General features: G+C 67.6%; 55 protein-coding genes, 1 tRNA gene and 1 pseudogene (2 of these 57 cut by a window edge). 9 read left to right on the top strand and 48 right to left on the bottom strand.

From position 1 onward, the window contains the following. On the top strand, positions 1-1,018 hold the 3' portion of the coding sequence (locus tag ACIRC0_RS11885) for a glycosyl hydrolase family 18 protein (RefSeq protein ID WP_403614513.1). The gene continues 812 nt to the left of window position 1, outside the view; the window shows 1,018 of its 1,830 coding nt (coding positions 813-1,830); its start codon lies beyond the left edge, outside the window; the stop codon is at positions 1,016-1,018. Positions 1,019-1,085: 67 nt separating this feature from the next. Here the strand turns inward: ACIRC0_RS11885 and ACIRC0_RS11880 are convergent, their stop codons facing one another. From ACIRC0_RS11880 to ACIRC0_RS11760, 25 genes are all read right to left on the bottom strand, one after another. Next, positions 1,086-1,532 (bottom strand): DUF2550 domain-containing protein, encoded by a 447-nt coding sequence (locus tag ACIRC0_RS11880; protein WP_366023512.1) that lies wholly within the window; start codon positions 1,530-1,532, stop codon positions 1,086-1,088. A gap of 157 nt (positions 1,533-1,689) precedes the next feature. Beyond that, a complete protein-coding gene (locus ACIRC0_RS11875; protein WP_103838606.1) occupies positions 1,690-2,067 on the bottom strand; it encodes a F0F1 ATP synthase subunit epsilon in 378 nt (125 codons plus the stop codon). Positions 2,068-2,242: 175 nt separating this feature from the next. Beyond that, the gene (gene atpD, locus ACIRC0_RS11870; protein ID WP_403614509.1) at positions 2,243-3,679 is read right to left on the bottom strand and encodes a F0F1 ATP synthase subunit beta; all 1,437 of its coding nucleotides are present in this window, start codon (positions 3,677-3,679) and stop codon (positions 2,243-2,245) included. Next, positions 3,679-4,596, bottom strand: a complete 918-nt coding sequence (locus tag ACIRC0_RS11865) for a F0F1 ATP synthase subunit gamma (RefSeq protein ID WP_403614506.1) — start codon at positions 4,594-4,596, stop codon at positions 3,679-3,681. Before ACIRC0_RS11865 ends, atpD begins: the two co-directional genes overlap by 1 nt. A 21-nt stretch (positions 4,597-4,617) precedes the next feature. After that, positions 4,618-6,210 carry a F0F1 ATP synthase subunit alpha gene (gene atpA / locus ACIRC0_RS11860; RefSeq protein ID WP_403614503.1) on the bottom strand — a complete coding sequence of 531 codons (1,593 nt, stop codon included), beginning with the start codon at positions 6,208-6,210 and terminating at the stop codon, positions 4,618-4,620. Between the two features lie 122 nt (positions 6,211-6,332). Continuing rightward, complete coding sequence (locus ACIRC0_RS11855; RefSeq protein WP_403614500.1) at positions 6,333-7,148, bottom strand: F0F1 ATP synthase subunit delta; 816 nt, start codon at positions 7,146-7,148, stop codon at positions 6,333-6,335. Next, positions 7,145-7,696, bottom strand: coding sequence for a F0F1 ATP synthase subunit B (locus tag ACIRC0_RS11850; protein ID WP_103838601.1), 552 nt, complete (start codon positions 7,694-7,696; stop codon positions 7,145-7,147). The genes ACIRC0_RS11855 and ACIRC0_RS11850 overlap by 4 nt, the downstream gene beginning before the upstream one ends. Positions 7,697-7,735: 39 nt before the next feature. Continuing rightward, positions 7,736-7,981, bottom strand: coding sequence for an ATP synthase F0 subunit C (atpE, locus tag ACIRC0_RS11845; protein ID WP_234514092.1), 246 nt, complete (start codon positions 7,979-7,981; stop codon positions 7,736-7,738). Positions 7,982-8,055: 74 nt separating this feature from the next. Then, the gene (gene atpB, locus ACIRC0_RS11840) at positions 8,056-8,826 is read right to left on the bottom strand and encodes a F0F1 ATP synthase subunit A (RefSeq protein WP_366024218.1); all 771 of its coding nucleotides are present in this window, start codon (positions 8,824-8,826) and stop codon (positions 8,056-8,058) included. A gap of 273 nt (positions 8,827-9,099) precedes the next feature. Then, positions 9,100-9,537 (bottom strand): hypothetical protein, encoded by a 438-nt coding sequence (locus tag ACIRC0_RS11835; protein WP_403614496.1) that lies wholly within the window; start codon positions 9,535-9,537, stop codon positions 9,100-9,102. Between the two features lie 298 nt (positions 9,538-9,835). Then, the gene (locus ACIRC0_RS11830; protein ID WP_403614494.1) at positions 9,836-11,173 is read right to left on the bottom strand and encodes an MraY family glycosyltransferase; all 1,338 of its coding nucleotides are present in this window, start codon (positions 11,171-11,173) and stop codon (positions 9,836-9,838) included. Positions 11,174-11,299: 126 nt separating this feature from the next. Beyond that, positions 11,300-12,541: a serine hydroxymethyltransferase gene (gene glyA, locus ACIRC0_RS11825; protein ID WP_403614491.1), complete on the bottom strand. Its 1,242-nt coding sequence runs from the start codon at positions 12,539-12,541 to the stop codon at positions 11,300-11,302. 424 nt (positions 12,542-12,965) lie between these two features. Then, the gene (locus ACIRC0_RS11820) at positions 12,966-13,643 is read right to left on the bottom strand and encodes a protein-tyrosine-phosphatase (RefSeq protein WP_403614488.1); all 678 of its coding nucleotides are present in this window, start codon (positions 13,641-13,643) and stop codon (positions 12,966-12,968) included. Next, entirely contained in the window at positions 13,640-14,287 is a 648-nt protein-coding gene (locus ACIRC0_RS11815; RefSeq protein WP_263232102.1) for an L-threonylcarbamoyladenylate synthase, read from the bottom strand. Before ACIRC0_RS11815 ends, ACIRC0_RS11820 begins: the two co-directional genes overlap by 4 nt. Positions 14,288-14,342: 55 nt before the next feature. Beyond that, a complete protein-coding gene (gene prmC / locus ACIRC0_RS11810; RefSeq protein ID WP_103838595.1) occupies positions 14,343-15,188 on the bottom strand; it encodes a peptide chain release factor N(5)-glutamine methyltransferase in 846 nt (281 codons plus the stop codon). Positions 15,189-15,236: 48 nt separating this feature from the next. Next, complete coding sequence (gene prfA / locus ACIRC0_RS11805) at positions 15,237-16,307, bottom strand: peptide chain release factor 1 (RefSeq protein ID WP_403614484.1); 1,071 nt, start codon at positions 16,305-16,307, stop codon at positions 15,237-15,239. A 134-nt stretch (positions 16,308-16,441) separates the two neighbouring features. Next, positions 16,442-16,663: a 50S ribosomal protein L31 gene (gene rpmE / locus ACIRC0_RS11800; protein WP_103838593.1), complete on the bottom strand. Its 222-nt coding sequence runs from the start codon at positions 16,661-16,663 to the stop codon at positions 16,442-16,444. A 254-nt stretch (positions 16,664-16,917) separates the two neighbouring features. Then, on the bottom strand, positions 16,918-18,057 hold the full coding sequence (locus tag ACIRC0_RS11795; protein WP_403614480.1) for an LCP family protein: 1,140 nt from the start codon (positions 18,055-18,057) through the stop codon (positions 16,918-16,920). A 285-nt stretch (positions 18,058-18,342) separates the two neighbouring features. Further along, positions 18,343-20,349, bottom strand: coding sequence for a transcription termination factor Rho (rho, locus tag ACIRC0_RS11790; RefSeq protein WP_403614477.1), 2,007 nt, complete (start codon positions 20,347-20,349; stop codon positions 18,343-18,345). A gap of 408 nt (positions 20,350-20,757) precedes the next feature. After that, positions 20,758-21,675, bottom strand: coding sequence for a homoserine kinase (gene thrB, locus ACIRC0_RS11785; protein WP_103838590.1), 918 nt, complete (start codon positions 21,673-21,675; stop codon positions 20,758-20,760). A gap of 257 nt (positions 21,676-21,932) precedes the next feature. Continuing rightward, positions 21,933-22,991: a threonine synthase gene (thrC, locus tag ACIRC0_RS11780; RefSeq protein ID WP_403614475.1), complete on the bottom strand. Its 1,059-nt coding sequence runs from the start codon at positions 22,989-22,991 to the stop codon at positions 21,933-21,935. Positions 22,992-22,997: 6 nt separating this feature from the next. Continuing rightward, complete coding sequence (locus tag ACIRC0_RS11775; RefSeq protein ID WP_403614743.1) at positions 22,998-24,287, bottom strand: homoserine dehydrogenase; 1,290 nt, start codon at positions 24,285-24,287, stop codon at positions 22,998-23,000. A gap of 152 nt (positions 24,288-24,439) precedes the next feature. Then, positions 24,440-25,831: a diaminopimelate decarboxylase gene (gene lysA / locus ACIRC0_RS11770; protein ID WP_403614472.1), complete on the bottom strand. Its 1,392-nt coding sequence runs from the start codon at positions 25,829-25,831 to the stop codon at positions 24,440-24,442. Between the two features lie 16 nt (positions 25,832-25,847). Further along, the gene (gene nrtL / locus ACIRC0_RS11765) at positions 25,848-26,846 is read right to left on the bottom strand and encodes an ArgS-related anticodon-binding protein NrtL (RefSeq protein WP_403614469.1); all 999 of its coding nucleotides are present in this window, start codon (positions 26,844-26,846) and stop codon (positions 25,848-25,850) included. 264 nt (positions 26,847-27,110) lie between these two features. Continuing rightward, complete coding sequence (locus ACIRC0_RS11760; RefSeq protein ID WP_403614467.1) at positions 27,111-27,665, bottom strand: response regulator; 555 nt, start codon at positions 27,663-27,665, stop codon at positions 27,111-27,113. A 109-nt stretch (positions 27,666-27,774) separates the two neighbouring features. Between ACIRC0_RS11760 and ACIRC0_RS11755 the strand changes: the two genes are divergently transcribed. Then, a tRNA-Arg gene (locus ACIRC0_RS11755) sits at positions 27,775-27,846 on the top strand. Positions 27,847-28,144: 298 nt separating this feature from the next. Here ACIRC0_RS11755 and ACIRC0_RS11750 read toward each other — a convergent pair. The 14 genes from ACIRC0_RS11750 to ACIRC0_RS11685 all read right to left on the bottom strand — a co-directional run bounded on the left by ACIRC0_RS11750 (position 28,145) and on the right by ACIRC0_RS11685 (position 38,652). Beyond that, positions 28,145-29,278 (bottom strand): TIGR02391 family protein, encoded by a 1,134-nt coding sequence (locus tag ACIRC0_RS11750; RefSeq protein ID WP_403614741.1) that lies wholly within the window; start codon positions 29,276-29,278, stop codon positions 28,145-28,147. 169 nt (positions 29,279-29,447) lie between these two features. After that, entirely contained in the window at positions 29,448-30,302 is an 855-nt protein-coding gene (locus ACIRC0_RS11745; RefSeq protein ID WP_403614464.1) for a nuclease-related domain-containing protein, read from the bottom strand. A gap of 189 nt (positions 30,303-30,491) precedes the next feature. Further along, positions 30,492-31,865: a tyrosine-type recombinase/integrase gene (locus ACIRC0_RS11740; RefSeq protein ID WP_403614462.1), complete on the bottom strand. Its 1,374-nt coding sequence runs from the start codon at positions 31,863-31,865 to the stop codon at positions 30,492-30,494. Beyond that, positions 31,862-32,056, bottom strand: a complete 195-nt coding sequence (locus ACIRC0_RS11735; protein ID WP_403614459.1) for a helix-turn-helix transcriptional regulator — start codon at positions 32,054-32,056, stop codon at positions 31,862-31,864. The genes ACIRC0_RS11740 and ACIRC0_RS11735 overlap by 4 nt, the downstream gene beginning before the upstream one ends. Beyond that, positions 32,032-33,351 carry a replication initiator gene (locus tag ACIRC0_RS11730; protein ID WP_403614456.1) on the bottom strand — a complete coding sequence of 440 codons (1,320 nt, stop codon included), beginning with the start codon at positions 33,349-33,351 and terminating at the stop codon, positions 32,032-32,034. The genes ACIRC0_RS11735 and ACIRC0_RS11730 overlap by 25 nt, the downstream gene beginning before the upstream one ends. A 129-nt stretch (positions 33,352-33,480) precedes the next feature. Then, on the bottom strand, positions 33,481-33,726 hold the full coding sequence (locus ACIRC0_RS11725) for a SpdD protein (RefSeq protein WP_403614453.1): 246 nt from the start codon (positions 33,724-33,726) through the stop codon (positions 33,481-33,483). Positions 33,727-33,740: 14 nt separating this feature from the next. Beyond that, positions 33,741-33,935 (bottom strand): hypothetical protein, encoded by a 195-nt coding sequence (locus ACIRC0_RS11720; protein ID WP_403614450.1) that lies wholly within the window; start codon positions 33,933-33,935, stop codon positions 33,741-33,743. 10 nt (positions 33,936-33,945) lie between these two features. Beyond that, positions 33,946-34,137 carry a mobile element transfer protein gene (locus ACIRC0_RS11715; protein ID WP_351925844.1) on the bottom strand — a complete coding sequence of 64 codons (192 nt, stop codon included), beginning with the start codon at positions 34,135-34,137 and terminating at the stop codon, positions 33,946-33,948. 10 nt (positions 34,138-34,147) lie between these two features. Further along, entirely contained in the window at positions 34,148-34,744 is a 597-nt protein-coding gene (locus ACIRC0_RS11710) for a DUF2637 domain-containing protein (RefSeq protein ID WP_403614447.1), read from the bottom strand. A 22-nt stretch (positions 34,745-34,766) separates the two neighbouring features. Further along, complete coding sequence (locus ACIRC0_RS11705) at positions 34,767-35,000, bottom strand: hypothetical protein (protein ID WP_403614444.1); 234 nt, start codon at positions 34,998-35,000, stop codon at positions 34,767-34,769. A gap of 65 nt (positions 35,001-35,065) precedes the next feature. Further along, entirely contained in the window at positions 35,066-36,442 is a 1,377-nt protein-coding gene (locus tag ACIRC0_RS11700; RefSeq protein ID WP_403614441.1) for an FtsK/SpoIIIE domain-containing protein, read from the bottom strand. Then, on the bottom strand, positions 36,442-36,798 hold the full coding sequence (locus ACIRC0_RS11695; RefSeq protein ID WP_010040228.1) for a hypothetical protein: 357 nt from the start codon (positions 36,796-36,798) through the stop codon (positions 36,442-36,444). The genes ACIRC0_RS11700 and ACIRC0_RS11695 overlap by 1 nt, the downstream gene beginning before the upstream one ends. 320 nt (positions 36,799-37,118) lie before the next feature. Further along, complete coding sequence (locus ACIRC0_RS11690) at positions 37,119-38,357, bottom strand: helix-turn-helix domain-containing protein (protein WP_403614438.1); 1,239 nt, start codon at positions 38,355-38,357, stop codon at positions 37,119-37,121. Beyond that, a complete protein-coding gene (locus ACIRC0_RS11685) occupies positions 38,338-38,652 on the bottom strand; it encodes a putative quinol monooxygenase (protein ID WP_403614435.1) in 315 nt (104 codons plus the stop codon). Before ACIRC0_RS11685 ends, ACIRC0_RS11690 begins: the two co-directional genes overlap by 20 nt. Before the next feature lie 215 nt (positions 38,653-38,867). On the opposite strand from ACIRC0_RS11685, the gene ACIRC0_RS11680 reads away from it, so the two are divergent. Both ACIRC0_RS11680 and ACIRC0_RS11675 read left to right on the top strand, forming a co-directional pair. Then, positions 38,868-39,281: an ATP-binding protein gene (locus tag ACIRC0_RS11680; protein WP_403614433.1), complete on the top strand. Its 414-nt coding sequence runs from the start codon at positions 38,868-38,870 to the stop codon at positions 39,279-39,281. Continuing rightward, positions 39,278-39,703 (top strand): hypothetical protein, encoded by a 426-nt coding sequence (locus tag ACIRC0_RS11675; protein WP_403614738.1) that lies wholly within the window; start codon positions 39,278-39,280, stop codon positions 39,701-39,703. Before ACIRC0_RS11680 ends, ACIRC0_RS11675 begins: the two co-directional genes overlap by 4 nt. Positions 39,704-40,062: 359 nt before the next feature. Here ACIRC0_RS11675 and ACIRC0_RS11670 read toward each other — a convergent pair whose 3' ends face one another. The 5 genes from ACIRC0_RS11670 to ACIRC0_RS11650 all read right to left on the bottom strand — a co-directional run bounded on the left by ACIRC0_RS11670 (position 40,063) and on the right by ACIRC0_RS11650 (position 46,594). Beyond that, complete coding sequence (locus ACIRC0_RS11670; RefSeq protein ID WP_403614430.1) at positions 40,063-41,382, bottom strand: DUF6602 domain-containing protein; 1,320 nt, start codon at positions 41,380-41,382, stop codon at positions 40,063-40,065. Between the two features lie 723 nt (positions 41,383-42,105). Continuing rightward, positions 42,106-43,848: an AIPR family protein gene (locus ACIRC0_RS11665; RefSeq protein ID WP_403614428.1), complete on the bottom strand. Its 1,743-nt coding sequence runs from the start codon at positions 43,846-43,848 to the stop codon at positions 42,106-42,108. A 522-nt stretch (positions 43,849-44,370) separates the two neighbouring features. Continuing rightward, complete coding sequence (locus ACIRC0_RS11660) at positions 44,371-44,808, bottom strand: hypothetical protein (protein ID WP_403614426.1); 438 nt, start codon at positions 44,806-44,808, stop codon at positions 44,371-44,373. 308 nt (positions 44,809-45,116) lie between these two features. Continuing rightward, positions 45,117-45,872 carry a hypothetical protein gene (locus ACIRC0_RS11655; RefSeq protein ID WP_403614424.1) on the bottom strand — a complete coding sequence of 252 codons (756 nt, stop codon included), beginning with the start codon at positions 45,870-45,872 and terminating at the stop codon, positions 45,117-45,119. A gap of 317 nt (positions 45,873-46,189) precedes the next feature. Then, complete coding sequence (locus tag ACIRC0_RS11650) at positions 46,190-46,594, bottom strand: DUF6416 domain-containing protein (RefSeq protein WP_403614421.1); 405 nt, start codon at positions 46,592-46,594, stop codon at positions 46,190-46,192. Positions 46,595-46,899: 305 nt separating this feature from the next. Between ACIRC0_RS11650 and ACIRC0_RS11645 the strand changes: the two genes are divergently transcribed. Continuing rightward, a complete protein-coding gene (locus ACIRC0_RS11645) occupies positions 46,900-47,319 on the top strand; it encodes a hypothetical protein (protein ID WP_403614419.1) in 420 nt (139 codons plus the stop codon). Next, positions 47,316-50,036: a tetratricopeptide repeat protein gene (locus ACIRC0_RS11640; protein ID WP_403614417.1), complete on the top strand. Its 2,721-nt coding sequence runs from the start codon at positions 47,316-47,318 to the stop codon at positions 50,034-50,036. Before ACIRC0_RS11645 ends, ACIRC0_RS11640 begins: the two co-directional genes overlap by 4 nt. Before the next feature lie 972 nt (positions 50,037-51,008). Here ACIRC0_RS11640 and ACIRC0_RS11635 read toward each other — a convergent pair. Next, a complete protein-coding gene (locus ACIRC0_RS11635; RefSeq protein WP_403614414.1) occupies positions 51,009-51,563 on the bottom strand; it encodes a hypothetical protein in 555 nt (184 codons plus the stop codon). A 444-nt stretch (positions 51,564-52,007) separates the two neighbouring features. Continuing rightward, a complete protein-coding gene (gene chvE, locus ACIRC0_RS11630; RefSeq protein ID WP_403614411.1) occupies positions 52,008-53,099 on the bottom strand; it encodes a multiple monosaccharide ABC transporter substrate-binding protein in 1,092 nt (363 codons plus the stop codon). A gap of 1,047 nt (positions 53,100-54,146) precedes the next feature. On the opposite strand from chvE, the pseudogene ACIRC0_RS11625 reads away from it, so the two are divergent. Further along, positions 54,147-54,304 (top strand): annotated as a pseudogene (locus ACIRC0_RS11625) (IS5/IS1182 family transposase); the annotation flags it as partial. A 64-nt stretch (positions 54,305-54,368) separates the two neighbouring features. Continuing rightward, positions 54,369-54,962: a DUF4291 domain-containing protein gene (locus tag ACIRC0_RS11620; RefSeq protein ID WP_403614408.1), complete on the top strand. Its 594-nt coding sequence runs from the start codon at positions 54,369-54,371 to the stop codon at positions 54,960-54,962. A gap of 260 nt (positions 54,963-55,222) precedes the next feature. On the opposite strand, the gene ACIRC0_RS11615 is transcribed toward ACIRC0_RS11620, so the two are convergent. Further along, complete coding sequence (locus tag ACIRC0_RS11615; protein WP_403614406.1) at positions 55,223-55,717, bottom strand: DUF4262 domain-containing protein; 495 nt, start codon at positions 55,715-55,717, stop codon at positions 55,223-55,225. Between the two features lie 233 nt (positions 55,718-55,950). Next, positions 55,951-56,487, bottom strand: coding sequence for a hypothetical protein (locus tag ACIRC0_RS11610; protein WP_403614403.1), 537 nt, complete (start codon positions 56,485-56,487; stop codon positions 55,951-55,953). A gap of 366 nt (positions 56,488-56,853) precedes the next feature. Between ACIRC0_RS11610 and ACIRC0_RS11605 the strand changes: the two genes are divergently transcribed. Then, positions 56,854-57,108, top strand: partial view of a right-handed parallel beta-helix repeat-containing protein gene (locus ACIRC0_RS11605; protein WP_403614401.1) — the 5' portion only. 1,293 nt of this gene lie beyond the right edge of the window; 255 of the gene's 1,548 nt are visible here — the first part of the coding sequence; it begins with the start codon at positions 56,854-56,856; its stop codon lies beyond the right edge, outside the window.

The raw sequence follows: 57,108 nt of genomic DNA, 5'->3' as shown, positions 1-57,108 counted from the left end.
CACGCACATCAACTACGCCTTCGGCAACGTCACCGGCGGCAAGTGCGCGATCGGCGACTCCTACGCCGACTACGACAAGGCGTTCACCGCCGACCAGTCCGTCAGCGGCGTCGCCGACACCTGGGACCAGCCGCTGCGCGGCAACTTCAACCAGCTGCGGGAGCTGAAGGCCAAGTACCCGCACATCAAGGTGCTGTGGTCCTTCGGCGGCTGGACCTGGTCCGGCGGCTTCGCGGACGCGGCCAAGGACCCGGCGGGCTTCGCCCGGTCCTGCTACGACCTGGTGCACGACCCGCGCTGGGCCGACGTCTTCGACGGCATCGACATCGACTGGGAGTACCCGAACGCCTGCGGCCTGTCCTGCGACACCAGCGGCGCTGCGGCCTTCAAGAACGTGATGGCCGCGCTGCGCGCCAAGTTCGGCTCCTCCGCCCTGGTCACCGCGGCCGTCACCGCCGACGGCTCCTCCGGCGGCAAGATCGAGGCCGCCGACTACGCGGGCGCCGCGAGTTACGTGAACTGGTACAACGTGATGACGTACGACTTCTTCGGCGCCTGGGACGCGCAGGGCCCCACGGCCCCGCACTCCCCGCTCACCTCGTACAGCGGTATCCCGAAGGCCGGTTTCACCACGGCCGACGCGATCGCCAAGTACAAGGCGATCGGTGTGCCCGCCAAGAAGCTCCTCGTCGGCATCGGCTTCTACGGCCGCGGCTGGACCGGCGTCACCCAGGACGCACCGGGCGGCACGGCCACGGGCCCGGCGGCCGGCACGTACGAGCAGGGCATCGAGGACTACAAGGTGCTCAAGACGTCCTGCCCGGCCACCGGCACCATCGCGGGGACGGCGTACGCGCACTGCGGCAGCAACTGGTGGTCGTACGACACCCCGGCCACCATCGGGACGAAGATGGCATGGGCCAAGAACCAGGGTCTCGGCGGCGCCTTCTTCTGGGAGTTCAGCGGCGACACCGGCAATGGTGAGCTGGTGAGCGCCCTCAGCAACGGGCTGTCGTAAACCTGACCGAAGGGTCTAAGCGGTGTTCACCCTCCCCCAGACTTCGTTCGGGGGAGGGTGAATGCGGCTACGCCACATTCACCCGTTGTCCGGGAGGTGCGGCTTCCAGCCACGCCAGGAAACCGGTCAGCGCGTCCTCGCTCATCGCCAGTTCCAGACGGGTGCCCCGGTGGTGACAGGCGAGGACCACCGCGTCGGAGAGCAGCGCCAGCTCCTCCTCGCCCTCGGGATCGCGCCGGCCGGCCACCTCGATCGCCGAGCGCTCCAAGACACGGCGCGGGCGCGGGGCGTAGGAGAAGACGCGGAACCATTCGATGCGGTCGCCGTTGTAGCGGGCCACGCCGTATCCCCAGCCCTTGCCGCTGGTGTCGGGCTCCTCCGGGACGTTCCACCTCAGGCTGCAGTCGAAGGTGCCACCGGAGCGCTGGATGAGGCGGCGCCTGAGGCCGAAGACGAACAGCCCCACCAGTACGAGTGCCACGACCACTCCGCACACGCTCAGAGCGAGGACCATCGACACCGACCTCCTCGTCTCCTAGGTAACGGAACGGAAAAAACACCCGGATTTGCCTCAGCCGCGGCCGGCACCGGATCACTCCGGGCCGACCGCGGCTGAGTCACGTCATAGCAGCGCTCCCCCAGAGCCTAGACGGCCTGGGAGGTACCCCCGGTCAGCGCGCCGCCTGTGCCGCCCGCAGGCGGACATCCGCGCGCCGCTCGGCGACGGCGTCGTCCTCCGCCTTCGCGCGCTCGAGCTCTCGCTCGACGCGCTGGACGTCGATCTCGTCCGACAGCTCGGCGACCTCGGCCAGCAGCGACAACTTGTTGTCCGCGAACGAGATGAAACCGCCGTGCACCGCGGCGACGACCGTTCCACCATCACTCGTACGGATGGTCACCGGGCCCGACTCCAGCACACCGAGCAGCGGCTGGTGACCGGGCATGACGCCGATGTCGCCGGACGTGGTGCGCGCGACGACCAGGGTGGCCTCGCCGGACCAGACCTGGCGGTCGGCGGCGACCAGCTCGACATGCAGCTCAGCAGCCAAGGGTGGCTCCTCGGGTCACCACCCGGCGGTCGCCGGGTGTTGGTCTGAATTCTAGTAGGCGTACGGAGAGGGGCGGACCGCACCCCGCGGGCGAGCCCGCGAGACGCTTCTCCACCCCTCTCACCAAGAGGCGGTACCTGTGACGGGCCCGGTTCGAGCCCGCCGCAAGCGACCGTCAGGAGACGCCCAGCTCCTTCGCGTTCTTCTTCAGGTCCTCGAGACCACCGCACATGAAGAACGCCTGCTCCGGGAAGTGGTCGTAGTCGCCGTCGATGATCGCGTTGAACGCCGCGATCGACTCGTCCAGCGGCACGTCCGACCCGTCGACGCCGGTGAACTGCTTGGCGACGTGGGTGTTCTGGGACAGGAAGCGCTCCACACGGCGGGCCCGGTGGACGACGAGCTTGTCCTCCTCGCCGAGCTCGTCGATACCGAGGATCGCGATGATGTCCTGGAGGTCCTTGTACTTCTGCAGCACCGTCTTGACGCGCATGGCCGCGTTGTAGTGGTCCTGCGAGATGTAGCGCGGGTCCAGGATGCGGGACGTGGAGTCCAGCGGGTCCACGGCCGGGTAGATGCCCTTCTCGGAGATCGGACGGGAGAGAACCGTCGTCGCGTCGAGGTGGGCGAACGTGGTGGCCGGGGCCGGGTCGGTCAGGTCGTCGGCGGGGACGTAGATCGCCTGCATGGAGGTGATCGAGTGACCGCGGGTCGAGGTGATGCGCTCCTGCAGGATGCCCATCTCGTCGGCCAGGTTCGGCTGGTAACCCACCGCGGACGGCATACGGCCGAGCAGCGTGGAGACCTCGGAACCGGCCTGGGTGAAGCGGAAGATGTTGTCGATGAAGAACAGCACGTCCTGCTTCTGGACGTCGCGGAAGTACTCCGCCATCGTCAGACCCGCGAGGGCCACGCGCAGACGGGTGCCCGGCGGCTCGTCCATCTGACCGAAGACCAGCGCGGTCTTGTCGATGACGCCGGACTCGGACATCTCCTGGATGAGGTCGTTGCCCTCACGGGTGCGCTCACCGACACCGGCGAACACGGAGACACCGTCGTGGTTGTTGGCGACGCGGTAGATCATCTCCTGGATGAGCACCGTCTTGCCGACGCCGGCGCCGCCGAACAGACCGATCTTGCCGCCCTTGACGTACGGGGTCAGCAGGTCGATGACCTTGATGCCGGTCTCGAACATCTCGGTCTTCGACTCGAGCTGGTCGAAGTTCGGGGCCTTGCGGTGGATGGTCCAGCGCTCGCCGTCGTACTTCTCGTCGCTGTTCAGGACCTCACCGATGGTGTTGAACACCTTGCCCTTGGTGAAGTCGCCGACCGGCACGGAGATCGAGGCGCCGGTGTCGGTCACCGTCGCCTGGCGGACCAGACCGTCGGTGGGCTGCATCGAGATCGTGCGGACCAGGCCGTCACCCAGGTGCTGGGCGACCTCCAGGGTCAGCGTCTTCTTCTCGCCGGCGTTCGCCGGGTCGGAGACCTCGACGTGGAGGGCGTTGTACATGTCCGGGATCGCGTCGACGGGGAACTCCACGTCGACGACCGGGCCGATGACCCGCGCGACGCGGCCCGTCGCCGTGGCCGTCTCAACAGTGGTGGTCATTAGTAGTCACTCCCCGCGGTCGCGTCGGCCAGGGCACTCGCGCCACCGACGATCTCGCTGATTTCCTGGGTGATTTCGGCCTGGCGGGCCGCGTTGGCAAGCCGGGACAGCGTCTCGATGAGCTCTCCGGCGTTGTCGGTGGCCGACTTCATCGCGCGCCGCGTGGCGGCGTGCTTGGAAGCGGCCGACTGGAGCAGCGCGTTGTAGATACGGCTCTCCACGTACCGCGGCAGCAGAGCGTCGAGGACGTCCTCCGCCGACGGCTCGAAGTCGTACAGCGGCAGGATCTCGTCGCCCTTCGCCGCCTCCTTGGCCACCTCGTCGAGGCTCAGCGGCAGCAGACGGGCGTCGAGGGCCGACTGCGTCATCATCGACACGAACTCCGTGAAGACGATGTGCAGCTCGTCGACGCCGCCGGCTGCCGTGTCCTTCTCGATGGCCTCGATCAGGGGGGCCGCGACCTTCTTGGCGTCCGCGTACGAGGGGTCGTCGGTGAAGCCCGTGAACGACTCCGCGATCTTGCGCTCACGGAAGTTGTAGTGGGCCACACCGCGCCGGCCGACGATGTACGTGTCGACCTGCTTGCCCTCCTGCTCGAGCCGCGCGGTCAGCTGCTCCGCCGTCTTGATGGCGTTGGAGTTGAAGGCGCCGGCCAGGCCGCGGTCGCTCGTGAGGAGCAGGACCGCGGCACGGGTCGGGTTCTCCGACTCCGTCGTCAGCGGGTGCTTGGTGTTCGACCCCGTGGCGACCGCCGATACCGCGCGCGTCAGCTCGGTCGCGTACGGCGTGGAGGCCGCCACCTTGCGCTGCGCCTTGACGACGCGCGAGGCGGCGATCATCTCCATCGCCTTCGTGATCTTCTTGGTCGCGCTGACGGATCGGATGCGACGCTTGTAGACCCGGAGCTGGGCTCCCATGAGTCAGGTCCCTTCCTTACGTCACTTGGCGGCTGCGGCCGGGGTGTCCTCGCCGAGCAGCTTGCCGTCCGAGGTCTCGAACTGCTTCTTGAACTCCGCGACGGCGTCGTCGATCGCCTGGATGGTGTCGTCCGACATCTTGGCGCCCTCCTTGATGGAGGTCATCAGACCCTGCTCCTTGCGGTGCAGGTAGTCGAGGAGCTCCTTCTCGAAGCGGCGGATGTCGGCGACCGGAACGTCGTCCATACGGCCGTTGGTGCCGGCCCAGATGGAGACGACCTGGTCCTCGGTGGCCATCGGCTCGTACTGGTTCTGCTTCAGCAGCTCGACCATGCGCGAACCGCGCTCCAGCTGCGCCTTCGACGCGGCGTCCAGGTCGGAACCGAAGGCGGCGAACGCCTCCAGCTCACGGAACTGGGCGAGGTCCACGCGCAGACGGCCGGAGACCTGGCGCATCGCCTTGTGCTGGGCGGAGCCACCGACGCGGGAGACCGAGATACCGACGTTCAGGGCCGGACGCTGGCCGGCGTTGAACAGGTCGGACTCCAGGAAGCACTGGCCGTCGGTGATGGAGATGACGTTGGTCGGGATGAACGCCGAGACGTCGTTGGCCTTGGTCTCGACGATCGGCAGACCGGTCATCGAACCGGCACCCATGTCGTCGGAGAGCTTGGCGCAGCGCTCCAGCAGGCGGGAGTGCAGGTAGAAGACGTCGCCCGGGTAGGCCTCGCGGCCCGGCGGACGGCGCAGCAGCAGGGACACGGCGCGGTAGGCGTCGGCCTGCTTCGACAGGTCGTCGAAGATGATCAGGACGTGCTTGCCCTGGTACATCCAGTGCTGGCCGATGGCGGAACCGGTGTACGGCGCCAGGTACTTGAAGCCGGCCGGGTCGGACGCCGGGGCGGCGACGATCGTGGTGTACTCCAGCGCGCCGTTCTCCTCCAGCGCGCGGCGGACGCCGGCGATGGTGGAACCCTTCTGGCCGATGGCGACGTAGATGCAGCGGACCTGCTTCTTCGGGTCGCCGGTGCGCCAGTTGTCGCGCTGGTTGATGATCGTGTCGACGGCCAGGGCGGTCTTGCCGGTCTGGCGGTCACCGATGATCAGCTGACGCTGACCACGGCCGATCGGGGTCATCGCGTCGACGGCCTTGTAGCCCGTCTCCATCGGCTCGTGCACCGACTTGCGCTGCATGACCGTGGGGGCCTGCAGCTCGAGGGCGCGGCGGCCGTCGGTCTCGATCTCGCCGAGGCCGTCGATCGGGTTGCCGAGCGGGTCGACGACGCGGCCGAGGTAGCCCTCGCCGACGGCCACGGAGAGCACCTCACCGGTGCGCTGCACCGGCTGGCCCTCCTCGACGCCGCTGAACTCGCCGAGGACGATGGCACCGATCTCGCGCTCCTCGAGGTTGAGGGCGAGGCCGAGGGTGCCGTCCTCGAACTTCAGCAGCTCGTTGGCCATGGCCGAGGGCAGGCCCTCGACCTTCGCAATGCCGTCGCCGGCAAAGGTGACCGTGCCGACCTCCTCGCGCGAGGCCGCGTCCGGCTTGTACGACTGGACAAAGTTCTCCAGCGCGTCCCGGATCTCCTCCGGCCGGATCGTGAGCTCCGCCATCTGGGTTCCCTGCTCTCCTTGTTGGGCCCGAAGTTTCTGTGGGGGTTCTGGGGGCGCCCCCCAGAAACTCTGCATCCTCTGCACGGCCCAACCCGGGCCGTAGTACTGCTTGTGGAGTTGTGCTAGCTCGCCATGCGGCGGCCGGCGTCCTCGAGTCGGTCCGCGATCGAACCGTTGATGACCTCGTCACCGACCTGCACCCGGATCCCGCCGACGACCTCCGGGTCGACGTCCAGGTTCAGGTGCATCTGGCGGCCGTAGAGCTTGGCCAGTGCGGCACCGAGGCGCCGCTTCTGGGAGTCGCTCAGCGGGACCGCCGAGGTGACGACGGCGACCAGGCGGTCACGGCGGGCGGCGGCCAGCTTGGACAGGGATTCGATTCCCGATTCCAGGCTACGTCCCCGCGGCGCGGTCACAAGACGCGTGACCAGACGCTCGGTCGCGACGTCGGCGCGACCGCCGAGCAGCCGGTGCAGCAGCTCGATCTTGGCCGGGGTGCCGGCGGCACGGTCCGTGAGCGCGGCGCGCAGCTCCGTGTTCGAGGCGACGATCCGGGCGAACCGGAACAGCTCGTCCTCGACGTCGTCCAGCGTGCCCACCTTCTCGGCGGCGGTGAGGTCGGCGAGGTTCGCCAGCTCCTCCAGCGCGTCGACCAGGTCGCGCGACTGCGACCAGCGCGAGCGCACCATGCCGGACAGCAGGTCCACGACCGGCCCGCCGACCTGGCCGCCGAGCAGGCTCTGGGCCAGCCCCGCCTTGGCCTCGCCGGCCCGCGCCGGGTCGGTGAGGACCCGGCGCAGCGACGCCTCGCGGTCGAGCAGCGCGGTGACGGCGGCCAGCTCGTCGGCGAGCTGCGCCGCGTCCACGGACGTGGAGTCCGTCAGCGCGTCGAGACGCTCGCGTGCGGCTGCCAGGGCCTCGCGGCTCGCTCCGTTCATCGCGCGGCCTCGGCCTTCTCCTCGAGCTCGTCGAGGAAGCGGTCGATCACGCGGCTCTGCCGGGCGTGGTCCTCGAGGGACTCGCCGACGAGCTTGCCGGCCAGCTCGGTGGCGAGCCTGCCGACGTCCTGCCGCAGGGTCTGCGAGGCGGCCTTGCGGTCGGCCTCGATCTGCGCGTGACCGGCGGCGATGATCTCCTCACGCTGCCGCTGGCCTTCCGCGCGCATCTCGGCGATGAGGGCGGCGCCCTGCTCCTGCGCCTCCTGGCGCAGCCGCGCGGCCTCGTGCCGGGCTTCGGCGAGCTGAGCCTTGTACTGCTCGAGCACGCTCTGGGCCTCGACCTTCATGGCGTCGGCCTCTTCGATGCCGCCTTCGATCGCCGCGCGACGCTCCTCCAGAACCTTGTTGATGTTCGGAAGCAGCTTCTTCCAGAAGAAGAAGAACACGATGGCGAAGGCGATGGTGCCGACGAGCAGCTCGGGGCCGGCCGGGAGGAGCGGGTTCTGCTCCGTCTCCTCGGCCGCCAGCTGTACCAGGTTGGCGATCACATCAGTGCCTTTCGTCGATTCGTGCCAGTAAGAAGGTGATTACTTACCGAACACGAACGGCATAACGATGCCGATGAGGGCGAGCGCCTCACAGAAGGCGAAGCCCAGGATCTGGTTGGCACGGATCAGACCGGCGGCCTCAGGCTGGCGGGCCAGGGCCTGGGTGCCGTTGCCGAAGATGATGCCGACGCCGATGCCGGGGCCGATGGCCGCGAGGCCGTAGCCGATGGAGCCGACGGAACCGTGGACACCGGTGGCGGCGGCGAGGGTCTCAAGAGCGGACATGCCGGTTCTTCCTTCTCTTTCATGGACCGGTGGGGGTTGGCCACCGGACGACCAGGGGTTGGGTGCGGTGTGGCTCAGTGGTGCTCGGCGAGAGCGCCCTGAATGTAGGAGCAGGCCAGGAGGACGAAGACGTACGCCTGGACGGCCTGCACGAAGAGCTCGAAGCAGATCATGGCCATGGTCATGATGAACGACACACCGGCACCGACGACGAGCCAGCTGTTCAGCAGGTACCAGGAGGCCACGGTGAACATGACCAGCATCAGGTGGCCGGCGAACATGTTGGCGAACAGTCGCACGGCGTGCGTGAACGGGCGCACCAGGAGGTTCGAGAAGAACTCGATGACCATGACGAGCGGCAGCACGGCACCGAGCGACTTGTCGTAGCCGGTGACGTTCTTGAAGAAGCCGACGAAGCCGTGCTTCTTGAAGGTCAGCGCGACCCACGTGATGTAGACGATCGCCGCCAGGACCATCGGGAAGGCGATCACCGAGGCCACCGGGAACTGGGCCAGCGGAATCACGGACCAGACGTTCATGATCCAGATGAAGAAGAACAGCGAGACCATGAAGGGGACGTACTTCTCGCCCTCCCGCTTGCCCAGCGTCTCGTAGACGATGCCGCGGCGGACGAAGTCGTAACCGGCCTCGCCGATCATCTGCAGCTTGCCCGGGACCACCTTGGCCTTGCCGAAGGCTGCCGAGAAGAAGGCGACGATGAGCAGGGTGGTGACGAGCGCGAGCAGCATCACCTTGTTGAACTCGAAGCCTCCGACCGTGGCGAGCGGCTTGAACAGGAAGGATTGCAGGCCAGGAGCCGGGAAACCGCACCCGTTGTCGGACAGGACCCGACAACTCCAGTCAAAGGCGAGCTGGGTCTGGTCAGCACTCACCGCGGGCTCCTTCGGCGTGACGCATGGGTACGGCAACCTCGTTGTGTCGGCGCGGCGCGCAGCCGCGGATCGGCACCGGACTGGTGTTACGGATGTGGGGGCGGCTGGGGGGCATCGAGCCTCGCGTGTGAGCAGGCGTCAGCTCAGATGCCCGCGCCCGCGATGCCGCAGTTGGCACCGGACGATAGCAGGAGATCTCACAACTATTTATCCCGGCCCTACCCCTCACGACGCAGGCCCTGTCTTCTCGGGCTTCTCGCTCTTCTGGGAGTCCGGGTCGACGTAGAAGATCTTGGCCTTCATGTGTGCACGCGCCTGCGCGGCCATCCATACGACCGTGGTGACGACGAGCGCGAGCGCGAACGCCTTGGGGTTGAAGAGAGCAGTGCCCTTGAAGATGCCCACGAAGATCAGCAGCAGCAGGAGCTGGGCCATGTAGAGCATCAGGCCCATGGCCTGGAACAGATGCGGGAGCGATTTCGCCGTCCACTGCAGGACGTACAGTCCGATCCCCATGAACAGGACGGCGAGCACCGTGCCGACGGCCGCCCCGATCGCTCCCTTGCCGCCCGCGACGACACCGCTGACGACGACGGCGACCGCGCCGACAGATGCTGTGGGCACAGCGATCTGCAGAAGGTTCCGGGCGTCATTGGACGGCATGGCGGCAACTCCGCTTTCACAGGGGGCAGGGTGTCGTCATGGACGAGCGTAGTCCCGGGCCGAGCGGAGTCCGCACGCCGAGGGGCCGTCGCATCCGGACCCTCCGGCTCTATCCCGGGGTTCTCGTGAACGGTATCACAAACTATTTGATGCGGTCTTTACCTAGGTGCTGTGCCAACTGTCACACATGAGAGTGAATCTGCCCGTCTGCGCGGACGCGGCGGCGCCTTGTCTGGTATTGCGATGCTTTGCACCCTCACGGAATGGCAACGCGCTCGCCAGATTCTTACCTTGCACGTCAGCGTGACGACTCCGTCCGGCGCCGCTCCATCCGCGCACGGGTGCCGATGGCAGTGGCTCCGTTGACGCCCGAGACGCCTGCGACCACAGGGGTGCGGCGCTCCTCCTGCCGTGCCTGCCCGCTCCCGGCGTACGCGGCGGCCGGCAGCGGCTTCGCGGCGGTGCCGCGCCGGCGGCGGTAGCGCGGAGGCACGAAGGACTCGGCCCACTGCGGGGCGCGCGGCGTGAACCGCGGCAGCAGGAGCAGCACCAGACCGACCGCGCTGAGCACCACGATGCCGAGCACGATCCACATGGACGCGGAGTTCACGGAGTAGCCGAGGGTGCCGAAGGCGATCAGCGCCGACCAGAAGTACATGATCAGCACGGCGCGGCTGTGCGAGTGCCCGATCTCCAGCAGCCGGTGGTGCAGATGACCGCGGTCGGCGGCGAACGGGGACTGGCCGCGCCAGGTACGGCGCACGATCGCGAGGACCAGGTCCGCGGCCGGGACGGCGATGATCGTCAGCGGGAGCAGCAGCGGGATGTAGACGGGGACGGTCTGGTGGACCGTCGCGCGCTCGGAACCGGAGAAGAGGTTCATCGCGTCCGGGTCGACCTGCCCGGTGACCGAGATGGCACCGGCGGCGAGCACGAGCCCGATCAGCATGGATCCCGAGTCACCCATGAAGATCCGGGCCGGGTGCATGTTGTGCGGCAGGAAGCCCAGGCACATGCCCATCAGGACGGCCGCGAAGAGGGTGGCGGGGGCGGCGGCCTCGAGTCCGTAGCCGTACCAGATCCGGTAGGCGTACATGAAGAACGCCGCCGACGCGATGCACACCATGCCGGCGGCGAGACCGTCGAGACCGTCGACGAAGTTGACCGCGTTGATCGTGATGACGACCAGCGCCACGGTCAGCAGGGTGCCCTGCCAGGGGGTGAGCGAGACCGTGCCGACGCCCGGGACCGGCAGCCACAGGATGGTCAGACCCTGCATGACCATCACACCCGCGGCGATCATCTGGCCGCCCAGCTTGATCAGGGCGTCGATCTCGAACTTGTCGTCCAGCACACCGATCAGCCAGATGAGGGCCGCTCCGGACAGCAGCGCCCGAGGCTCGTTCGACTTGGCGAAGACCTCGTTGAGGTTCTTGAGGTGGTCCGCGACCAGCAGGCCCGCGCACAGGCCGAAGAACATGGCGATCCCGCCGAGCCGGGGCGTCGGTTCCCGGTGCACGTCCCGGGCCCGGATCTCCGGCATCGCTCCTGCCACGATCGCGAATTTGCGTACCGGCCCTGTCAGCAGATACGTCACCGCGGCCGTGATGCAGAGCGTCAGCAGGTATTCACGCACGGGCTTCCCCACAGGTCTCGCTGGGCGTCCTCAGCCCCACACCCTAGCTTCGCGTGCATATGGTTGAGGACTCACGGGTAGCGAAGATGGTTGCACGTGTGGCTGTGTATAACGCGCGCCTACCCCTCATCGCCCGGGATACGGCGGAAATCCCTCGGTGAGATCCCGCACTTTCTCACGTGCCGTCCTGGCCTGCGTCTCCTGGCGCAGCACGGACGCGAACAGGGCCGCCAGGTACGCCATTTCGCCCTCGCCCATGCCCTGGGTCGTCAGCGCCGCGGTGCCAAGGCGCAGGCCGCGGGCGTCGCCGTGCGGCAGCGCACAGCAGTCCAGGACCATCCCGGCGGCGGCGAGCAGCCCGCGCGCGCTGCGGCCGTCGACGCCCAGCGGCCCCGGGTCGGCGATGATCAGGTGCGTGTCGGTGCCGTCGGTGGTGATGTGCAGCCCCTCGTCGGCCAGCCCCGCCGCGAGCGCCCGGGCGTTGGCGACCACCCGGTGGACGTACGCGGCGAAGGCGTCCGTCGCCGCCTCCCCGAACGCGACGGCCTTGGCGGCGATGGTGTGCATCTGCGCGCCGCCCTGGGTGAACGGGAAGACGGCCCGGTCCACGCGCTCGGCCAGTTCGCTTCCGCACAGGATCATGCCGCCGCGCGGGCCGCGCAGCACCTTGTGGGTGGTGGCGCAGACGATGTCGGCGTACGGCACCGGACTGGGCGCCGCTCCCCCGGCCACGAGCCCGATCGGGTGCGCGGCGTCGGCGATGAGATACGCCCCCACCTCGTCGGCGACCTCCCGGAAGAAGGCGTAGTCGATGTGGCGCGGATAGGCGATCGACCCGCACACGATGGCCTTCGGGCGGTGCGTACGAGCCAGGGCGCGCACCTGCACATGGTCCATGAGCCCGGACTCCGCCTCGACGCCGTAGCCGACGAAGTCGAACCAGCGGCCGGAGAAGTTGGCGGGCGAGCCGTGCGTGAGATGGCCGCCGTGCGGCAGCCCGAGGGCGAGCACGGTGTCGCCGGGGCGGAGCAGGGCGGCGTACGCGGCGAGCATCGCCGACGATCCCGAGTGGCACTGCACATTCGCGTGCTCGGCCCCGAAGAGCGCCTTGGCCCGCTCCACGGCGAGGCGCTCGGCGACGTCGACGATCTCGCACCCGCCGTGGTGCCGGGCGCCGGGGTATCCCTCGGCGTACTTGTTGGCGAGCGGGGACCCGAGGGCGGCGAGCACCGCCGGCGAGCTGAAGTTCTCGGCGGCGATCAGCTGCAGGGTCGTCGACTGCCGTGCCAGCTCCCCGAGCAGGAGCTCTGCCATCTCGGGGTCCTGCCGCCGCAGGACATCGGCCTCGAGGGTGGGGATGACCGCCATGGTGAGCTCCCGGGCGACGACGGGGATGTAGCACCAATGTAGGCCGGGGGCGGCTGCGACGCCCGGTATTGGAGGCGCCTGGGAACGCGGGGCGTTCTGTGGCCGGCCACGGCGACTGCGGCTTCACCGTGCCTGACCACGAGCCGCCGGCTGCCACAGCTGCGGGCAGTCGTGCCTCAGCTGCGGGCAGTCGTGCCTCCCCCAGAGCCTTCACGGCCTGGGGGACCCCCAGGGGCGGCACGGGTGGGCTCAGCGGCGCCCCGACAGCGCCGGGTCGCGCGACCTCCCCCCGGGCAACCGCACCCCCGGCACTGCACACCTCCGGGCAACCGCACCCCCGGCACTGCACACCCCCGGGCAACCGCACCCCCGGCACTGCACACCCCCGGGCACTGCACCCCCGGCGCCCAAAAGCCACGGCACCCTACGTCCGCGCAGGCACCCCCGTCAGCGCCGTCACCACCGGCTCCAGCGCCTGATGGATCTCGTCCCCGATCGACCGGAAGAACGGCAGAGGCGCCCCGTACGGGTCGTACACCTCGTCAGCCTCCGCCGTGGGCGCCAGCAGCCACCCGCGTAGAGCCGCCGCAGCCCGCACCAGCGCACGCGCACGCGCGACCACACCGTCCTCCAGGGGCGGCAAGGTGGCCGGGTCTATCGCGCGCACCAGCCGCGTGAACTCCTTCAGCGTGAACGTGCGCAGCCCCGCCGAGTGCCCCATGGAGATCACCTGCGCCCGGTGGTCCCGCGTCGCGGTCAGCACCAGGTCGGCCCTGATCACATGCTCGTCCAGCAGCTCCCGCCCCACGAACCCGGAGGCGTCCGCCCCGAAGTCCGCGAGGACCGCCTCCGCGTTCGCCTCCATGGGCGCGCCCTCGTGGCCCCAGGTGCCCGCGCTCTCGACGATGACCCCGCCCCACAGCGGGTCGCCGAGCCGGTCCGCCAGGGCGTGCCGGGTCAGCCGCTCGGTGATCGGCGAGCGGCACACGTTGCCGGTGCTGACGTGGAGGATGCGGAAGGTGTCGCGGGGCGGACCCGGCTGGGCCAGGTCCCCCGCCTCGTCCCCGTTGCCTATGCCACGCCCCGCGTCAGGGGCCGTCAATTCGCCACCTCGAGGTCGGGTACGACCTTGCGCAGCTCCTCCGGCGACAGGGCGCCCTCGCGCAGCAGCACGGGCACCTTGCCGGTGACGTCGACGATCGACGACGGCACGTTGCCGGGGGTGGGGCCGCCGTCCAGGTAGACGGAGACGGAGTCGCCGAGCATCTCCTGCGCGGCGTCGCACGTCTCCGGCGCCGGGTGGCCGGTGAGGTTCGCGGAGGAGACCGCCATCGGCCCGACCTCCGTCAGCAGCTCGATCGCGACCGGGTGCAGCGGCATCCGCACGGCGACGGTGCCCCGGGTGTCCCCCAGGTCCCACTGCAGCGACGGCTGGTGCTTGGTGACGAGCGTGAGGGCCCCCGGCCAGAAGGCGTCCACCAGCTCCCACGCCATCTCGGAGAAGTCCGTGACGAGGCCGTGCAACGTGTTCGGGGAGCCGATGAGGACGGGCGTGGGCATGTTGCGGCCCCGGCCCTTGGCCTGGAGCAGGTCGGCCACGGCCTCCGCGGAGAACGCGTCGGCGCCGATGCCGTACACCGTGTCGGTCGGCAGCACCACGAGTTCGCCCCGGCGGACGGCGGACGCGGCCTCACGCAGACCCGTCGCGCGGTCGGTCGCGTCGTTGGTGTCGTATCGCCGTGCCATTGTCAGCTGGCCTCCTCGTACACGTACTGCTGCGGGAAAAGAGTCTCAGGGATGCTCACGGCAGCGCCTTGCGGGCGGTCGCGAAGCGCGGTCGGTTGTTCAGGTCGGGGTGGTCGGCCGCGTCGGCCCAGCCCCGCTCCTCGGTGAAGATCCACGGCACCTGGCCGCCCTGGGTGTCGGCGTGCTCGATGACGACGACACCGCCGGGGCGCAGCAGCCGGTGCGCGGTGCGCTCGATGCCCCGGATCAGGTCCAGGCCGTCCTCGCCGGAGAACAGGGCCAGCTCCGGGTCGTAGTCCCGGGCCTCCGGGGCCACGTACTCCCACTCGGTGAGCGGGATGTACGGCGGGTTGGAGATCACCAGGTCGACCTGTCCATTGAGGTCGGGAAACGCGTCCCGCGCGTCTCCCTGACGCAGGTCGACCCTGGAGCCCGCCATGTTCTTGCGGGTCCACTGCAGGGCGTCCTCGGACAGCTCCACGGCGTGCACGCGCGAGCGCGGCACCTCCTGGGCGAGGGCGAGCGCGATGGCGCCGGAGCCGGTGCACAGGTCCACGATGCACGGCTCGACGACGTCCATGGCCCGTACGGCGTCTATGGCCCAGCCGACGACCGACTCGGTCTCCGGGCGCGGCACGAACACCCCGGGCCCGACCTGGAGCTCCAGGTACCGGAAGTAGGCGCGCCCGGTGATGTGCTGGAGCGGCTCGCGCTGCTCCCGGCGCGCGATGACCTCCCAGTAGCGGGCGTCGAAGTCCGAGTCCTTCACGGAGTGCAGCTCGCCCCGCTTCACGCCGTGCACGAACGCGGCGAGCTCCTCCGCGTCGTTGCGCGGCGAGGGCACGCCGGCGTCGGCCAGCCGCTGGGTGGCCTGGGCCACCTCCGCGAGCAGCAGGTTCACGCTGGTCCTCCGGTGCTGTGTACGGGCCGGTGCGGCTGGTACGGAGCCTTACGCGGCGGCGGCGAGCTTGGCGGCCGAGTCCGCGTCGACGCAGGCCTGGATGACCGCGTCGAGGTCGCCGTCCAGGACCTGGTCCAGGTTGTACGCCTTGAATCCGACGCGGTGGTCCGAGATGCGGTTCTCCGGGAAGTTGTACGTGCGGATCTTCTCGGAGCGGTCGACGGTGCGGACCTGGCTGCGGCGGGCGTCGGCGGCCTCCTTCTCCGCCTCCTCCTGCGCCATGGCGAGCAGCCTGGAGCGCAGGATACGCATCGCCTGCTGCTTGTTCTGCAGCTGGCTCTTCTCGTTCTGGCAGGAGGCGACGACGCCGGTCGGGATGTGCGTGATGCGCACCGCGGAGTCGGTGGTGTTGACGGACTGGCCGCCGGGGCCGGAGGACCGGTAGACGTCGATCCGGAGGTCGTTGGGGTTGATCTCCACGTCGACCTCCTCGGCCTCGGGGGTGACGAGGACACCGGCCGCGGAGGTGTGGATCCGGCCCTGGGACTCGGTCGCGGGCACGCGCTGCACGCGGTGCACCCCGCCCTCGTACTTCAGCCGGGCCCACACGCCCTGGCCGGGCTCGATCTGGCCGCGGGCCTTCACCGCCACCTGGACGTCCTTGTAGCCGCCGAGCTCGGACTCGGTGGAGTCGATGATCTCGGTCTTCCAGCCGACGCGCTCGGCGTAGCGCAGGTACATGCGCAGCAGGTCGCCGGCGAACAGGGCGGACTCGTCGCCGCCCGCGCCCGCCTTGATCTCGAGGATGACGTCCTTGTCGTCGCTGGGGTCGCGCGGGACGAGCAGCAGGCGCAGCTTCTCGGTCAGCTCCTCGCGCTGCTTCTCCAGCTCCTTGACCTCGGCGGCGAAGTCCGGGTCGTCGGCGGCGAATTCGCGCGCCGTCTCGATGTCGTCGCCGGTCTGCTTCCAGGAACGGTACGTGGCGACGATCGGGCCCAGCTCGGCGTAGCGCTTGTTCAGCCTGCGCGCGCCCGCCTGGTCGGCGTGGATCGACGGATCCGCGAGTTTCTTCTCCAGGTCGGCGTGCTCACCGACCAGTTCCTCGACCGCCTCGAACATCTCCGGCTCCCTGAAATGCCCCCTGCCCGGCCGGGGCATGGGGACGTGTGTACGACGAACAATGGCTGCACCGCAAAGCGCCGGCCCCGGTGCCCCCGGCGAAGGGGGCACCGGGGACCGGCGCTGTGGGCTCGCTACTTCTTGGCAGCGGCAGCCTTGCCGAAGCGGGCCTCGAAGCGGGCCACACGGCCACCGGTGTCGAGGATCTTCTGCTTGCCCGTGTAGAACGGGTGGCACTCGGAGCAGACCTCGGCCCGGATGGTGCCGGACTCGATGGTGCTACGGGTGGTGAACGACGCGCCGCAGGTGCAGCTGACCTGCGTCTCGACGTACGCGGGGTGGATGTCGCGCTTCAAGGTGTCTCCTAGTTTCCGGGAGGGCGCCGGGTCGCAGCCGCGGGATGCGGGAGCGTGAACCGGAGCCGACGTACCAGTCTGCCAGGACTGGCGCCATCCCCCAAAACCGGGGGCGGGGGTTGTGTATTCCCTGCGGGTGAGGGGTGGGTGCGCCTACCGGGGTGCCGCGCTTCGGCCGTGGGCGTCTGCGGGCCGTTGCGCGTTGCTCGCGCCAGGCGGCGGGGCCGCATGTCGGTATTACAGCCCCGAGCCCCTTAAGGGGCGCTCACGACCCCCTTGGCCTCACCCGTGGCCGTCCCCTTCGTCGCCGCCGCCGGAATCGGCTGGTCGTTCTTCAGTGCGGTCCACATCAGCCGGGCCTTGGCCTCGTCCAGCAGGACGCGGTTCGGGTTCGCCGGGTCGTACTGGACCGGCATCGTCACCATGTTCATGTGGGAGGAGCTGACGCCCTTCAGCCCCTCGGCGAACGACGCCAGGTCCTTGACGGACGCCAGGTCGGAGTCGGTGGTGACGGACTTCGTCGCGGTGTCGGCGAGGTCGTACAGCTTCTGCGGGCTGGTCAGCACGCCGATGTGCTCGACCTGGCTGACCAGGGCCTTGATGAAGGCCTGCTGGAGCTGGATGCGCCCGAGGTCGGAGCCGTCGCCCACGCCGTGCCGGGTGCGGACCAGGCCCAGCGCCTGCTGCCCGTTCAGGGTGTGCGTGCCGGCCTTCAGGTCGAGGTGGCTGCTGCTGTCGTGGATGTTTTTGGTGGTGGTCACCTGGACGCCGCCGAGGGTGTCGATCAGTTTCTCGAAGCCGGCGAAGTCGACCTCGATGTAGTGGTCCATACGGATGCCGGTGATCGACTCGACGGTCTTCACGGCGCAGGTGGCGCCGCCGACGGAGTAGGCCTCGTTGAACATGGAGCCGCGGGCCGCGGCGTGCGTGTCGCCCTTGGGGTCGGTGCACGCGGGGCGGTCGACGAGGGTGTCGCGCGGGATGGAGACGACGCTGGCCTGCTTGTGGCCCTTGTACAGGTGCACGATCATCGCCGTGTCCGAGCGCCCGGTGCCGTCGTCGGTGCCGCCGCCCAGCTTCCTGTTGGCGCCTGAACGGGTGTCCGAGCCGAGGACCAGGATGTTCTCGGAGCCGTTGTCGACCCTTTGGGGCCGGTCGCCGCCGAGCGCCTGGTTGATGTCGACGCTCTTGATGTTGCCGTTGAGCTTGAAGTACAGGTAGCCGGCGCCGGTGCCGCCGAGCAGCAGGATGCCCGCCGCGCTCCATGCGGTGGCCAGGAGCGCCTTGCGTCCGGCACTGCGGGGCTTGCGGCGGCGGCCCTTGCCGCCGCGACGCGGGCCCAGCGTCGTGGCCTCGCCGGCTATACCGGCATCCGGCGTGCTCTCGGAAGGCATGTGCTCCTCAGTCCTGGCGGCCTCTCATTGCTCCATGGTCGCTCCGTTCGGTCAGACGGAGAAACCGGGGAAAGAGTTGCACAACGCTGAGTGTCCAGGACGTGTCCCGGCAAACACGCACGGTCACTTCGGGGCCGGCAGCACCGCGTTCACCTGCGGCTTCGCCCGTACAGGGGCGTAGTGGCCGTACAGCCCGCAACCAGTTCCTTGTGGCATAAATCTCGCCGACGCACAGGGCCGCCCCGTCGGATACGACGGGACGGCCCTGTGCTGCGGACGACCTGCTCAGTCCCCGTTGCCGGGCGCCGGGGTCGTCTTCTGGATCTGCATCAGGAACTCGACGTTCGACTTGGTCTGCTTCATCTTGTCGAGGAGCAGCTCGATCGCCTGCTGCTGGTCGAGCGCGTGCAGCACCCGGCGCAGCTTCCAGACGATGCCCAGCTCCTCGGCGCCGAGCAGGATCTCTTCCTTACGGGTGCCGGACGCGTCCACGTCCACCGCCGGGAAGATGCGCTTGTCGGCGAGCTTCCGGTCGAGCTTGAGCTCCATGTTGCCGGTGCCCTTGAACTCCTCGAAGATCACCTCGTCCATGCGGGACCCGGTGTCCACCAGGGCGGTGGCGAGGATGGTCAGCGAGCCGCCGTCCTCGATGTTGCGGGCCGCACCGAAGAAGCGCTTCGGCGGGTACAGGGCGGTCGAGTCGACACCACCGGACAGGATGCGGCCGGAGGCCGGGGCGGCGAGGTTGTACGCACGGCCCAGACGCGTGATCGAGTCGAGCAGCACGACGACGTCGTGGCCCAGCTCCACCAGGCGCTTGGCGCGCTCGATGGCCAGCTCCGCGACCGTGGTGTGGTCCTCGGCCGGGCGGTCGAAGGTCGAGGAGATGACCTCGCCCTTGACCGACCGCTGCATGTCGGTGACCTCTTCCGGACGCTCGTCGACGAGGACGACCATCAGGTGGCACTCGGGGTTGTTGTGCGTGATCGCGTTGGCGATCGCCTGCATGATCATGGTCTTACCGGTCTTCGGCGGGGCCACGATCAGACCGCGCTGGCCCTTACCGATCGGCGAGACCAGGTCGATGATGCGGGTGGTGAGGACACCGGGGTCCGTCTCCAGGCGGAGGCGGTCCTGCGGGTAGAGCGGGGTCAGCTTGTTGAACTCCGGGCGGCCGCGGCCGTGTTCGGGCGCCATGCCGTTGACGGAGTCCAGGCGGACCAGCGCGTTGAACTTCTCGCGGCGCTCGCCCTCCTTGGGCTGACGGACCGCACCCGTGATGTGGTCGCCCTTGCGCAGGCCGTTCTTGCGGACCTGGGCGAGGGAGACGTACACGTCGTTCGGACCGGGCAGGTAGCCCGACGTACGGATGAAGGCGTAGTTGTCGAGGATGTCCAGGATGCCCGCGACGGGGATCAGGACGTCGTCCTCGGCGAGCTGCGGCTCGGCGGCGATGTCGTCGCGGCCACGGCGGCCACGGCGGTCGCGGTAGCGGCCGCGACGGCCTCGGCGGCCTCCGTCGAAGTCGTCGTCGTCCTGCGGACCGGTGTTGCGGTCCTGGCGGCCGCCGCCCTGCTGCTGGCCCTGCTGCTGACGGTCCTGACGGCCTCCGCCCTGGCCCTGCTGCTGGTCGTCGCCCTTGCCGCGGCGGTCGCGGTCGCGGTCGCGGTCACGGCCGCGCTCGCGGCGGTCGCGGCGACGGCCGTCGCCGCCATCGCCGGCGTCGGCCTTGGCGCCGTCGCCCTGCGGCTGGGTCTGCTGGGGCTGCGCCGGGGTCTCGGCCTTCGGCTCGCTCTGCGCCTCAGCGGCGACCGTCTCGGGGCTGCCGGCCTCGGCGGTGGCGCGGCGCCGGCGGCGCTCGGCCGGGGCGTCGTCACCGGCTCCCTGGCCGGGGATCTCGATCTGCTGCGGGGCCACGGCCTGCTCTACGGCCTTGTCGGCCTTGGCGGCCTTGGGCTCGGCCGCGGCGGCTTCGTCGCCGGTGCGGGTCCTGGAGGTGGCCCGGCGCTTGGGCTTGCTCTCGGTGGCGGTGTCGGCCTTGGCTGCCGGGGCGCCGCCCCCCGCCTGCGCCTCCTTGATGACCTCGATCAGCTGGCTCTTGCGCATGCGCGCCGTGCCCCTGATGCCGAGGCCGGATGCGACCTGCTGCAGCTCGGCCAGCACCATGCCCTCGAGGCCGGTACCGCGGCGCCGCCGGGACCCGGCACCGGTGGCAGGCGCGGAGGCGTCCGTGGCGGGCGCGGCAGCGGTGTCCTCGACACGTGCGCCCATCAGATCGGTGGTGTCGCTCACGAAGGGTCCTTCCCTGGAGCGGACGTCGGCCTGTCTGGCTCGGCGACCGGTTGTGCTGTCCGGCTTCGGTCCGGTTTGTGTGGACCGTGCCGGTGCGGTGGTCCCGCCAAAGCGGCGGAAGAAATTTCTGGTGATGGCGCTTCCCGAAGCCGTGACACCCGGTTTTGTGTCGCGCGGCTCGGTCACGCCAATTCCGGAGCGTGCTCTGCAATCCGCTCAGTGTTCGCGTACGACGTGTGGCTCAGGTACGTGATACGGAACACAGGGCAGCTTGGGAAGCTCCCGGAAGAATGTTGGTCCCGGACGGGGACACGAAGCACCTCGCCATGGCGGGGTCGGGTGCAGACTTGAGGTTAACACTACCGGATCCAACAAACATTCCCCCTCTCGAAATCCGGCAACCGTGTGTCAGGGCGCAAGCGGCAGCACGCTCGCTCCCTGGCTGTCCAGCTCCAGCCGGTTGGCGGCCCAGCCCTCGCCCGCCAGGTCGGCCACCTTGTCGGCGCTCGCGCCGTCGGCGAGCGCCAGGACCGTGGGGCCGGCGCCGGAGATCACCGCGGGGACGCCGTCCGCCCGCAGCCGCTCCACCAGCGCGGCGCTCTCCGGCATGGCCGGCGCGCGGTACTCCTGGTGGAGGCGGTCCTCGGTGGCGGGCAGCAGCAGCTCGGGGCGCCTGGTCAGGGCCTCGACGAGCAGGGCGGCGCGGCCCGCGTTGGCGGCGGCGTCGACGTGCGGCACGGTGCGCGGGAGCAAGCCGCGCGCAGTCGCGGTCAGGACCGGCTTCCCGGGGACGAAAACCACCGGAACGATGGAATCGGCGGGGTCCATGCGGATCGCGCGGGCGGCGCCGCGCTCCATCCAGGAGAGGGTGAAGCCGCCGAGGAGGCAGGCCGCGACGTTGTCGGGGTGGCCCTCGATCTCGGTGGCGAGCTCCAGCAGCGCGGTGTCGTCGAGCCGGCTGTCGCCGCCTATGGTCACGGCGCGGGCGGCGACGATGCCGGCGCAGATGGCGGCGGAGGAGGAGCCGAGGCCCCGGCCGTGCGGGATGCGGTTGGCGCAGACGATCTCCAGGCCGCGCGGCTGCCCGCCCAGCGCGTCGAAGGCGGCGCGCAGGGACCGTACGAGGAGATGGCTCTCGTCCCGCGGGAGGGTCTCGCTGCCCTCGCCCGCGATGTCGATGTGCAGCCCGGAGTCGGCCACCCGGACGACCACGTCGTCGTAGAGCCCCAGCGCGAGCCCGAGGGCGTCGAAGCCCGGACCGAGGTTGGCGCTGGTGGCGGGGACGCGCACCCGGACGGCGGCGGCGCGGAACGCTGGACCGGCCATCGCTCGTTGACTCTCCTTGAGCTGCGTGATCGTCGAATGACATTCGATGACGTACGGAGGACCCGAAGGCCGCGAAGGCGGCGCGGCACCACGGCACATGCGGCTGCGGCATATGCGGCGGGCGGGTTCAGTACAGCCTATCGAAGGAAGGTTCTGTGGCGACATAGGGCGCACAGGAGGCGCACGATGCGTGTCGTGCCGCCCCTGTGCCCCCTCTGTCAGGTGCCCGTAAGGCATATCCCCCGGGAAGCGCCTGGTTACGCGAGGCCGAGCCGCTCGGCTGCGGTCGCCGCGTCGACCGGGACGGTGACCGGCTGCGGGGCGCCCGCGACGGCCCAGTCGGGGTCCTTCAGGCCGTTGCCGGTGACGGTGCACACGATCCGCTGCCCGGGGTCGACCTTGCCTTGCTCGGCCGCCTTCAGCAGCCCGGCGACGGACGCGGCGGACGCGGGCTCCACGAAGACGCCCTCCTGCGCGGCCAACAGCCGGTAGGCGCGCAGGATTTCACGGTCCGTCACCTCGTCGATGAACCCGCCCGACTCGTCCCGCGCCTCGAGGGCGTAGTTCCAGGACGCCGGGTTGCCGATGCGGATGGCGGTGGCGATGGTCGAGGGGTCCTTGACGACCTCGCCGCGCACGATCGGGGCGGAGCCGGAGGCCTGGAACCCCCACATGCGCGGGGTGCGCTCGGCGACGCCGTCGGCGGCGTACTCCTTGTAGCCCTTCCAGTAGGCCGTGATGTTGCCCGCGTTGCCGACCGGCAGGACGTGGATGTCCGGGGCGTCGCCGAGCATGTCCACGATCTCGAAGGACGCCGTCTTCTGACCCTCGATACGTACCGGGTTGACCGAATTGACCAGCGCCACGGGGTAGTTGTCGCTGAGCGCCCGGGCGAGGGTGAGGCAGTCGTCGAAGTTGCCGTCGACCTGGAGGATCTTCGCCCCGTGCACCAGGGCCTGGCCCATCTTGCCGAGCGCGATCTTGCCCTGCGGCACGAGCACGGCGGAGACCATCCCGGCCCGTACGGCGTAGGCGGCGGCAGAGGCGGACGTGTTGCCCGTGGAGGCGCAGATGACGGCCTTCGCCCCCTCCTCCTTGGCCTTGGAGATGGCCATGGTCATACCGCGGTCCTTGAAGGACCCGGTGGGGTTGGCGCCCTCCACCTTGAGATGGACGTCACACCCGGTGCGCTCGGAGAGCACCTGCGCGGGCACGAGCGGCGTACCGCCCTCGCGGAGCGTGACGACCGGCGTGCTGTCGGACACCGGCAGCCGGTCCCGGTACTCCTCGATGATTCCGCGCCACTGGTGGGTCATTGCTGGTTACTCTCCTTCAACCCGCATGATGCTGGCGACACCCCGCACGGTGTCGAGCTTGCGCAGCGCCTCGACGGTCCCGCTGAGCGAGGCGTCGGACGCTCGGTGGGTGACGACGACGAGGGACGCCTCGCCGTCCTTCCCCTGCTGGCGAACCGTATCGATCGAGACGTCGTGCTCGGCGAAGACGGTGGCGACCTGGGCGAGAACACCCGGTTTGTCGGCGACGTCGAGGCTGATGTGGTAGCGCGTGACGACGTCGCCCATGGGCGACACGGGCAGGGCGGCATACGCGGACTCCCCCGGCCCGGTGGTGCCGCTGAGCCGGTTGCGGCACACCGCGACGAGATCACCGAGTACGGCGGAGGCGGTCGGCGCACCACCGGCACCCGGACCGTAGAACATGAGCTGACCGGCGGCGTCGGACTCCACGAACACGGCGTTGTACGCGCCGCGCACGGAGGCGAGCGGGTGGGTCAGCGGAATCATGGCGGGGTGCACGCGCGCGGTGACCGATCCCCCGTCGGCGGCCCGCTCACAGATGGCGAGCAGCTTGATGGTGCAGCCCATCTGCTTGGCCGAGGCGAAGTCGGCCGCGGTGACCTCGGTCATGCCCTCGCGGTAGACGTCGTCGAGACGCACGCGCGTGTGGAAGGCGATCCCGGCGAGGATGGCGGCCTTGGCGGCCGCGTCGAACCCCTCGACGTCGGCGGTGGGGTCGGCTTCCGCGTACCCCAGGGCGGTGGCCTCGTCGAGGGCCTCCTGGTACCCGGCGCCGGTCGAGTCCATCTTGTCGAGGATGAAGTTGGTCGTCCCGTTGACAATGCCGAGCACCCGGTTGACCTTGTCGCCGGCCAGGGACTCGCGCAGCGGCCGGATCAGCGGGATGGCACCGGCGACGGCGGCCTCGTAGTACAGGTCCTTGCCGTGCTCCTCGGCGGCCGCGTGGAGTGCGGCCCCGTCCTGGGCGAGGAGGGCCTTGTTGGCGGAGACGACGGAGGCGCCGTGCTCGAAGGCGGTGGCGATGAGGGTCCGGGCGGGCTCGATGCCGCCGATCACCTCGACGACGACGTCGATGTCCCCCCGTTTGACGAGGGCGGTGGCGTCGGTGGTGACGAGGGCGGGGTCGATGCCCTCCCGGACCTTGGAGGGCCGCCGCACGGCCACGCCCGCTAGCTCCACGGGCGCGCCGATCCGGGCGGCGAGGTCGTCTGCGTGCGTCGTCATGATGCGCGCCACCTCTGAGCCGACAACCCCACAGCCCAGCAGCGCCACCTTCAGCGGACGCGTACGCATCATCCGACCTCGTCTCCTCATGCGGTCTACGGTTGGACCAGTCTCACTCACCGGACGGGAGTTTCTGCCCTTGGTCCGGATCGTGAGACGTTTATTTCATTTTGTCAGCGGCGCACGACCGGAAGATCTTCCGCCGTCTGCCGGCCGGTGGCTCACCCGACGTCGAGACGCAGCAGGTCGTCCTCCGTCTCACGACGGACGATGACCCGGGCGTCGGAGTCGTTCACGGCGACGACGGGCGGGCGGAGCGCGTGGTTGTAGTTGCTGGCCATGGAGCGGCAGTAGGCGCCGGTGGCAGGTACGGCGATGAGGTCACCGGGCGCGAGATCGGCGGGCAGGAAGGCGTCCCGCACCACGATGTCCCCGCTCTCGCAGTGCTTGCCGACGATGCGGACCAGCATCGGCTCCGCGTCCGAGGTGCGCGAGGCGAGACAGACGCTGTACTCGGCGTCGTAGAGGGCGGTGCGGATGTTGTCGGACATGCCGCCGTCGACGGAGACGTACGTACGCAGGCCCTGGAGCGGCTTGATGGTGCCGACCTCGTAGAGGGTGAAGGCGGTCGGCCCGACGATGGCACGGCCCGGCTCGACGGAGATACGGGGCGTGCGCAGACGTGCGCCCTCACACTCGCGCGAAACGATCTCGGTGAGCGCCTTGGCGATCTCATGGGGCTCGCGGGGGTCGTCGTCGCTGGTGTAGGCGATGCCGAGGCCGCCGCCGAGGTCGATCTCGGGCAGCTCGACGCCGTGCTCGTCCCGAATGTCCTTCAGAAGACCCACGACCCGGTGGGCGGCGACCTCGAACCCGGACATGTCGAAGATCTGGGACCCGATGTGACTGTGGATCCCGATGAGCTCCAGCCCGTCGAGCTGGAGGGCACGGCGTACGGCTTCGGCGGCCTGCCCGTCGGCGAGCGGGATGCCGAACTTCTGGTCCTCGTGGGCGGTGGCGATGAACTCGTGGGTGTGCGCCTCGACACCGACGGTCACGCGGATCTGGACGTGCTGCCGCTTGCCCATGGAGGAGGCGATGTGCGCGACCCGCACGATCTCCTGGAAGGAATCGAGGACGATCCGGCCGACACCGGCTTCGACGGCCTTGGTGATCTCCTCGACGGACTTGTTGTTGCCGTGGAAGGCGATGCGGTCGGCGGGCATACCGCCGGCCAGAGCGGTGGAGAGCTCACCACCGGAGCAGACGTCGAGGTTGAGCCCTTCCTCGTACAGCCAGCGCACGACGGCGCGGGACAGGAACGCCTTCCCGGCGTAGAACACGTCGGCGTCCGGCCCGAACGCGGTACGCCACGCGCGGGCGCGGGTCCGGAAGTCGGCCTCGTCGATGAAGTAGGCCGGGGTGCCGAACCGCTCGGCGAGCGTCTTGACGTCGATGCCGCCGACGGTGACGACACCTTGCGCGTCACGGGTGACGGTCTGCGCCCACACCTTGGGGTCGAGGGCGTTGAGGTCGGCGGGCGGGGCGGAGTAGTGCCCCTCGGGCAGGACGTCGGCGTGGCGGGGCCCGGCGGGGTGCGCGGAACGGCTCATGACTGGTCTGGCTCTCTCACAGGTAATCGGGTGCACTGATACCGAGCAGGGACAGGCCGCCGGCCAGCACCGTCCCGGCGGCTTCGGCGAGAGCGAGCCGGGCGCGGTGGGCGGCCGAGGGTTTCTCCTCGCCGAGCGGAAGAACGGTGTGCTGAAAGGCGAGCAGTCCGTCGGCGACGGCGACGAGGTGCCGGGCGAGCCGATCGGGCGCACGGTGGGCGGCCGCCTGGGCGAGGGCGGTGGGGTACTCGGCGAGGGCACGGGTGAGGGAGGCGGCGGTCGCCTCCGGTACGTCACCCGGGACGGCCTCGTATCCGAGTCGAGCGGCGTTACGGCCCAGGGCGCGGGCGCGGGAGTGGGCGTAGCGAACGCGGAAGAGAGGGTTGCTCTCGCGCTGGAGCAGATGGTCCGCGGTGATGCGGGGCCGGTCGTGGGCGGCGGGGTGGAGGAGGGCCCAGCGGGCGGCGTCGGGGCCGAGAGGGGTGGGGTCCTCGGGCGCCGGGACGGGGCGCAGGTCGACGGGTTCGCCGGGACGGGCGTGATCGATCTCGGCGCGTCCGCCCTGGGTCGCGATGATCCGGACCAGGGTGTCGGCTACGACTTCGGCGCGGATGTCGTAGGGGATGCGGAGCGGGACGAGGTGGCCGTCGAGGGCCTGACTGTGCCCGTAGTCGTTCTCGAGGTGGTCACCGCGGTCGAGGATCTCGCGGACGAGGGCCGCGGTGGCGGCGCCCTGGTCGAGGTGGATGTTGAGGAACCCGGGCCCGGTGATCTCGACATCGGCGACGCCGACGGTGTCACGGAGGTGGGGCCGGAGAATCTCGGCGACCTGAAGGGCCGGACGCCCGGCGGGACGGGCCAGCTGCAGGGCGATGTTGGTGGCGTAGTCACCACGACCACCGGGCCCGGGCGGAGTGACCACCGCACGTGCGGGCAGAGGCACGCTGAGTTCCCCCACGTCGACGGCACGACGCACCGCGCGCAGCACGGTGCGGGACAGCTCGACGGGGGTCACGGGACAAGGGTAGGGGAGGAGGGGGGTGGGTCGGCGAGTTGTTTCGGCTGGGGTCCGGGATGTGGACGGGGCCGGTGGGGCGGGACTGCGGTTGGCCGTCGGTTGCCCGCTTGGGCTGGGTGGGCTGGGTGGGCTGGGTGGTGGCTTGCGGTTGCCCGGTGGGGCATACGTCGTGGGGCGGCTCGGGTGCCCGGGGGCATGCGCGCGCAGGGGTTGCGTGCGTGGCTTGCGGTTGCCCGGGGTGGCGTGCACGGAGGGGTTGCCTCAACCGCCCGGCTGCCCGGCGTGGGGTGCGTGGCCGGCGGGCTCGACGCGATCTGCGGCACCGGAATCGGGCACGCCGTGGCGGTCGCGACCGCTCTGCTGTTGCTGGTGGTGGTGCCGACCGGCCTGAGGACCGCGCTCGATCAAGTCCTTCACGAGCCGGACGAGTTCGGACGGCTCGAAGGGCTTGGCGAGAAAGGCGTCGACACCGACATCGAGGCCGCTCTCGACCTCCGACTGCGTACAGGCGCTGATGATGGCGAGGGGCAGCTTCCGGGTCCGGGGATCGGCACGAAGCCGCGCTGCCGTCCGCAACCCGTCGAGCCGAGGCATGACGACATCCAGGGTGACGACATCGGGCCGCACCTGATGCACGACGTCCAGACACTCGGCACCGTCGGCGGCGGTCACGACCTCGAGACCCTCCAGCTCGAGGTTGACCCTGATCAGCTGCCGGATGACCTTGTTGTCGTCCACAACAAGCACCCGGCCGGATGCGCCTGGCACAACTCGAGAGTAGGTTGCCCCAGGGGGTCGCGTCCGGGTTTTCCCCACTTCCACCCCGTCCGGGCGCGCCGCGACGACGGAGCCCCCGGGAAACCGTTCATGACCACCACGAAGGAGCTGGTAGGGTTCTACCCGTCAGCGCAACAGCGCGGGACACGCCCCCGTAGCTCAGGGGATAGAGCAACGGCCTCCGGAGCCGTGTGCGCAGGTTCGAATCCTGCCGGGGGCACCCTGTATGAGGTGCCCAGAGACCCCGTCACCAGCGGAAACGCTGCGGTCGGGGTCTTCGTGTTTGTGCAGCCGTGTGCCGCCTGGAGCGGCCGTATGTCGGGGTCTGTGGACGAGGCGTGGACGGGATCTTGGGGCATTGCCGCAGGTGAGGTCCGCGCTATCGCCAGGCGTCCCGCCCCGGTACGGGTCGTCACGCCACCGGGGCTACCAACGGGCGCCCATAAGTGCTGCCGGCACCTAGCTCCCGCAGGCCCACAGTGCTCCTCCAGGCAGTCGGCCTCGCGCCGCACGACAAGTTACGGCGTTCCCGCTGCCGCTGCTGGCTGCGCGCCGAGGCTGGCCTCTGCCTCGTCGAGCCGCCGCATGAGCATGTTCGCGAGGGCCAGCATCTCCTGCGCTTCTTCCGGATCGTCGGCGAAGTGCGGGCCATGGGATCTGGGGTTTCGGAGTGCTTCCATCGCTCCCTTGAACAGGTCCCGAAAGCCTTCGCGCTCGCTCCGTAGCGAAGGGCCAGTAGCTCGAGTCACGACAAGCTTCGGCGTGTCCGAACCGAGCGCCGTGCCCATGAGCTTTGCTCCGACCTCCGAGAGTCCACTCAGCATCTGGACGCGGTGCTCCACAGCTTGGAAGGCGCTCCGCACTGCATCGGTGTACTGCCCTTTCTCGAAGCGTCCAGCTGCCACTGCCGCCACTTCGGGGTGAAGTGGAATGGAGAGCACCAGTGTTGGCGCGGGCGCTGGTGCGAGGACGGGTTCACATACAAGCGGCGATGGCAGGAACTTGGGTTCTCCTGGCTGAGAGTCGAGCACGCTAGTCCTCGCGTTCCAATACTCCACGAGTCTGGTCACCGTCGCGAAGGGGCGGACTCTGCGGTCGAATGAGACGCGCCAATACAGCTCCTCGGATCGCCAGCCGAGACCCGACGTCCAAGGCTCATACGTGGTCAGCAGTGCGGCGCGATAGAAAGCCTCCGCCGGTGGGAGCACACCGGGATCGAAGGCTGGGTGTGTCTTGAGGACCTCAGGGTCAATGTACGGCTGACTGGGCGCCGAAGGCTCGTCGGGGACGGGCTCCCAGTCTCGTTCGATCACGCCGGCTAGACGCACTAGGAAAATAAAGGCCTTGATCTCTGTCGCGGTGTCGTCGCAGTGCACTGCGCCAGCGAGAGAGAGTTGGATCGCCTGGTTGGGATGAGGCGGTCGGCGTTGCAGGTCGGGGTCGATCCCCAAGAGCAGACCCCGCGGTAGTTGGCCAATTGCGTCCTCGAATTCGATACCCGCGCGGTAGAGGGCCCTGTCAACCTGCTCGAAGGTGGGCCACCCACGCTTCTGGGCAAGGTGCTGCCAGACGAGGTTCAGGAGCTTGGATCCCTCGTCGCCCGAGGGACGAGGCATGCCCTTCGGTGCGACGGCCCGATTGCGCATGTTCATGAACAACCCCGCAACTGTCTGTAACCGTACAGGCCAGGAAGGTTATCGGACGGTACGGTCATCCAGCGACTGCGTTTGGGTAGTCTCCTCCTGGGGCGTCTCGGAGCCGGAGGATCAACGACGTCCGTCGAAGCGGTCGCCGTCCGAGTCGGGCGGAACGGCCACCAGATCAGGCGTGGCTCCAAGCCTGACGATGGCGAGCAACGCCGTACACCTGCTCCACCTGGTCGGCCGTAAGAACGCCTGAGAGCGGAGCGAGTGCCGACACCTGGCGCTCCTGGTACACCCGGACACTGAGCTGCGTAGCAACTACCTTCAGCTCGGTGACACCGACGAAGACGAGGACCGGTTCAACCGGCACCGGGAAGCCGCAATAGCGCCCAAGCACTCGGGCGACCCGCTTGGCCTCCGCCCGGCTCTTGCGTGCGTAGGGCGCCGGTTTCCCGTGATCCACTTTCACGGAATCGTCCCCGACCCATACGGCCCTCTTGTGGTGGTGCTTCGTATTGATGCTGAACACTCCACCAGGCCCGATCAATAAGTGATCGATATCCACTTTGTTGGCCAAGGGGATGGAGTGCAGGACGCGCCAGCCGTGGCGTCCCAAGCGGTTCAACTCGGCTCCCACTCGCCGCTCCCCCGACAGCCCCTTTCGCCAGGAGTCCCACTCAGTGGGGTGCCGCAGAAGCCGTGAGACGACTCGCTCCATTAGCCCCGGACCGGATTCATCGAGCAGATCACGTATGGACTTCCCGGGAAGGTTGATGGCCAGGTCGTCGGCCGGCGTCAGAGGCGGCAGCATCGGACGCGACTGAGCCTCCAGCGCCCTGTCTGGCGGGACAGGCTCGGTGAGGCTCTGTAAGTGCTTCGTGAGCACGGTGATCACGTCGTCGCGGCACTCGGCCCGCAAGACTGTGATGTCCCCCGTCGTGACGTCCGCCCAACCGACCGCGGTGGCATCAGGCAGGTTGGCGTACAGACGATCATGCCCGTACCGCTTCCAGCGCGTGACGTGCAGCTCCACAAGGCCCCCCTGTGCTCCGCATTGACCTTGCCAACATGCCAGCAGCAAGCGAGACGAGGCCACAAGACCGCAGGGCAAGCAGCTCAACTCAGCTCGCCCTTTCCGAACGAGACATCGGCGCCGGTAGGGCACGAAACGAGGGAGGCCCCAGGCGGCGTGCCTGAGGCCTCGGTGTGGGTGCAGGTTGTCTTACTCATACTCGCGGAGCAGGTCCTCGATGCGCCGATTGGCGACGTCCTGCCGTCCGTCGAGGCACTTCGCGTAGCGGGTCAGCAAGACCTCAACGCTGTTGCCGGCGCGCTCGGCAACCTCGGTGGGATCCACTCCGGCATTGAGCCACGTCGACAGCGCCGAGTGCCGAAGGTCGTATGGCCTACTCGCGAGCGGCGAGGCCGCGACGGCCGGTGGGAGCGCCAGGAGCCGAGCCTCCTGCCACACGCGGTAGTAGGTCGAGGACGGGACGACCGAGCCCTTCTCGCTAAAGAAGAGCCGCCCGTCTTCCGCTGTGCCGAAGGTGGCAAGGTGATCGCGCAGTACGGTGACGAGCTGGGGCGGGAAGGGCACGGGGCGAACGTCCTCGATCGGCCGATTCTTGAGTCCGCGGTCGTCGTGGGTCTCCCCCGAGTCGGTCCACTGCTTGCCGACCGAAGGACGGGTCCGGTGGAGCAGCGCCGATCCCCAGCCCTGCTTGGGAAGCACAAGGTCAGTCTCGACCAGGCCGACCGCCTCAGCAGGCCGGAGGCCACCGAAGTACATAGCCGCGAACAGTCCGACGAGACGTCGACCGCGAGCACGCCGGTAGCCGCCCACGTAGGACACTGCGGCCAGGAGATTGCGGGCCTGCTCCGGGTTGGCGACAACACGCGGATCGACCTGGTTCGAGATCTTGGGCTTCTGCCAGCGAACCGCGGTGATCGGATTCTCACGGAGCTCCCCCAGGTCGACCGCGTAGTTCGCAGCGTTGACGAGGGTCCGCCGCTTCCGTCGCACGGTCTCAGCGGCTGCCGCGGTGCCGTCGAGCTTCAGCTTCAGCCCGTCGAGCACCGTGCGGGCCGTTGCGGGTTCAGCGAGATCCGCAAGCGGTCGGGATGCCTTTGCCACCCAGTGCAGAACGTTCCAGACGTTCTCCGGGGCCTCTCGCTCGTTCGGCCCTGGCAGCACGAAGGCCCAGTTGCGTAATGCCTTACGAATCTCCTCGTCGGACGGCCGCCCCGCGCGCTCCACAAGCAGTTCCATGGTCACGCTGGTAAGGGATTCGTTGATGCCGTCTCGCGTGTTGGGCGCAGCGTGGGGCCACTTCATCGCGAGGTACCTGAGGGCGAAGTCGTACCAGGACAACGGCGACTTCTTCTGTTCCATAGAGGCCGGAAGGCCAGTCTCCGTGTCGAACTCTTCGCCGTCCCGCATGGCACGCATGAGCTTCGTTCGGTAGTGATCAGCGAGCGCCTTGGTGCGGAACGAGTCCGAGAAGACGTTGCCCGCGACGGACCACCGGACGCCGTACGAGGGCGTCTTGGTGTCCCGCTTGCGTACGCCCCAGACCTTGACGTCGAGAGACTTCACGCCGCCGCCTCCAGCTGCCGCAGCCACGCGGTGAAGTCACTCCGCCACACCCGCAGCTCCCCGTTGGGCAGCTTGAAGGCGGCAGGCCCGTAGCCGAGCTCACGCCAGCGGTAGAACGTCCGGCGAGAGACGCCGCGCAGCTCGTCCAGCACTTGGCGGACGGTCATCAGCTCGTCTCGACGGCGGTCCATGTTGGTTCTCCTTCCGTTCCAGGGGCGGCTTCGAGTGATGCGGCAAGCCAGGTTTCGCCATGGCTGAGGCCGGTGCCGGCGAACACCCAGTGGGCAAGGACGAGCGTGGTTTCGCCGTCCTGCGGGACGGCCGGTGCCGCTTGGGCCCGGCGCCACTCGGCACGGGCGTCGCGTAGTGCACCGAGGGTGGTGGAGTAGCGGCGGGACTTGGTGGAGAAGTGGCCGCGGAAGCCGAGCATGTGCGCCCATGCCCGAAGGCGGAGGTCTGCCAGCTCCGGGCGAGCACCGAGGGACCATGCGGTTCGGATCATGCGACGGGCGTGCTCGGTGATCCGGGCCTGGGCCAGCTCGGCGAGGAAGCGGATCGGCCGGTCCAGGGTGCCGGTGGCTGTCTCGGCACCCTTGGTGGCGTACTTGGCGATGTACGCCGCTACGGCCCGTTCGGTCAGCTCCTGGCCGTCGTCGAAGTCGGCGGAGCGGATCGTGCGCACGTCGAGCTGTCGGCCGAAGACAAAGCGGTGCGCCCGGCCGTCGATCTCCGGTCCGTCCACCGGTGCAGCCGTGGCCGCGACCTTGATGGCGTCGGTGAGCAGGTCGGCGGTGGCCCAGGTCGGAGGTGCGGTGTCGCCGCCCTCGGGGCCGTCGAGGCGGATGACCGCGTGGAAGTGGACGGCACCGCGCTTTTGGTACTCGGCCACCTTCGCGAAGGAGACCCGCGCGTGGTGCCGGAACGCCCGCTGTGTGAGGCCGGCGCGCTTGGCGACCTCCCGGCGTAGGTAGATCGAGAAGCGCCGCCACAGGGCACCGGCGTGCGCGTTCCAGAGGACGGCCGCTTCGTAGTCGTAGGTGTCCGGGTCGAGCGGAGTGCCCAGGGCGGGATCCTGTTCGTCGTGGCGGATGCCGCAGCGGCAGTCCCGGCCGCTCGAGGGACGGTTGTGGACTGGCCCGAAGCTCGGGGCGGTGAACGTGGCGAAGACGCGCGGGTGCGTCGCGACCTGTTCCGAGGTGCCCTTGCCGCCGCGTAGTCCGGCGGTGATCAGGTGGTAGGTGTCGCGCCGGTAAGTCTCGGCGCAGGCCGCGCACCGGGTGGCGCGGCGGTTGTTGCAGCGGACGAGGAGCTGTCCGGCGGGGAGGCTGGCGGAGTCCAGGTGACGCAGGACGTTGCCGATCTCGCCGGTCGTCGTGTTGACCGCGTACTCGGTGCGGTGGCCGTCGAGGCGGACCGGGTGGGTGCAGCCGCCCAGGCCAGAGAGTTGGTGGGCCAGCTCGGGCAAGTTGCCGAGGGAAGCCAGCATGGAGAGTTCCGCCAGCGGGGGCGAAGTCTGCCGGGTGATGATGGGTGTTCCTTTCTGCTGTTTCGACGGTTGGAGGGCGGCCCCGGGGCGGCGGGATGCTTGGCGGCTTGCTACCGCCCCGGCGGCCGGTCAGCGCTTGTTCACGCCGCTGAGCAGGGAGCGCAGGACCACTGCGGCAATGGCAACGGACACGGCCGATACGGCGACGGCCGCCAGGAGCGCGGTGAGTACGACGCCGACGACGACCACACCGGCGACCGCGCCCGCGATCGGAGCGAGCGACCGGCCCGCGGATGGCACCGGAACCTGCGTCTGCTGCGGGAGGACGGGTGTCGTCGGCAGCGTCGGGACGTCGGGCAGCTTGGGACGGAACACGGTGGACCTCCTAGTCACTTGTGGGGGCCGTTGACCACGCCGACCCCCGAACGGGTGCCGGACTCGATGGCCGGGGCCAGGAAGGTGTGAGAGAGCCAGAAGCCGAACAGAGCGATCACCACGGCGACCCAGAGACGGATGCCGAGGAACTTGATCGCGGCCCAGGCGATGACGCCCAGGACGAAGACGAGCGGGAGCGTGACGGTCACAGGGGTCTCCTCAGCGGACGGCGCAGCGATGGGTGCGGGCGGCCAGTTCGGCGGCGGCGCGGCTGTCGTAGTCCGTCGAGAAGCCGCAGCGCGGGGCCGTGCAGGCGGCGGTGTGCTTCTCGCGGCCCCGGCCGTCGTAGTACGTGCCGACCTGGACCGGGCCGATGCGGACGACGTTGCGGAAGCGGCGGTTGGCGGGCATGTGTGCTCCTTCAGAGCTGTGCGGCGATGGCTTCGTCCAGTTGCGCCGGGACACCGAGCCGTGCACGGAGTGTCGGAGTGTCGATGGCTGCTCCGGTCCGCGCACGGTGCTCGGCGGCGACCTTTCGGGCGTGGTCGACGAGGGCGGCCGGGACCGGCACCGAGGAAGGGGCGATGGCCGGGCGAGGTTCGGGCTCAGGGGCGGTCGGCTCGGGGATGACGGGTGCGGGTTCGCCGGTCGTGTCGTGTGCGGTGTGGGCGAGGAGGGTGCCGCCGAGGAAGGCGACCGCGGGCCATCCGGCGACGAGGATGCGGAGCCAGGCGGGTACGGCGCCCAGGTCGAGCAGGCCGGCGGTGGCGACGTTGGCGCCGAGCGACGCGGTCAGCGCCACGAGGAACCAGCACCACCCGCCCGCTTTCGCCCCTCCGGATCGCAGTCGACGCCAGGCCGCCACCAGCAGCAGGTCCACGGAAACCGGGTACACCCACGCCTTCCACCCGTGCTGTCCTGCGGCCGAGGCCAGGTCGTGCAGGTGGGCGAAGGACAGCGCGGCGGCGATGACCGCCTGCACGAGCACCGCGTCGACGCGGGCCAGGTGGGCGCGCACGGTTCGATTCCCTCCGATGTGGTCAGTCAGTGGACTTGAGCTCGTCGGCCCGCGCGCGTGCAGCAGCGGCGACCTCGGCCGCTTCGGTGTCGCCGGGTTGGTCGGCGGCGATACGTTCCAGCAAGTCCGCCTTACGGCTCATGAGTTCGCGGTAGTTGCCGACGCCGAATTTGCGGTGGTCGGACAGGTCGGCGATCAGCGCCGAGACTTCGGAGATGGACGGGCGGGACAAAGCGACTCCCTCGATTTTGGGCATGGCGGGGTAGGGACTTGGCACGAGACGGACGTGCGGGCCGTTGGAGCGTGTTGAGCGGCAGCCGCTTACTCGGCGAGCGGGACTGGCTTGAGCAGCGATACCGGGGCGTCAGCCGGACGGAGCGGCACCGCGGGTCGGAACGGTTCGAGCGCGGGCAGGTTCGGCACCCGGTGAGCCGACTCCCGGCAGACCGCAGCAGCGTCGCCGAGTGAGAGGTACGGGGTGCGGATACGGGACCAGCCGCCGGAGGTGTCACCGGCCACGGCGAGGCCGGGGCGTTCGGGGGCGATGGCACAGGCGGCGTCGACCGCTTCCGGTGCGATGTCTCCGAGCGCCATCTTTGCGGACGCTTCGTCGTTGACGCGGTGGCACACGCGGCCGGTGAGCTGGGCCCGCAGCATGGTCGCGCCCTTGCCCAGCTCAGCCCCGAACCTCTGTCCGCAGACTTCCAGGTAGATGCCGGCGGCGCGGCCGAGCTGCGCGAGACGGATGAGTTGGGTGACCATCTCATCGCGCCGTTCCTCGTCCTTGCGCGTGGCGACGAGGAACAGTTCGGCCACTTCATCGACGAACAGCACGATCGGCACCGGCCGTTCTTCCTCGGGCAGGCCCCAGATGTCGGAGGTGATCTCCTCGTCCGGGGTGCCCGGCGCGATGCCTTGCCGGGCCTTGATCAGGTCGTACCGGTCTTCCATCTCCTTCACGAGGACCGGCAGCAGCTCGGACGCCTGCTCGGGATCGGTGGCCAACGCCGATAGCCGCGGGGCGAAGGGCGCGAGCTCCACGCCCCGCTTGCAGTCGATGCCGACCAGCGCGACCGGCTGCTGTGCCAGCCCGGTGACCAGGTGCCGTTGGTACATGGACTTCCCCGACAGGGTCGCGCCGAGAGTGAGTTGGTGCGGGATGGTCCGGTAGTCCCGTACGAAGGCCGTCGCGTCCTCCCTCAGCGCCACCGGCACCTTGAGGAGTGCGCGCTCCGCCTTCCTGGGCATCCGGACGTTGCGCAGCACGTCGTAGCCGACGAGCCGCAGCTCCACCACACCCGGCTTCACGTCCGTCACGTACACGGCGTGCACGCCCCAGGCATGCCGCAGTCGTTCCGCCGAGGCGGCGACATCTGCCGGCTCCTGGCCCGGAGCCAGGCGTAACCGAAGCCGCAGGCCCGTCGAGGTGGGCCGAATGACTCCCCGGCGAGGAGGCACCGGCCGGACCTCGCGGCGAGACGTCGCCTTGACCGCCAGGGCCCGCAGCCGGGAGGGCTGGACGGTCAGGCCGCAAGCCTCCATGACGGAGCTGTAGGAACCGAGGAGCCGGACCGTCGATATCGGCAGGCCGACCGTGGACCAGTAGACGCCCGGGTGACGAGCCCGGGTGTAGGCGGCCCCGCCACCGAGTCCGGCGAGGGGGCCACCCACCTCCAGCAGCGTCAACCAGTCCGACATCAGGCCGAGGCCTCGGCCCGAGCCGGGAAGGTTGCCGGTGTGACGGCTGCGGCGCGAAAGGCGATGCCGTGCCGCTGCTGACCGTTGAACACGGTCTCCCACGGCCGGGCCACCAGACCCGGCAGCGAGACCGGAGCGCCGAGCGTCAGGCCCTCAGAGATGCCGCTTTCCGGAACGGTGACCTTGATCAGCGAAGACTCGCCGTCCTCGATGTAGACGGCGCCGATCGTCATGAGTGCTTCGCCGCTGGTGGCGTCCTTGGCGATCTCTCCGGTCTGGCGGTCCCGAACCTTGGGTTCCGGTGCTTCGGTCAGCAAGATGGTGGCCGCCGAAGTCTCCACACGGATGACACGCACAGAATTGCTCTCCCTTGCGTTGCGCCGCACACGCGTACGGCCGCTTTCAGTGACGAATGACTACGCAACGGGAGGTTGACCTCATACCGACTGGGCGCGATACGCTCCAGGAGCGTTGATGCCAAAGACGCACCCGGCCTGAGTGGGCTGCCTCCCGCTCAGGCCACATCTGTTTCTGTGGCCCTTCCGCTTACGCACCGGCGCAGGTCTGCCTTCCTGCTCCGGCCCGTTCGCATGTCCGCACCGCCAACTCCGCTGGACGCGAAGGGGCTTGCCGACACCAACCACAGTAACCCGTACTCCAAGTACTGTCTAGTACTTCAGGTACCAGTCCGTACTTCGTGTACGCCCAACTCCGCTGCCAGGGTGCGAAGTTCCTCAGAGGGCGGCTGGGCCATGGTCAACAGGTCCGCCGCAAGCTGCTTCACCAACGGCAGGGCCCGCACCATCTCGGGCGACAGCTCACGCGCCCTGAAGAGCGCCGAGACCGCATCAGAGACCTGCCGGCGCTGGGCGTAGGCCCTGGCGACATCGAGCTGAAAGCGCGTCTGCCGTTCCGCCGACAGCCCCGACTCGTCGACAGCCTGTGCAGCCCGCAGTGCGACACCGGCATCTCCCAGGTCCACCGCAACGGCCACCTCGTGCAAGCCGACGTTGGTCGGCCCGAATTCGGTGTTGTAGTCGTTGCGCCCGTCACCGACCTGTTCGGCCATCTCACGGGCGTCGCGGAGATACCCGTACGCCTCATCGGCCAGGTTCAACCGAGCGGCAGCAACCGACCGTTGCAGAGTCAGGGCGCCACGCAGAGCCACCGCCTCGATTTGGCCGGACTCCGCCAGAGGTCGCAGCGCATCAGCGGCACTCCCGGACACCTGAGCCGCCTGTTCGAAGTGACGGGCACCGAGAAAGACCAGCGAAAGCCGGAACTCACCGGCCGCCATCAGCAGCGGATCATTCGCCCGCTCGGCAGCGACCACCGCACGGTCCACCGCGATCCAAGCCGCCTCGGGCTCGCCCATGTTCGCGAGCGCACCACTGCACGTGTGGTACATGACCGCCAGCAGCCGGAACAGTTCCGGACGCTCCGCCTCAGCAGCCGAGCGAGTGGCCGCCTCCAGTCGGGGAACGAGCCCTTCGAGCAACTCTGCCAGGTCGGCATAGTTGCCCTGATGCGTGAGCGACCACGCACGGTCGACTTCGGCGCGAAGCGCCGGAACATCAGGGGAAGCGTTCTGCGGCGCGAGAACCGCCTTCAGTGAGTGGGCGGCACTCAGCACCATCCGCAGGCGACTAGCCCCAGGTGGCTCGCCTTCGGCGACCGACGCAACGATGGGGGCCTCAGCCGCCAACTCGGCGACCGGAACTTCTAGGACGTCGGCGACCTTTTCCAGCACGGTCATCCGGTCGATACGGCGTACGCCCCGCTCCACCTGGGACACCCATGCTTCCGAGCGTCCCAGTAGGCCGGCGAACTCCTTCTGCGACAGCCCCCGACGCTTGCGGTGGAAGGCGATCTTGCGACCGAGCGCCTTCTGATACTCAGTGTTCAACGTCCACACCCTTGCCGGACACGAAGTCCAGGCGATCAACCTCCGTGGCGGAAAGGTACTGGTCTCGCTCGGAGAGGAAGGCCCGCACGTAGTCCTTCGACTCGTGCTCTTCGAAGGCGTCCTTGTCCCTGTAGAGCTCGTAGAACACGCGCTCCAGGGGGCGGCCGTCAACGCGGTGCACTGCGTAGATCACCGTCCCGGGCTCGTTCGCACGGATCTGCTCACCAGTCCGGGCCACAAGGTCATCGAAGGCAACCGCCGACTCTTCGTCCTTGCAGGTGAAGCGCACAAACAGACCGAACATGCGAAGTCCTCTCTCCATCGGCATCCAGGTCCGCACCAGACCGCAGGCCGAACGCTATGCGCCGGGCCGCCCGCACGAAAAGTACGAACCCGCACTCCAGGTACGCGCACATTCGGTACGGTGCTAGTACTAATTGTACGGCTCTGCATGGTCCGTGTCAGCCAATCGGCTCGGCTGACACAGAAAGCAGCAGGTCACCCGCCATGGAGGACGCCATGCCCACCCATCGACGCACCTTCCCCGGAGAGCCCCAACAACTCCGCGCGGCGCGCAGTTGGACCCGCGCGACGCTGAACGGCCATCCCCACTCGGAGGACGCCGCGCTGATCGTCAACGAACTCGGCACCAACGCCCTCATGCACACGGCCAGCGGCGACACGGCCGGCGCCTTCCACGTCACGCTCTCGGTCTCCGAGCTGACCGTGACCATCGCAGTAACCGACTCCGGAGACGCCAAGACCAGCCCTGCGATCCAACACCCATCCCCCAACTCCACTCACGGCAGGGGACTCAGCATGGTCGCCGCCCTCGCCCACCGCGTCCTGGTCCAGGGCGACGACTCCGGCCGCACTGTCACCGCTGAACTCGGTATCCCGGCGGAGCCCCAGGAGTCGGCACCGTGCTCATGAGTCCCACACCAGACGACGCACGCCTCGGAGACCACCTGGATGCACCCCGCCGCGGGTACTGGTGCGAGTGCTGGACACAAGACCTCACAACGCAGCAACAGCCGGCACTCCTGGCATCCTTCGACGCCTACTCGGCACCCCAGGCAGACAGATGGGTCGCAGTAGCACTCCGCACCATCTCACCGGCGCTCGACCCGGACGCCTCGGACGAGGCATGGACCTGGTTGTACGAGGGCCGCGTACACACGAGGCGAGCGCTCCTTCGCGCGGAGCCCAGCACGGTGACCATCACCCAGGCCGGCACACGCGTGACGTGGACGATCCGACCAGTGCTCTTCTTGCCGCTCGCACACCGCCAAGGGGTCCAACTCCCATCCTGCGCGGACCACTTCAAACCCCACAGGCCCCACGCAACCGACTGAGTTACAACCTTCTTCACGGGTTCAAGGCCCGCGCACGGCGCGGGCGCGCGCCGCCTCTGCGGCGCGGCCTGCCTCCTGTCTCCGCCCCGGCTGGCCGCGCCCGGCGGCGCGCTACGTGCAGCGGGCAAAGCCTTCTGTGGCTGAGGCCGGTCGGCTCCACGGCTTTAGGCAGCCACTTTGGCGCGAGCCTCGAAGATCATGGCCCCAACGTCGTGCTTTACCGGGCAGGTCCACAGACTGCCCGACGCGCCGGAAGCTTACGGGGCCATGATCACTCGCGCCAAAGCAGCTCCAGCCCAAAGCCGCTCCGCCGACCTAGTGCGTCAACGTGACAGCAAGTTCGTGCATCTCGCAAATGTTCACGCCAATCCTTCATCGGAAGCACCCTTGCGCAGACTCTCGATACGACGAGAGATCCAACGATCCAATCGCCCAGTACTGTTTTCCGCGGCAACATATTCACCTGTTGGCAGAATTGCCAATTGACATTTCTTCGTGATGAGTCTTAGATCCCGCCCAGAGGAGGCGACAAGGCGAGTTTCCAGCAGACGGTTTAGTACGTCATTCAGTTCAACCCCGCGAGACTCTAGCCACGAAAGCATTTCAGGGTCATCGAAACGCACTTCTTTCCCTTGGCACAGCCGCGTTAGCAGGACAAATTCCTCCTCTCCGACGAATTCTGGACTCCACTGCTCTGCCACCGGAATCCCGTTCAGCGCTTCATCATCAGCCTGATGCACTCTTAATTGCCAACCAGCCCTTCCGTCAACACGTCCCGCACGAAAGCTCAATAGAGCCCTTCCGACCTCCATCTCAAGATCCTCCCCCCAGAAAGCGTGTCCAAGTCCATACATTTCATCCAGCCGAGTCCATATGAACTCCAAGAGCAACCTCAGCGGATTCTCCGGCGTAGAGAAATAAAACGGCCACCACCCATCGACCAAAGGCACCATAAATGGACGCCCATTGGTCTTCACTAGAGAATAGCCGCCCGAAATGATCAATTGAGGGAAAGATGTCGGACCGAATCCATTGTTACCGAGATTCCGCTCAAGGTAGTCGATCATTGACGATCGGAACGCCAGCTCGCTCTTGAATCCGTGCATCCCAAGAATGACTCGGATTGCAGAAACCTGCTCCAAGAGAAGCGCGTGAAACACAGCCTCCTCTTCGAACGGAAGGGCAGTGAGCCCTTCCGCGTCCCAAGCAATCCGTCCCGTCATCTCGGCGAACGTTCGAGCAGACGGAGTCATATCGCGATCAGGGTCGTCCAGCTCTTCGTCTCCACTTTGATAATAAGAGTGCTCGATCTCGCCTACCGTCTTGAGGTGAGCGAACGCATCACGGAGCTCGGCCGAGTGGAGATTCTTCTTAACTTCGACGACGGCGATGATGTCTTTTACATGCCACACATACGATTCTGTGTATGGCAGCTTCTCCCCTTCGCCCCTCACCACCATGCAGTCGAGTTGACCAGATAGGTGTCCCTGACCATCGCGGGCAAATCCGGATACCACCCGCAGTCCCAACCCGTCAGGAAGGGCGCGACTCAATAGTTCGGAAGACAAGCCCTCGTACATGTCTCCGATGGTTGGAGCATGCTTTACGGGGGCATTGTCGAGTTTCGGCAACTCGTCCCGGAGAATTCCTGAAAGAAGGTCGGCAACCGTGCGAATCACTAGACCTCGCTCACAATTCTATCGACCCATCGCCAGTAGTGCAGGGTAAAGAGGGGGAGGGCTAGTCACCCGCGCGCTCTTCCTCCGCAAATCCCTGTTAAAGCTGGGCCAGCATGGCCCGCACCTTGTCGGTGTCCACAAGCAAGAACTCGCGCAGGATCAATCGACCCACCCCTCACTACACTTGGGATGGAATGATATAGCCGCCCTACCTGGCATCGAGGGTCTTCGGAGGTTTTGCGTCCCGCTTCTGGCTTGGTACTACAGGCAGCACGCTGAGCCGAGGGGCAACTCACTCCAAAACTAAAGCGCCCTCCTGGGCCGTCTTGGGGCCGTGGAAGGGCGCTCAGCGATGACCAGCGTCGACAACCGTCGACAGCTCAACAGCAGGTCACGACGTTGAACAACGAGACGGCCGCAGGTCGCGGCCGCCGATGATCAGTTGTGGCTGAACTGGGGCCGGCCAACCAGCCCGGCCCCAGGCTCCATACTCCCCCGACCAAGCCGCGAGCGAAGGGAAGCGACGCCAAGACCGACCGCCGTCCGGGATGCGGCTCGGCTCAGGGTGCGCCCTGCTGTCTACGGATGCCTGCCAGACCGGACTGGCCTGAAGGTCGTGCTGACCGCATCTCGACGGTCCACAGTCTTAGGCGGTGTTACACACGGTCGAATTCCGGGAGGCCGCTGCACCGGAAGCCGCGGAAACTCTGGCCGCGAAGCTCCCTAGTTCCGGAAGAATCGTCGTCCTGTCCTTACTTCCGGTTCCCTGTCATCAGAGTCTTTGGGCCAGTCATCACGGACCCTCTGAACGATATCTCTGCACTTCGTGATGTTTTTGAAGAGGCTCGTCACATAGCTGCTCGGATACACATCGTCGACGTGCTTCACGAGAGAGGAGAGTGCTTTTTCAGTGAGTGCCGGGACTCGCCTCAGCTCCGAAGACCAGTCGTATTCGGCGTCATCGATTCGCTGCAAGTCGAGTTCTCGGAAAACCAAGTGAAGTACGAGGCGGTTACCCTGGAGACAGACCGACCGCGGGCGCCCATCGAGTTTCTTCTTGAGGTCAGACAATGTGAGGTCGACGAAGCGCATGACCTCAACGCATCTCCAGACACGATACGGCCCCACAGTTGGATTAAACAGCGTACGGTACGGGGGCTTTTCCGTTGACTCCCAAAGACTTCCGACCTTACTCTTTGCAAGGACTGCCAAACTTGGTTCGCGATTCGCGCACGCCAGGGCAACAGTGGCATCCACCACCGTGCAGCCGTTCTCAGGACTGGGTACAGGTTCTCCACGTTTGATCGCGTACGTCTTCTTCAACGAAAGCACCAATTCGGTCCGCAAGCGATCCTGTTGCGGGTCCAGAGCCACAAAATCTCGCGTTTCCACGCTGTTTTGCGTATTTGTTGCTCTCGTGACTGCCGTTGCAAAGCCCTCCGGGCAGGATTCGAGATTAATAAATCGAACCCACACCATTGCACCGTCGAGAGAACTGCCGCTCCTTTGCCATGCCCTATGGATACTGGCTACAGTCTGAGCGCCATTTACGACGCTCACCCCGGTCAGAGAAAAATCACCGAAGGTGCGCGTTGCCGCGCCGCGGGGCGTCTTCTTGATGCTCTCACAGAGAGCTGTCACGCCATTATTGAAGTACCAAAAATGATGAGGAGACTCCAAGATGGTATTCGCTAGCGCATCGTTCACGCTAGTGTTGCCAAGAGCCTTTCGAATGTTCTGCGAGAACAGTCGGTCCCCAAAGCGTTCGTACCACTCGGCAACATTCGAAGCCGTCACGACACCGTAATAGGCTTCATAGGGTTCGCTTACAGTTCCCCAATTCTCCAATTGCGCATGAAAATCGATTCGCGAGCCGCCCAACCCCTCAGCGACAAAAGAGTGAAACTCAGTAAGACCCAGCATCTCTACCGAAACAAGCTGTTGAGTCTCATTCATCTCGTCGAGCACGTCCTGGAAAACCGCAGCAGACGGTTTCGCCAACTCCGTTCGGCCCGTTGTGGCCACGACAAGCACGAATGTCACATCTACATCGTCGAGCGCTGCGGTAATCTGCTCCTCGCGAGTTCTCAGGCGAGGGGTGAAGCGATCAAACTTCGTATCGAGGAGGTCCTTGAATCCCGCAATGAAGTTCCTTGAATCACCTAGTCCGAGACTGCCGTCTCCCGAGCCGTCCCACTTGGACTGCACAAGAATTACTCTGTGCTGTGTAGCATCGATCGCAATGGCGTCAATTCCATTATCATGGCTGCCATCCACAACGGCTGCAGCCGCTTGGTCCGCTGATAGTTCGGTAAACCTCTGAACCGCGAGAGCCGCTAGGGATCGACTCAAGAACGCCTTTTCACGGATAGAGGAGCTAGCCTTCTCGTAATCACTCATATCGATGTGATCCGCGAAACCCGTGTGCAGCGCATCCTTGATGTGCCTGACCCACAGCTTCTTCATGCGCCCCCCGCATGCCAAGATCAACTGGCTCGTCCCTGAGGAGCACCGTACCGATCGCACACGGTGATAGGGAAGAGTCAAGCTGTGATCGCTTGTCGAAGGAAGCCTGCCCGCCGAAGCGCGCGTGCGGGCGAGAGCGCCGCCGATCACTGACTGGGCCGTCAGGCCGACATCGACGACGCTGAACGAAAGCGGACTACAGCAACTCAGGCCAGAATGGCAGGCAGCCACGTGGGCGCGTTCCCGGAGGCCAAGCTGCGGAGCGATCGAACTCCTAGCCAGTGGAACCGACGGCAATGACGGCAACGCCCACGAACTGCAATGGCCTCTGGCAGCCTGTTGCGGAGGTGACAGGGAGCTGCCGGACCAGGCCGCACGGGCGTGCCCGCATCTTCTAATCGCCTGGTCTCGCGGCCCAGCTCGGCGCAGTGGCAAGCAGCCAACCCGCGAACGGAGCGCCGGCCGCACGCTGTGCGGCGGCGGCCTGCTGCCAGGAGGGGGCCGCAGTGGTCGGGCGGTCGTTCAGCCCCCGTAGATGTGACCCCGTACCAACGGGTCGTTCTCCAGGATGAAGTCCGAGACCTGCCAGAACTCCGACAAGCGCGGATGCTGCAAGGCGGCTCCACGGTCGAGCTTGCGACCGAAGAGAGGCCCATCGGGATGCGTGAGACCTGCCGTAACCAGGGTGGAAGCGGGCTCATGCTGGCCAACGACAGGGCCCACTCGACATGCGAACGAGACATGGTCGTCCCACTGGTCGGGCCCGACGCCCCACGTCCCGAAGATCACGTCTATCCACGCATCGTGATCCCGGTCGCGGTGGTGGTAGCAGTTGGCGAAGTACACCGCGTGCGGAGCGCCGTCCGCGTAGATGAAGTTCCAGGCACGCTCGATGGGCGCGTTGCAGCAGTCGCACTGGAACTCGCGAGTCTGCCGGTCAGGGCCAAAGGTCAGGGACATGACGCACATGATGCGGTACGGCCCGACCTCGGCAGGCCCTGGGGCGGCTGGGCCGTCTCTGGGCCGTCCGAGGCCGCTCAGTGGCGACCGGTGACGACTACTAACGACAGTCGTAGGAAGCGACAGCCGCAGGTCACCCGATTGGATCTGCGACACTGGTTGAGCCATGCCTAAGCCCGGAGAACTGAGTTGACGTCTGCGGACCATCAGCGCAGGTAAGGGCCACACCAGCCCAAGGCAGAGCCCTCGCCCAAGTTGCTTCGGGACAAAGAGGTCGTGGGTTCAAACCCCGCTGCCCCGCGCGGTTCTCAGCTGGAACGGACGACAATCTGCCCGACGACGGAGAAGCGCTGCTCACACTCCGGGCAGGTCGCCTCACCGAAGGCATAAGTCAGGGCGCGCGCGACTTCCTCGTGGCCGTCGGCCAGGGCAAGGTCGTAGAGGCGGCGGCCGAGACCTTCCAGGGTGCGGGGGTCGGCCGGATGGAGAGGAAGGGTTTCGATGTCATCGGAGAGGGCGTAGTCCTCCGCCGTACTGAAGAAGCCCCGCTCTCCGATGATCACCCACAGCGACGCGCACCCGTCGGGATCCGGGCACTCGAGCTCGTATTCCTCGCTGACGACGCCCCAGATCAAGTCCTCCGCCCAGTGGATGTCGCCCTCCAGGTTCAGGGCCGCCTCAACCAGATAGCAGTAGTCGTTCCGGTCGGAGGTGACCTGCCGCCACCTGTTCGCGGCGTCCAGTAGGCGTGTGACTTCCGGCGCGTATTGGTGCCGCAGATTTCGGGTCTCGTACCGCTGGTCGGCCTGGACGAGAAGGGCGCCGGCCAGGTGGAGGGCCGAAGCTGCCATGTCGGCTTTGTTGGCCTCCGCCATGTCGGCCAGCGTGGGCAGCACCAGCGGATGGGCGACGTCCAGAGAGCCGTTGTGGTAGAGCTCCGTCCAGAGGTCGCTCCATGCCTGACCGTCCCCACCCTTGGCGGCACGATCCAGCAGAGCCCTCAGCCGGTCGGAATCGGCGCCGTCTGCGCGGGGAACAGGAGAACTCGTCGTCATCTCCGGCATCCAAGCAGACTGCTGCAACTGCACTTTCGCCGACCTGTCGATTGCTGTGGAAGTGTGCTGGTCGGCATGTCCGGTGAGGCTGGGCCACGATCCGTTGCAAGTCTGCCCGGTGCCGGAGCCGTTCCGCTGACATCCAACATTGACATCACGACCACAGACAGCGGTGGCGTCTGGCAATCATGTGCGGCGCCCGTACGCACAGGGGGCCACCATCACATGGGGCCCGATCGAGCTCCTAAAACGGTGCTCAGCGCCAGCCAGCTCAGACCGATGCGGTGAAGCCGCCTGACTGGTGAATGCCGGCGCCCGCGGCGAAGTCACTGGCCGAGCTGAGCGGCCAGGAACACCGCTGCCACGGAAGGGCGGACTGCGTACGTTGCACCCGCGCTCCCCTCAGGGGCCTCCCACCAGTAGAACGGAAACCGCCGCCCACTGTTGCTGTGTCCCTTGCTCATCCCGGACAGAACACCAGCCACGCGCCGCGCCGGATCGCCCTCATTCGGCCCGCCCAGGACCTTGTCCACCAGCTCCGTGCAGTGGATCGTCCGGCCAGGGTTTCGCAGCATGTACTCGAACACTTGTCGGGCCTGCGGCGCGAGTTCAGCCAGGAACACGGCGGCGCGCTGCAAGTCCTCCGGGCCCCACTCCGGGGCCTCGTAGTGCCCCTCTTCGCCAGAGTGCTCAGCCCATCGCGGATCAGCCTCAGCCAGGTACCCCGTCACGTCCCACCCCTACTACTCGCATGGGGCGCCCTCTGCCCCAGCGCATGTCGAATCCGTGTCGAAGTTCTACCGCCTCACCGCTCAGTTGAGGAAGAGTCACAGGTCAACAGTGGGATGGTGCGGACCCCGCCAAGCGCCTTCTAAGCCCTTGTCCAGCGCCCGGACCACGGCGCCGAGGAAGTCTAGTGGGTCTTTCTCGGCCGGCTGGCAACGGAACCGCGCGGGAGGGTTTGGGCGTTCGGGCTGTATGAGCGAGGTTGTCTTCCTACGCTGGCCTTTGGTAGCCGCGAGTGCCGGGGGCTTGAGTGAGTGCTGAGATTGTGCAGTTGGTGGAGCAGGCGGGACCGTATCTGTCGACTGCGGTGAGCGCGTATGGGGTGGCGGTATTCTCCCGGGCGGAGAGTGCGGCCGTAGACGCCACGGCGAATGTGGGGCGGCGGATCTTGCAGACGGTGTGGCGCCGTCGTGACGAGCAGGGCCAGGCGGAGCTGGAGGCCGCGGTCCAGGACGCGGCCGAAGCACCGGACGATGCGGACGCGGCAGCCGCTGTGCGCCAGCAGGTCAAGCGCACTCTGCGCGAGGACGCCGAGTTGCTCGCCGAGCTGGCCCGGATCCTGCCCGCGCCCGGTGAGACGGTGCATGTGTCGGCATCGGGTGAGCGGTCCATCGCTGCCAAGACCATCACCACGGCCGTCACCGGGGACAACACGACGATCCGGCCATGACGGACAGTGTTGTGCCCGGTAACGGTGGTCCGCAGGCGACGGGTGCCCGGTCCGTAGCGGTGGGTGGCGGTGTCGGTGTGGCGATCACCGGGGATGGCACCCAGGTGGTGATGTTGCCGGCCGAGGCGGTGCGCTGGGCCAAGGAGATTGACGCACCCCCGGGGGCCGGGGACCTGCCCGGGTCCGCGTCTGGGGTATTCGTCGGACGTCAGGACGAGCTGGCCGAGTTGCGCCGGCTCCTGGCCGACGAGGGGGAGGCCGCTGTCACCCAGGTGTCCGGGACGCGGGCGATCCATGGGCTGGGCGGGATCGGCAAGAGCACACTCGCCCTGCGCTACGCCCACACCTACAGGCGCAGCTACACGCTGGTGTGGTGGATCAACGCCGCCAGCACCCAGCAGATCGTGACCAGCCTGGCCGCCCTCGCTGGGCGGCTGTGCCCGCAGTGGGCCGCCACCGCAGGTGTGCAGGAGAGGGCGGCGTGGGCCATCCTGTGGCTGCAGTGGCATCCCGGCTGGCTGCTCGTCTTCGACAACGCGGAAGACCCCGCCGACCTGCGCCACTACCTCGGCGCGCTCCCGGACGGGCATCACCTGGCCACCAGCCGTACCGCGACCGGCTGGCACGCCATTGCCCCCACCATGCCCCTGGGTTTGCTCGACGCCGGCGCGGCCGTGACCCTGCTGTGCACCCTCGCCTTCGGGCCAGAGCACGCGCCTACCCCGAAGCAGCGTGAAGACGCCGCAGCCCTTACCGTAGACCTCGGCTACCTGCCGCTGGCCCTGGAGCAGGCGGGTGCTTACCTCTTCGAGACCGGAACCTCAATGGCCGACTACCGGGAGATGCTGGGGCAGGTCATGGACGCGGCCGCGGGCGGGATCGATCCCGAGCGCACCATCGCCCGGATCTGGCGCCACACCCTGACCGCCATCGAACGCCGCAACCCGCAGGCCGTCACGCTCCTCGACGCCATGGCCTGGCTGGCACCCGACGACATCCCCCGCAGTCTGCTCGCCCCGCTCTGCCCCGACCCGCTCACCCTCGGCCAGGCGTTGGGCGCGCTGTTCGCGTACAACATGGTCGCCTACAGCGCCGACCGCCAGAGCGTCAGCGTCCACCGCTTGGTGCAGAACGTCCTGCGCCAGCGGCCCACCGTCGAAGCCAAGGGGTACCCACCAGGCCGACGAGACGCCGAACACCTGATCCAGCTTGCTGTGCCTGACAAAGACACGGACAACCCACAATGGGAGAGACTCCTCCCCCATATTTTGGCCTTCGTCGAAAGCAGTCCGACTGACTACAAGGCCACATCAGAGATTACACAGGTCTACCAGGAAGCGTCTCGATACCTTGACCAGCAGGGCCGGGACGCCCATTCCGTCGGGCTTCGGCAAGCTATCCTAGATCACCGTGTGCGATCGCTAGGCGACGCCCACCCAAACACCTTGGCCAGCCGTAACAACCTCGGAGCTGCTTACCAGGCGGCCGGAAATCTCAAGCAAGCGATCCCTCTGCTTGAGACCACGCTTACCAATTGCGAGCAGGTTCTCGGTAAGACTCATCACGGCACACTGATCACCCGCAACAACCTGGCAGTCGCCTATCAGACAGCTGGAAATTACACATGTGCGATCCCACTGTTCGAGGCCGCTCTCGCTCACTCCGAACAAGCTTTGGGTGACACTCATCCCGACACCCTAACCAGCCGTAACAACCTCGGCCGTGCATACCAGGAGGTCGGACATTTCAAGCGGGCGATCCCGCTGTTCGAGGCCACCCTCACTCAACGCGAGGAAATCCTAGGCAACACCCACCCCGACACCCTGACCAGCCGTAACAACCTCGGCCGTGCATACCAGAAGACCGGACATCTCCAGCAGGCGATCCCTCTCCTTGAGACCACCCTCACCCAACGCGAGGAAATCCTAGGCGACACCCACCCCGACACCCTGACCAGCCGCGGCGATCTTGCAGTTGCCTACGGGGCAGCTGGAGATTACAAGCGGGCGATCCCTCTTCTTAAGACCACCCTCACCCAACGCGAGGAAATCCTAGGCAACACCCACCCCGACACCCTGACCAGCCGCAACGACCTCGCCCACGCTTACGAAGTGGTCGGAGACCTCAAGCGAGCAACGCTCCTGTTCGAGACCACCCTCACCCAACGCGAGCAAGCCTTGGGCGAGACGCATCCCAGTACGCTGACTAGTCGCAACAATTTGGCCTACGCCTACCGAGCTGCTGGAGATCTCAAGCGGGCGATCCCGCTGTTCGAGACCACTCTGACGCAGCGTGAGGAAGTCCTGGGGGAAACCCACCCCGACACCCTGGTAAGTCGCATTAACCTCGCAGGCGCCTGCCACGCGATAGGAGACCTCGAGCGTGCAATCCTGCTACTTGAGTTCGCTGTCAGTTGCTGCGAGCAGACACTGGGCGAGACTCATCCTTATACCCTGACCAGCCGGAACAATCTCGCTGGTGCCTACCGGGCAGCGGGAGACCTCGCACGCGCCATCCCCCTGTACGAAGCCACCCTCGCCCAGCGCGAACAGATCCTCGGCGACACCCACCCCGACACCCTGACCAGCCGCAACAGCCTCGCCAGCGCCTACCGGGCAGCACAAGCTGTACAGCAGAGAAGTACAGCAACCTCGACGCCCAAAACTGACCCTCAGTCGCCACCTACAGCGATTGATCAGCCCATCACGCCTCAATGATCACCCAGCCGATAGTTGGGGACGAAGAGGTCGAGTGCCGCAGCCGGGCCGGAGGCAGGGGGTCAGCCACCGTCAACACAGGTGCCTGGCGGGCGCGCTCATACCAGCTAGCTCCATCAACAGAGCTGCAGGTCACCCGCAACACACCCCAGCCGCTCTACTAACGCTGTGCTCGCGTCACCCGTGGACTATCCGTGGACTCGTCCAGCCCCGATCGGCCCTACCAGTGCCCTGACCCGCCGCGTTGTCCTGCCGCCAAGGGGCCTCCGGAGCCGTGTGCGCAGGTTCGAATCCTGCCGGGGGCACTCGCCCAGCAGCCAGCGTGAATCAGCCGCTGACCAGGGCGGGTGCCGACATCAGAGGGCGGGAGTCGGTCTCACTGACTCCCGCCCTCTCTCGTTGTCTCTCGCTGTTCGCGACACACCTTCCAGTGCGGAGCGGCCTGCGAGCGGACGACTGATGGCACTGACTCGCGGCAGGTGATCTGGTGGCCATGCAGGCCGGCAGACCCGAAGCACGCGAGGGGTAGCACTACTACACGGACCCTGGGCGCTCCCCTTGGCTATTCACTTTCGCGGCGAGGTAGCCCGAATGCATTGGGAACAGTGGGGCGCAGCGTGGCACCGATTGCATAAGGCCGAAGGACACAAGCGAGAGATCCGGTTCGTACAACTGGCGGACCAGGCATACGCGCAGGCCGTTGCATCGGGCCCGGCTGTCCCCGCATCCGCGTACCTCACTTCTCCCACCACCTGACCGACCTCCCTTATCGCTCCCAGCGCCAGAGGGCGGTCCGGATCTCCGGACCGCCCTTGCGTCATATCGAAACACAGTGATAAGAGAAACGCAGCTACGCCAAGTCGCCGTCTTCCTCTAGAGATCTTTAATCTGGGGCCGCCGGGGCCGCACACCGGTCGTGCGTGTCACCGCCCAGGGCACCAAGCGCGTCTCCATGGCCGCGCTGATCTGCATTCACTCGAAATCAAGTGGCTCCACGCCCAGATCCTCACGCATGAGGCGGCGCATCCTGGCCATGGCCGTGCGCCGCTGTGCGATCAGGGGCGCGCCATCATCGGAACCGACAGCCAGCCCCCGGGCATAGGCATCGCGGAGCCGGCGCAAGCTGTGGAACGCCTCGTTACCGGCGGCCACCACGTGCGGCGCGCCCACGAGCCAGAGGCGTTCACTCGCCGTATACAGCCCGGTGCCACGGAAAGCTTCCCGCACCGCCGCATCCCGCGCCGACTCGGACATGTGGTCGCCCAACGCAACGGCCCGTATCTCCTCACCCGCTGCTTTGAGCGCGGAGACGTATTCGGTGTACACCTCGCGTCGCACTTCCAACGCATGCCGGGCTTCCTCGCGCCTCCATCGATTCCGATCAGCGATCAGCGTGGCGGCAATACCGATCACGGCACCAGTCAGCGTCGAGAGCAGCGACATCCAGTCCATGCGCCGCAGCTTGTCCGAGACAACACGACCGCGCCAGCGCTTCTCAGCAAGCTCCTTGAGCTGCGCGGCCGGCAACAGCGGATCAGCCCAGCAGACCTTGCCCGCCCGTAGGGCGCCGAGCGAGGGGCCTCGGAGCTGGGTGCGGCAACGCTCTGTGCCTCCCTCCCCTCACCGCTCCGCGCCGGTTGCGGCTGACGATCAGCTCAACAGACGAGCGGCGGTGGTTGCTGTACAGCAGCGGAGTACAGCAACCACCGTGACCGCAGCCGACCGACAACGACCCTCGATGGCCGAGTGACCAGCCGCCGTTGGAGCTTCGAGAGCAGCAGTGTGCCGCCGTGCGACCGGCGCTCCTGTCGTACTGTCGTGCCGGGGCGGGCGAGTTCCCGTGGGACGGGGCGCAGTTCAGCCGCTGACGAGAACCGTCCCGTACCCACGGGCCGACGTCCCTGTGTGAGTCAGCAGGCCGGCCACGAGGATCGCGCTCGGGGCGAGAGGAGTTCCGCCTTGGTCGTGCCGCTACTTGAGCTCGGCGGCGGTGTAGAAGCCGCTCACGACCAGAACAAGGTTGTAGTTGGTCTTGTCGACGCTCGTTGGCTGCAGCAAGTAGGCGGGCACGTTTTTGACACCGTTGTTGTAGCCATATCTGCTGTTCACCTGCGGCGGCTTGTTGTTGAGTATGTCGACGACCATGTTTGAGGCGGCCTGGGCGAGCTGGCGGACGTCCTTGTAAACGGTCTGCGACTGCTGACCCGCGATGATCGACCTCACCGAGGCCAGTTCGGCGTCCTGACCGGTGACGACCGGGAGGGGCTTGCTGCCGGAGCCGTAGCCGTCCGACTTCAGCGCGGACAGGATGCCGATGGAGATGCCGTCGTACGGCGACAGGACCGCGTCGACCTTCTTGCCCCTGTACGACTCGGCGAGGATGCCGTTCATGCGCTTCTGCGCGGTGGGGCCGTCCCAGCGCAGGGTGGTGACCTGGTTGAGCGCGGTCTGGCCGGACTGGACGACCAACTGCTTGCTGTCCAGGTATGGCTGCAGGAGGTGCATCGCGCCGTCGAAGAAGTATTTGGTGTTGTTGTCGTCGGGGGAGCCGGCGAACAGCTCGATGTTGAACGGGCCCTTGCCCTGCTCCAGGCCGAGCTTGTCGATGATGTACAAGGCCTGGAGCCGGCCGACCTGGTCGTTGTCGAAGGAGACGTAGTAGTCGACGTTCTTGGTGCCGAGGATGAGCCGGTCGTAGGAGATCACCGGGATGTGCGCGTCGGCGGCCTGTTGGAGCACGCCGTTCAGCGACTTGTTGTCGATGGCCGCGATGATCAGTGCATCGACGCCCTGCTTGATCAGGTTCTCGATCTGTGAGACCTGGGTTTTCGGGTTGTTCTCGCCGTAGACCAGCTTGGTCTTGTAGCCCTTGGCCTGTAGGTCCTGGACCACGCTCTTGCCGTCGGTGATCCACCGCGCGGAGGACTGTGTCGGCATGGCGATGCCGATGGTGCCGCCTTTGGAGCTGTCCTCGCTGTTCTGGCCGGAGCCGCAGGCGGACAAGGTCAGGGCGAGGGTGGCGGCTCCGGCGATGGCAGCGAGGGCGGCTCTTCGGTCGTGCATGGTGATCGTTCCTTGTTCTTCTCGTCGTTGAGAGCATGACGGGCTATCAGTTGCGTGGGGCAAGCTGTGGAGGGGGCCGCGCAGCCGGCGGGCAGGTCGAGAGCGCGTCCATCGCGTCGTACCCGCTTCCGGGCGATGTCCAGGTTCAGGTTCCGCAGGTTGGTGCTGTACGGGTGGATCCCCGGGTGCCCTGGACAGACCGGACTTCAGACAGAGCGGTACGCCGCGGCGGATCAGCTCGGCGACCTCGTAGATCCGCAGGCAGCCGCGTAGATCCGCACGTAGCCGCCGAGGTTGCCGGCGGTCTCGGTGGGCCTGTTCCAGGGGAGTGAACGACCAGCGGGTCTCGCTGAAATGACGGGAAGCCAGGTCCCCCAGCACGTTGCCTGAGTCGATGCTCAGTCGCCTCGGCCCCTCGGATCGCCGATCAGCGCGTCGGTGCGGCCCGTCATCCGGGCCTTGCCGAGTCTCGTGATCCCTTTACCGGTGCGCACCTGTACGCGCGTCAGGCTGCACCACAGCGCACCGGCCACGTGTGTACTGATTTCAGTGATATGTAGGACACTCGCCCTTCAGTCGTTCGAAATATCGCCACATGTTCGGAAGGTTGGCGTGACCCTAAGAGGGGGTGTGCGGGGTGTCAACGGGGCGAACGGGAACGTTTATACAAAGGTGTTGGAGACAGCTCTCGGTCTGTGACCGAACCTTGCGGCGGCGCCTCGCACTTCAGCCGGACTTCTGTATTTTCTCTGGTCAACGGCCTGGCGGTGGAGCTCGTAACGGGGCAAGGCGCCTGCCGGGACGGCCTCGGAGAAGCCGTCCCGCGAACCCGTGCCCTACCGCGCGCAGCGGCGACGTCGGCTACGTGCTTGGCACGGACGCCACCGTCGGTGGCAGTTCACCGCCTGGTCGTGACGTGCGGGAGGACAGCGGGCTCCAGCTGTCGGCAGACGGCGGATTTCGGCTGGTGCACCTTCCGCTTTCCGCAGCTGACGGCACCGTCACCCCGCGCGGCTGGGAGCGCTGCTGCCCGGCGAGATTGACGCCGAATCCTCCCACTGGCTGGGCCATCACCGCCGGACTGCGGAGAGAACCTTGGCATGGCCCACCGGATGCCGCCGCTTGCAGCGCCGCTACGAGCGAAAGGCCGGGCACTTCCTCGCCTTCATCGGCATCCCCGCCACCTCCTCTGCTACCGCAGGCTGGGGGCTGTCTCCCGCCGCGGTAATTCGATGGCGCACACGAAGCGGTGTGTCCACCCTGGTCTGCGTGGCAGCACCCAAGCACCAGATACGAGCCCTGCACACGGACTCCACGATCACCGTCTACCAGGCGTACGCGCCGGAGATCGGTGCGCCGGCGGCCCGGGAGGGCCGTTTCCCGGCGGTGTGGCAGCGGGACCGGATGACCTGGATCAAGCCGTCGTTCCTGTGGATGATGTACCGCTGCGGGTGGGGCGCCAAGGAAGGCCAGGAAACCGTCCTCGCCGTCGAGATCACCCGCGAAGGCTTCGAGTGGGCACTGGAACACGCCTGCCTGTCCCACTACGAACATGGGCTCCACGGCGACCGTGCCGCGTGGAAGCGCCAATTGAAGCGGGCCCCGGCCCGGGTGCAATGGGACCCGGAACGCGACCTGCGTCTACAGCCGCTTCCCCACCGGTCGCTCCAGCTGGGCCTCGCCGGCGAAGCCGCACGTCTCTACGCCGACGAGTGGATCGTCTCCATCACCGACGTCACACCGCTCACCCACACGATCCACGCCCATGTACGGGACGGAGACCTGGACATGGCCCAGCAACTCCTGCCCCATGAACGTCCATACCCCGTGAACGACGGGATCCTGGCCCACCTGCACCAATGAGCCAAGGCCCCGCCAGTTCAAATGTTCTCCAAGCACCTCGAAGCCCCGGACATCCCACAGTTCCGATGCTTCTGTCCGTCGGTCATGCTCTGGTGTCAGTCCGGGGACTCGGGCCCCTCTCCCATCCTCTGCATGATCCGTTCGTTCATCTTCTGTTCCTGGCCGTCGATACACCCACACGGTGGCTTGCTCCACGACGGTTTCCAAGATCGTGTACGTCCTGACACGCGCATCGAGACGCCGCCGCCCCGTGCGCGCATCTACGCTTCGGGGGTGATGTCGGCCCACGGGCCGTCCGAGTCCTGCTTGGGGATCCAAAGCAAGGGCTGGCCGGCACGGCAGTGGTCGTCCGCCTCCTCCTCCCACGGGAACCGTCCGGCCTTGTCGGGCCAGAACAGCTGCGTGATAGGGAGCGGTGGGGTCTGGTAGAAGTCGATGCCCGCGCCGAAGAAGTCGTGGTACCAGCTGGGGTGCACAGGCCGGATCGCCACGTCGTAATCATTCAGGACATCACCTCGACGCTGGTCGAGTTGGAGTGGCTCCCCGTCTCGTATCGCGGCACCGGCGGCATTCACCACGCGCATCGCGGTCTGCGAGGGGAGCCCGAAGACGCTGACCTCGGGACTGCGCAACGTGTGCCAGAGGCCGATGGAGTAACCCCAGTCGCTGGGGGCGTCACCGCCTGCCACGCCCATGACATGCCAGCCGAAGTCGGCAACGCTCTTCGCTATGCGGCTGTCACGTTCCTCCCACACGGGGCCACCCCACTGTGTGGGGGCGCAGAGAAGGCAGAAGCAAGGAGACTCGTCCATCCGAGGAGAGTAGGCCAGCCGCAGAACGGGGCCGTCTCCGGGCCGCCCGAGGCTCCCTGAACCCGACCAGTGGAGACCGACAGTGAGGCCAGGAACGTCCGACTCCCAGCCCAGGGCAGTAAGCGAGCAGCCGACTGGGGATCGGGGCGGGTAACGGTGCGCCGCCAAGCACCCGGTCACATGAACCGGAGCAGCACCACCAGGGCAATCGGCGCGGGGAGCAGGGCACGTACCGCGCGCCACCGGGCGTCCTCGCGCAGGACGAGGGCCAGGAACGCGAGTGAGTACGGAGCTGCCAACGGAATCGTCGAGATCAGGCCTACGGTCGGCGACACGTGATTGCCGAAGACCAGGATCGCCCGCAGGGCGACCCACCCGGCCATCCCGGCCGTGAGTACCTGAACCGTGAGCAACCGCCGCCGAGCGCGGCCTGTGGTCGCGCGGGACTCGGTGATCGTCTCCCGGACGATCATGACGCCCGTCCACGCGAAGAGCGTTGCGACAGCCAGGATGATGAGCAGCCCGATGGCGGCGAGCCCGCCGTCACCGAGGATCGAGTCCGGGTGCCAGAAGATCTCGATGAAGATCCAGGCAGGAACTCCCAAGATGATGCCGGCAGCCCATGTGGAGAGGATCTCCTTGCCCAGACGGTCCGACCACCACCCTTGCACGGCCCGCCCCCACAGCAAGATCTTGCGCTGGCTCTCGCCCATACCCCCGCCCTCCCCTGACCGTTCGGCATCCTGGGCCGACCTGGCGAGAGTGTGGCAGACACAGGGGTGCCACCAGCCACGCGCGCAGGGCACGCGGCGGTCGAGGCGGTGCACCGGGCTCGACGTGACCACCGCTGCGCGACCGGGCCGTTCCCAACTGCTCCGGTAATATCGGCGGCTCCAGTGGGCCGCGCGTGGGGGGCGGGAATGGTCGCGAGGTACTTCGTCTCGCCGCACGGTGGCCGTCGCGCATACCCCGACATCAGGTCCGCGCTCGCTGCCGCGGCCAGACGGGGCCGAGCGGCGCTGGTCGAGATCGCGCCCGGTCGCTACGAGGAGGCGCTCACCGTCCAGGGCGAGGTCGAGTTGGCTGCGCTCGGCGATCCGGGCTCCGTGGTGGTGAGCCAGTCTCGTGGTGCCGTCCTCGACGCCTTCGGGTCGGTTCGTGTGCACGGCCTGGTGTTGGTGGGCCGCGAAGCCGACGTCGTCGGCTGCCATGCGGGAACACTCACGCTTGATCACTCAGATGTCCGAGCGCACAACGGCGTCAGCGTGCACGCGCGGCCGAATACCTCCGTGACACTGCGGGACAGCGTGTTCCTGCACGGTAGAGCCCTCTTC

It is taken from the genome of Streptomyces sp. NPDC093984 (assembly GCF_044764595.1).
Taxonomy (GTDB): Bacteria; Actinomycetota; Actinomycetes; order Streptomycetales; family Streptomycetaceae; genus Streptomyces; species Streptomyces cynarae.
This window is presented reverse-complemented; position numbering and strand designations above follow the sequence as displayed.

Excerpts from the sequence above, each read along its gene's own strand:
- ACIRC0_RS11660 (WP_403614426.1), bottom strand. The coding sequence starts at position 44,808 with ATGTCCCTGACCTTTGGCCCTGACCGGCAGACTCGCGAGTTCCAGTGC.
- ACIRC0_RS11665 (WP_403614428.1), bottom strand. The coding sequence starts at position 43,848 with ATGAAGAAGCTGTGGGTCAGGCACATCAAGGATGCGCTGCACACGGGT.
- chvE (WP_403614411.1), bottom strand. The coding sequence starts at position 53,099 with ATGCACGACCGAAGAGCCGCCCTCGCTGCCATCGCCGGAGCCGCCACC.
- ACIRC0_RS11705 (WP_403614444.1), bottom strand. The coding sequence starts at position 35,000 with ATGCCCAAAATCGAGGGAGTCGCTTTGTCCCGCCCGTCCATCTCCGAA.
- ACIRC0_RS11835 (WP_403614496.1), bottom strand. The coding sequence starts at position 9,537 with ATGCCGTCCAATGACGCCCGGAACCTTCTGCAGATCGCTGTGCCCACA.
- ACIRC0_RS11735 (WP_403614459.1), bottom strand. The coding sequence starts at position 32,056 with ATGGACCGCCGTCGAGACGAGCTGATGACCGTCCGCCAAGTGCTGGAC.
- lysA (WP_403614472.1), bottom strand. The coding sequence starts at position 25,831 with ATGAGCCGTTCCGCGCACCCCGCCGGGCCCCGCCACGCCGACGTCCTG.
- ACIRC0_RS11640 (WP_403614417.1), top strand. The coding sequence starts at position 47,316 with ATGACGGACAGTGTTGTGCCCGGTAACGGTGGTCCGCAGGCGACGGGT.
- ACIRC0_RS11795 (WP_403614480.1), bottom strand. The coding sequence starts at position 18,057 with ATGCCTTCCGAGAGCACGCCGGATGCCGGTATAGCCGGCGAGGCCACG.
- ACIRC0_RS11610 (WP_403614403.1), bottom strand. The coding sequence starts at position 56,487 with ATGGGCGAGAGCCAGCGCAAGATCTTGCTGTGGGGGCGGGCCGTGCAA.
- thrC (WP_403614475.1), bottom strand. The coding sequence starts at position 22,991 with ATGACCCACCAGTGGCGCGGAATCATCGAGGAGTACCGGGACCGGCTG.
- atpD (WP_403614509.1), bottom strand. The coding sequence starts at position 3,679 with ATGACCACCACTGTTGAGACGGCCACGGCGACGGGCCGCGTCGCGCGG.
- ACIRC0_RS11730 (WP_403614456.1), bottom strand. The coding sequence starts at position 33,351 with ATGCTGGCTTCCCTCGGCAACTTGCCCGAGCTGGCCCACCAACTCTCT.
- prfA (WP_403614484.1), bottom strand. The coding sequence starts at position 16,307 with ATGTTCGAGGCGGTCGAGGAACTGGTCGGTGAGCACGCCGACCTGGAG.
- ACIRC0_RS11675 (WP_403614738.1), top strand. The coding sequence starts at position 39,278 with ATGAGTCCCACACCAGACGACGCACGCCTCGGAGACCACCTGGATGCA.
- ACIRC0_RS11855 (WP_403614500.1), bottom strand. The coding sequence starts at position 7,148 with ATGAACGGAGCGAGCCGCGAGGCCCTGGCAGCCGCACGCGAGCGTCTC.
- ACIRC0_RS11815 (WP_263232102.1), bottom strand. The coding sequence starts at position 14,287 with ATGGCACGGCGATACGACACCAACGACGCGACCGACCGCGCGACGGGT.
- ACIRC0_RS11880 (WP_366023512.1), bottom strand. The coding sequence starts at position 1,532 with ATGGTCCTCGCTCTGAGCGTGTGCGGAGTGGTCGTGGCACTCGTACTG.
- glyA (WP_403614491.1), bottom strand. The coding sequence starts at position 12,541 with ATGGCGGTCATCCCCACCCTCGAGGCCGATGTCCTGCGGCGGCAGGAC.
- thrB (WP_103838590.1), bottom strand. The coding sequence starts at position 21,675 with ATGGCCGGTCCAGCGTTCCGCGCCGCCGCCGTCCGGGTGCGCGTCCCC.
- ACIRC0_RS11655 (WP_403614424.1), bottom strand. The coding sequence starts at position 45,872 with ATGCCGGAGATGACGACGAGTTCTCCTGTTCCCCGCGCAGACGGCGCC.
- ACIRC0_RS11715 (WP_351925844.1), bottom strand. The coding sequence starts at position 34,137 with ATGCCCGCCAACCGCCGCTTCCGCAACGTCGTCCGCATCGGCCCGGTC.
- ACIRC0_RS11865 (WP_403614506.1), bottom strand. The coding sequence starts at position 4,596 with ATGGGAGCCCAGCTCCGGGTCTACAAGCGTCGCATCCGATCCGTCAGC.
- ACIRC0_RS11685 (WP_403614435.1), bottom strand. The coding sequence starts at position 38,652 with ATGTTCGGTCTGTTTGTGCGCTTCACCTGCAAGGACGAAGAGTCGGCG.
- atpA (WP_403614503.1), bottom strand. The coding sequence starts at position 6,210 with ATGGCGGAGCTCACGATCCGGCCGGAGGAGATCCGGGACGCGCTGGAG.
- ACIRC0_RS11680 (WP_403614433.1), top strand. The coding sequence starts at position 38,868 with ATGCCCACCCATCGACGCACCTTCCCCGGAGAGCCCCAACAACTCCGC.
- ACIRC0_RS11700 (WP_403614441.1), bottom strand. The coding sequence starts at position 36,442 with ATGTCGGACTGGTTGACGCTGCTGGAGGTGGGTGGCCCCCTCGCCGGA.
- atpE (WP_234514092.1), bottom strand. The coding sequence starts at position 7,981 with ATGTCCGCTCTTGAGACCCTCGCCGCCGCCACCGGTGTCCACGGTTCC.
- ACIRC0_RS11775 (WP_403614743.1), bottom strand. The coding sequence starts at position 24,287 with ATGCGTACGCGTCCGCTGAAGGTGGCGCTGCTGGGCTGTGGGGTTGTC.
- ACIRC0_RS11750 (WP_403614741.1), bottom strand. The coding sequence starts at position 29,278 with ATGAACATGCGCAATCGGGCCGTCGCACCGAAGGGCATGCCTCGTCCC.